Here is a 57,671-nt window from a genome sequence, read left to right as displayed (position 1 = left end):
CGTCGACCGTGCAAAGATCAACGATGACGTGACCGCGCTGCGGGATCAGATCGCATCGGTGGTCGGGGCCGCGCAATTCAACGGTCTCAACCTGGTCGATGGTTCTGCGGGTACCGCCTCGGTTCTGGCGTCGCTTGACCGGGACAATGCCGGTAACGTGACGGCCTCGTCGATTTCCGTTGCCAGTCAGAACCTGTCCACTGGCGGTTATGCCAGCAAGGGCGTTCTTGCCGGGTCTGACAACGCGACCACGGACAATGACGCTGCTGGATTCACCATGGACAAGACCGGTGGTTCGGGTGACATCGTGATCGACAGCTCGACCGACAACTTCGCGGCGGGTGACACTGTGTCGATCACCATCGGTGACAAGGTTGCGTCCTACACGGTGCAGGCCGGGGATTTGGATCCGTCGGGCACCTATGATGCAAACTATACCGATGCCATCGTTGCCGTCGGGTTGAAGAACCAGATCGATGCACTTGGGATTACCGGCGTGGAGATCGACTATGACTCCAGTTCGGCTCCGGGCACGTTGTCCTTTGTGACTGGTGCGGGTGGTGTCGATGCTGATCGTGACGTGACGGTGTCGGCCCAGTTCACCAACGCGGGTTCCGGTGGCCTTGCTGCGCTGAGCTCAATCGATGTGTCGACCGACGCTGGTGCTGCAGCGGCACTGGGCACTATCGAGACGCTGATTGACACGTCGATCGACGCCTCGGCGGCCTTCGGTTCTGCCCAGGGGCGGATCGAGACTCAGAAAGAGTTCATCTCGAACCTGTCTGACTCGTTCAAATCGGGGATCGGCGCGCTGGTCGACGCAGATATGGAAGAAACTTCGGCCCGTCTGCAGGCCCTGCAGGTGCAGCAGCAACTGGCCACGCAGTCGCTGTCGATCGCCAACCAGGCGCCGCAGTCGATCCTGTCGCTGTTCCGCTAACCGATCTGACCAGGGCGTTCGCGCCCTGGTCCCTTCTCTTTCGTGAATTCTTCAATTGTAAGGACATGACGTGAACGCGCTGACACAGGCACGGCGGGCTTATTCCGCGACATCCACTCCGATCCGAACCCCCAGAAACATGGAATATGAGGCGATCTCACGGATCACGCACCGGATACATTCGGCGGCGAAAAAGGGGAATTCGGCCTTTGGGGAACTGGTCGAAGCCCTGTATGACAACAATCGGATGTGGACCGTGTTTGCAACCGAAGTTGCTAACGCGGATAACGGCCTAACCTCGCAGTTGCGGGCGCAATTGTTCTACCTCGCAGAATTCACGCATGACCACACCAGCAAGGTGCTGCGGCGCGAGGCCAATGTGATCCCCTTGCTCGAAATCAATGCGGCCATCATGCGTGGCCTGCGCGGTGGAGGTGCCTGACATGAGCGGATTGGTACTGAAACTGGCGCCGAAGGAACGTGTTCTGATCAATGGCGCGGTCATCGAAAACGGTGATCGCCGCGGGCGTTTGTCCATCGTGACACAGGATGCCAATATCTTGCGGCTGCGCGATGCGATCCATCCGGAAGAGGCGACAACTCCTGTGCGCCGGGTCTGCTACGCGGCGCAGTTGGTGCTATCAGGCGACAGCGATGCGGAAACCACGCGACTGTCGCAGTTGCGGCGGATTGAAGAACTGAGCCAGATTTTTACCGACCGCGACAGTCGTCGTGCGCTGGCCGAGGCAACGGATGCGCTGATTGCGAACCATCACTACAAATGTCTAAAAGCCCTACGCACCCTGCTTCCGCGTGAGGAGCGCCTGATGGCCTTTCGCCCACAATGACCTATCAGCCGGTTTTGATCTCGACCGGAATCGCTGGATGGCGGTTTATGCAGCGCACCTATCAGGCGCAGCTGGACGCCTTTTCGGGATCGAATGTCCGGCAGCGGGAGAACGCATACTTTTTGGATAAGATCAAAGAAGTGAACACCGCCGAAGACCTTGTTTCCGACCGGCGCCTGCTGTCGGTGGCTTTGGGGGCGTTTGGGTTGGAGGGTGATCTCAATAACACCTATTTCATTCGCAAGATCCTCGAAGATGGTACGGGGTCGCAGGACGCGCTGGCAAATCGTCTGGCGGACAAACGGTATCGCGAGTTCTCGTCCGCTTTCGGCCTTGGGCCGGGGGAGTTTTCCAAGACCGGCTTGCTGACCGACATGGAAGAGATTGTTCGCAAGAACCAGGTGGCGCAGTTCGAAATCTCGGTCGGTGAGCAGGATGATACGATGCGCACCGCGCTTTATGCTGAGCATGAGCTGGCGGATCTGGCCCAGCGAGACATCAGCGACGATGCAAAGTGGTTTAACTTGATGGGCTTGTCGCCACTGCGTGGCATGATGGAGACCGCTTTGGGGCTACCAGCGAGTTTTGCTCAGCTCGACATCGACCGGCAGCTCGACGTGTTCAAGGACAAGTTGCGGGGGCTGACGGGTTCCGAAACGATTGACCAATTCACCGACCCCGACGTACGGGACCAGTTGACCACCGCCTATCTGGCGCGATCGCAGATTGCCGCGTTGGGCGGTGGGTTTTCATCGGCGCAGACCGCGTTAACACTTCTTCAGAATATCCGCTAACGCGTTGCGGAAACGCCTAACATCATTGGTCGCCAATCTTGCGAGAGCGCGAAGCGCGGCAATGTGTTGGCGGTTCAAGTTTTTCCAGAAACATTATCAGGTGCCGTCCCGTCATTCGCCCGGCGATTGGGCCGCGGCGTCGGTATCAGTCTCCGATTGATATGTGACGGGGTGGGTTCTGGCCCGGAAGACCTCGCCATCCACACGGGTGCGAACCGCATAAGAACTTACCGGTTGCGACACGTTGTGCAGCCGGATCTCACCTAACGGAATCGCGTCGGTGCAGACCGGCTCGATGTCCTTTGAGACAACGATACGGTGACCTGCCACCTTGCCGAAATCGCCAAGCCGGGCCGCGATATTGGCGGCTTGGCCGATCACGGTGAAATCCAGCCGCTCTTGCGAGCCGACATTGCCATAGGTCACGCGGCCATAGGCAAGTCCGATGGCGCAGTCACATTGCACGTCAGTTTCGGACTTGCGCATCTCGGCCAGCCGCTCGACGATTTCCACCGCCGAACGCAGGGCGTGACACTGTGCCAGCGCCGCGTCGTCTCCGGCGGGGAACACGGCGAGAACCGCGTCTCCGATGAATTTCAGCACCTCGCCGCCATGCTCATGGACGATGCCGGATACGGTCTCGAAGAACTCGTTGAGCAGTTTAATATACGCGCCGCGATCCAAACGCTCTTCGAGCATGGTCGAGCCGCGCAGGTCGCAGAACATGATGGCGGCATCAATCTCATCCCCGTCGCCGCGGCGGATCTCTCCACCCAGCACCCGGGCGCCGCTGCGTTTGCCCACATAGGTTTCCAGAAGCGTCTGCGCGTTTTCGCGCTGCATGAAGACCTCGTAAAACCGTCCGATCACGGCAGAGCATTCGAAGATCAGGCCCAAATTTTCGGTGGTGAAGCCATCCGGATGGTCGCAAGTCAGCGTCAGCACGTTGGTGCGTCCGTCCGAGAATGGCATGGGCATGGCAACATAATCGGTCGCCCCCTTGGCGCGCAGATCCTCCATGATCGGAAAGCTGTTCTCCGGCTGGTCGTCGTTCAGCCGCTGGCGCACGCCGCCCAACCCGTTGGACACGTGGCGTAGCGGACTGTTGGTGTAGGCCGGATGGCTGTGAATCTCATAGGTCGGCGCGAAGGTCGAAATTTCCTCTTCGCCCTTCTCCCAGATATAGTGTTTGCCCGCGATCAGCGGGTGCAATGACCAGACAAGGATGCTCAACCGCTGAATGGCGATGCCGTGTTCAAGCATCTTCTCCGCCAAGGCCCGCGTGAAATCCTCGGGGCTTTCAAGGCCCGATGCGCCGCGCAGCAGCCAGTCGATCAACGGGCCGCTGATATTGCCGTCATCCGTTTCACGCAGTGTATTCTCACCCAGATCTATGCGGGAATAGGCGTCGGGCATGAAGCCGATATGGCCTTGAATCCCAGCGCTTTCGGGCAGTGCGTCGTCGTAAGCCCAAACCGAATTGGCCAGACGCTCCTCTCCCAGCACGATGTCGCGATAGGTCGCCGTGCCCTTGAACGGGCAGAACGTCTGCAACTCGGTCGGGTCGCTGAGGTCGGTCGCCACATCCTCACGCGGGAAATAGACGGTGGGCGGCAGCCGGGTTTCGTACATCACTTTGGCATGGGTGCTGGCTGCCAACAGGGTATTGCCGCGATAAATTGCAACACGGCCCTGAAGCGGCTCAATGTCGATGCCATAGCCTTTGACCTGAGGGGTGGCGTGGACGTTCATCTGTAACCTCCCTTTCGCCTGCGCTGTTTAAGGATGGGCGCGAACACGGTCATTTCCAAGGTCTGCGCAGGGTTTTTATCGAATGAGAGTGGATGGAAGGGTCAAATGGCAACACCAACGCAGGTTGCCGGCGGGCACTGCCAACGGTACAACCCTCAGATCATCTGGATGACATCCTTTTCGATGGCCAGCATGTACCCGCGGCGGGCGATGTTCTTGACGAGCAACTCACTGACCATCTGGTTGCCCAGCGTATCGCGCAGGCGCTTGATACGGGTGGCGCCTGCCGCCTCTTCGCAGTCCGAGGCGTCCTTGCCGGATATTGTCGCCTCGATCTCGGCACCCGACAGAACCTCGTCGTCAAGGCGTGCTTCGGCAAGAACCGAGAGCGTTTCAATCGCCGCCGCGGTCAGCTTGAAATCCATATTGTTGAGGTAAACGGTGTTCTCCTCTCGGCTGATCAGCAGCGAGGTTACCTGAATCCCGGTCCGCTCGATTTGCGCCATGCGCCGGTTCAGGGTGACGAGCATTACCAGAAACACCAGCGCGGCGACCATCATCGCGGTGGCAAAAACCAGCAAAACAAAAATCACCATCCGGTAGCTCGACAGCGTGTCGGCGAAGGCGGTGCCGGACTGCGCGAGGATTTCGAGCAGCTTGATCTCGGCCTGCGAGGTCAGGTCGTTTTCGATGAACACCCGCTCGACCCGCGCGTTAAATGCGTTGGCATCGGGGAGGGTCAGCAGCAGAAAGACCGCAGAGATTGCCAGGATCAAGACGATGACGGTGATCCCGGCACCGACCAGCCGTACTCCCGAACGCCGCGCCTCAGAAACGGAGATAGAATTTTCCGGCATTGGCCTTCCTCTTTTGCAGACCTTCAGGCCCAAAGACCGAAATCACGTTCAGCAGCGTCCAGCCGGCCGACCGCAAGCGCGCCGAAACCTCGGCCTTTGCGCCGCTGCGTGAACAATTCGACACCTGCATAACGCCATAGTGCAAACGCAGGGGCGAGTCCCGCTTTGCCTTGTAGTCGGCGTAGCATTCCGCCGACGCGGCTGCGGGCGAGAGCGATATCAGGGCCGCAAGGGCCAAAAAAGAGAGAAACTGTTTCATACGCTGCATCCTGCGCAGGGATGGTGGGATATTCAATAACCACAGGGCGTTGATCGTGATGATATCCGATAACACGGGGCCGATATTGCCTGTCTGACGGGGTCAGGACCAGGGTTGAGGCATATCCGGCGCGGTTCGAATGCGGATCGTACCACCCAAGTGAAAGGACATACCCCATGCACCGCAAATTTATTGCCCTTATTGTTTCGACCGCGATTGCGATTACCGGCCTCTCTGCGTCCCAGGCCCGCGCGGCCGATCCACACGACATTCTCGGCGGTCTGGCTGCCATCGCCATCCTTGGGGCGGCTATTCATCACTATGACAAGAAGCGTGATCGCGAGCGCGCAAGGCACGACTATCGTATTCGGGACTATCCTGATCCCGGCCCGGTTACCCGCCGCCCACTGCCGCCGCGCGTCGCACGGTACGACCTGCCGCAGCGTTGCCTGCGTACATTCAAGCGGTATTCACGTCATCATCCGCTGCTCGGGCAGAAATGCCTGAAACGGCACTACAGGCACACCAACAGCCTGCCGAAGTCCTGCAAGGTCGGGTTCTGGAATGGCGAACGCGTTCGCAAAGCCTATGAACCTCGCTGCCTTCGTCAGCACGGTTACCGAGTGGTCGGCGGTTACTGAGTTTCCGAGCAGGAGCGGCGCCACAGAAGCGCCGTGGGAGAGGGCGGTCAGACCGCCCTCTCTTTTTTCTTGATTTGGCGTGGGATTCGCGATTTGCCACTGGCATGACGACACCGAATTACGATCTGGAGCAGGCGTTGCGGGCGCGGGGATATGTTCGCATTGCGGGCGTGGACGAGGTGGGCCGGGGGCCGTTGGCCGGACCGGTCGCGGCGGCGGCGGTCATCCTTGATCCTGATCGCATTCCCGAGGGCCTGAACGATTCCAAGAAACTGACCGCCAAACGCCGCGAAGCATTGGATTTGGCTCTGCGGCAACAGGCTGAGGTTTCGGTGGGGCAGGCCAGCGTCGAAGAGATCGACGAGCTTAACATCCTGCGGGCTGCGCATCTGGCGATGGAGCGGGCCGTGGCCGCGTTGGACCCCGCGCCTGATTTCCTGCTGATCGACGGCAACATGATTCCCCGTGGTCTTGGTGTGCCCAGCCAGGCAGTGGTCAAGGGCGACACCCGGTCGGTTTCCATTGCGGCGGCCTCAATTGTGGCGAAAATATGGCGTGATCAAGTGATGGTGGATTTGGCGCAACAGCACCCCGGCTATGGCTGGGAGACGAATGCCGGTTATCCGTCCAAACACCACCGCGAAGCGCTCCGAAATCTTGGGGTGACCCCACATCATAGACGTTCGTTCAAACCGGTCCACAATATCTTGTATCAAGAGTAAATCGTAAGTAACTGATTCAAAAAAGAATTTGACCGCGAATCCGGTTTGACTCATCCTTGTCTCAACCAAATGAGCGCAAAAAGCGCCGTGGAACCTGAGGCAGTGAAATGACAACGACCAAGACCAAGGGCGCAGCAGCTGCGCTCCCTTTGAACACGATTCTTTCCGGTGACTGCATCGAAGTGATGAACAGTCTGCCTGCGGCGTCGGTCGATCTGATCTTTGCGGACCCGCCCTATAATCTGCAGCTCAAGGGCCAGTTGCACCGCCCGGATAATTCTCAGGTGGATGCGGTTGACGATCACTGGGATCAGTTTTCCAGCTTTGCGGTCTACGACAAGTTCACCCGCGACTGGTTGAAAGCGGCGCACCGGCTGCTGAAACCCAACGGCGCGATCTGGGTGATCGGGTCGTATCACAACATCTTCCGCGTGGGCTCGGCCCTGCAGGATGCGGGTTACTGGATTCTGAACGACGTGGTCTGGCGCAAGTCGAATCCGATGCCAAATTTCCGCGGCAAGCGGTTCACCAATGCTCATGAGACGATGATCTGGGCCAGCAAACAGGAAGGCGCGAAATACACGTTCAACTATGAGGCGCTGAAGGCCTTGAACGAGGGCGTGCAGATGCGGTCCGACTGGGTGCTGCCAATCTGTACAGGGCATGAGCGGCTCAAGGACGAAAATGGCGACAAGGCGCATCCGACGCAAAAGCCGGAATCGCTGTTGCACAGGGTGCTGATCGGCTCGACCAATCCGGGTGACGTAGTGCTGGACCCGTTCTTTGGCACCGGCACTACCGGAGCGGTTGCCAAGATGCTGGGCCGAGAATTCATCGGCATCGAGCGCGAGGAAAGCTACCGCAAGGTGGCCGAGAAGCGCATCGCCAAGATCCGCAAATTCGACCGCGAAGCGTTGGAGGTCAGTGCCTCGAAACGCGCCGAACCGCGTGTACCCTTCGGCCAGCTTGTCGAGCGCGGGATGCTGCGCCCGGGTGAAGAGCTTTATTCGATGAACCAGCGTCACAAGGCGAAGGTGCGCGCTGACGGCACCCTGGTTGGCGACAACGTTAAAGGCTCGATCCATCAGGTGGGCGCGCATCTGGAAAACGCCCCCTCTTGCAACGGCTGGACTTACTGGTGCTTCAAGCGCGACGGCAAGACGGTACCGATTGACGTGTTGCGCCAGCAGATCCGGTCCGAGATGCACAATTGACTAGCAGAACACCGCCGGTGCCTGTGGCCTGACACAAGGCACTAAACCTTGCCCCGCCGATCTCGGCGGGGCCTTTTTTTGTGAACAGCCTTCGAGTGCGACGGAGAAAGTCGTGAGGGTTCGATCTGTCATCGCGCTGACACGCGCTGGGGTATGAGGCGCGTGAGAAGTGTTCCTCCGTTGCACTTATTCTTGCCACGGGTCTGGACGTTGCCGAGTCCTTCTTAGTCGGCATTGGGTTGAGGATAAGTTTGAATTTTCCAAATGATGCGGCGTCGCTCGCCTAGTTGGAAAGCAGTGAGCCGTAGCCTTTAACAGCGTCGCTGATGCCGACTTTTCGCAATGTTTGCCAGTAAACCGCAGCGTTGCAGGCAACGATGGGTTTGCCGAGATCCGCCTCAAGTTCTTCTATCATCGACACAACCGGCAAAGCGGTCCCGACCTGAAGGATGGCGTCGCAATTCGAAGCGGCGACCTTGTGGAAAACGGCACGAATGTCATCGAGCGGTGTTTGGCAGATTTCCGGCAAGGACGGAGCGCAGGTTCCCGCGATGGCGACGACCTCAAAGCCGGCCGCCTCGGTATTGGCTTTCACGTTCTGGTCGATTTCCGGATTGAACGGCGTCACCACGGCCACTTTTTGGGCGCCTAACGCGCGAAGCGCCGCATAGTCGGCGGTCGAGGCGTTCAATACCGGTATACCGACCAGATCTTCCAGTTCAGCACAGCGGCGCGATAACCGTTCAACGCCGCCGGGGCCAGCGTCGGTGGTCAATCCGATGCACAGCGCTGCCGGATTGCAATCCATCAGCTTTTGCGCCTCGTCGGGCAGATCGTCCGAGACTTTGTCGCCACCCAACCGGAAGCGCTGCATCTGGTTAGTCACGCCGGGCGGGCGCAATAACTCGAGCTCGGGCTGAACGACGGTGTTCATTGCGGGCGTCATGACGCCGATAACGGCGCGGGGCGCGAGCGTGTCACTCATGTCTCTGTCCTTTCAGAAAGTCGTTCAACCCGGTCATGCCGCCGACATAGATCTGATCGCCGACAACCGCGGCCAATTCGGTTTCCTGACCCGCCTCGCAGTCAAACCGGCTCTCCCAGATGCCAAGCGTCTGGTTCGTGTGCGTGATCGGCACAAAGCGATGCGTGGAGACATAGTTGCGGACGGGCAGGGGGCTGTCGATGATGTCGTAGGTGTAGAACCGATCCAGATCCGAAAGCTCCAGAAGTGTTTCGCGAAACACCGTTCCATCCGAAATATCAAGATGGCGAATACTGCCCGGCGCGGTGGCTGAACCCGTCTCCATCGTGGCCTTTACAACCGCCGGGTTCCAGCTGGCGACGCCGTCAAAGGCCCGAACCGCGGACCAGACCGCGGCGACCGGGGCCTCAATGATCATGCTTCTGAAGACGTGCATGGTTGGCGGTTCTCCTTTGGTTTTAGCCAAGTAAAATCTACCAGAACCCTCACAGGCCAATGAAAAACGACCTCGCGGTGTCGTTTTTTCTACAGCAACCGACCCGCGCACCGCTTTCCCTGAACGGACGACACAAGATCGGAGCGGGTATTGGCCAGGCGGGCACGGATTATCCAGGAGTCACCCGGCATTCGGGTAACGCCGCCGCCTCAGGGGGGGCGCTTTCAGCAGCTTGGTCCGCAGCGGGTCACTCAGATCACCGAGGCGGCGTTTGCGATTCTCGAAACCGTCGGCATGGCCGATTGCCCTGCGGATATCGCTGATCTGGCCGTCGCGGCGGGTGCAAGGATGCGGGACGACGGTCGCTTGTGCTTTCCCCGAGCCATGGTGGAACACGCCATTGCGACGGCGATGCAGCGCGTGAACATTCCGGGATTTGAGGAAGATTTCGGCCTAACCATCGGTGGCGGACAGGTTCACATCGGCACGGGCGGTGCCGCCGTAGAAGTGCCGAACGGTGCGGGCGGGTTTCGGCAGGCGCATCTGGCGGATCTCTACCAGCTTATGCAGATCGTCGGGCGCGCGGAAAACGTCCACTATGGGGTTCGGCCCATTGTGGCTCGGGATATGGAGACGCCTTGGGACCTCGATGCAAATACAGCCTTTGCCTGTCTAAAGGCGTGTCCCAAGCCAATCGGCGTGAGTTTCGACAACGCGCATCATGTCGACCGCGTTGCGGCGATGTTCGATATTGCACTGGGGCAGGAGGGCGCGTTCCGGCGTCAGCCGTTTTGCATGGGGATCATCGTGCATGCGGTTTCGCCCCTGAGGTTTGCGCCCGAGGGCATCGAGATCATGAAAGCCGCCATCGGCGCCGGGATGCCGTTGCAAATCTGCACAGCGGCGCAGGCAGGTGCGACCAGCCCAGTGACGCTGGCCGGGGCGTTAGCGCAGGGGCTTGCCGAGGCCCTGGCGGGATTGATCGTCGCCAATCTGTTGCATCCCGGATTCCCCACAATCCTCGCCTTCATGCCTTTCATCAGTGATCTGCGCACGGGGGCGATGACCGGCGGCAGCGGCGAGGCGGCGGTTGCCAACGCGGCCGCTGCGCAGTTGCTGCTGAACCTTGGGCTTCCCTCGACCGTGTCCGCTGGGATGACGGATTCAAAGGTGCCAGATGCGCAGGCCGGGTATGAAAAGGGCTACACCGTTGCCCTGGCTGCACAAGCCGGAGCCGACATGATCAACCTTAGCGTTGGGATGCTCGGGTCGCTGATGGTTGCCTCGCCCGAGGCGCTGGTGATTGACGATGACATGTGCGGCGCGATCTTGCGCTCCGTTCGCGGGGTGGAACTGGCAGACGATGCGCTTGATCTCGAGATGATTGAGACCGTCGCCTGCGGGCCGGGTCACTATCTGGGTGAGGCGCAGACGCTGGCACGGATGAAAAGCGAATACGTCTACCCGTCGCTGGCCAACAGGCAAAGTGTTCAGGACTGGCAGGATGCGGGCAGCCCGGCGCTGATGGATCGGGCGCGGGCCAGGGTGGCCGAGATGACGGCCGAGCCCCCAACTCACCTGTCTAAGGACCGCGAGAGGGCCATTCGCGCAGCGTTCGACATCAAGCTTCCAAAGGACCCGGAATGAATACCCATAAGCGTGTCGTTGTGATTGGCGGTGGTGCCGTGGGATGCTCGATCCTGTATCATCTCGCCTTGGCAGGTGTGACGGACACCGTTCTGCTGGAAAGGGACGAGCTGACAAGCGGATCGACCTGGCACGCGGCGGGCAACATCCCGATCTATGCGACCTCGTGGCTGGGGATGAGGGCCGGAAATTACGGCTGGCGGCTTTACAAGGATCTCGCCGACAAGGTGGACAGTCCCATCACCTATCGTCACACCGGCGCCTTCTGGCCCGCGCATACGCCGGAGCGAATGGACCTGTTTGGCCATATCGAAGGCGTGGCCCAGAGCGCCGGGTTCGACTTGCACAGGCTGAGCCCCGGTGAGATGGATGCCATGCACCCGTTCTGGTCGCCCGACGATACCGTTCTGGGCGGAATCATGGACCCTTATGAGGGCGATATCGACCCCAGCCAGTTGACACAGGCGCTTGCCAAGGGCGCGCGCGATCTGGGCGCCCAGATCCGGCGATTTACTCCGGTGACCGGCATAACGCGAAAGCCCGGCGGCGAGTGGGAGGTTTCAACCACTGACGGATGCATCACGGCGGAAATCGTGATCAATGCAGCCGGGTTCTATGGTGCGAAAGTCGCAGAGATGGCCGGGCTGCAAACACCCGTGGTGACGCTGGAACATCAATATCTGGTAACGGAACCTCTGGTGGCGCTCGAAGAACACCCCGACCTGTTCCCTCTGGTGCGCGACCCGGATATCCGTTTTTACTTGCGGCGTGAGCGCAACGCCTTTTTGCTGGGCTCCTACGCCCATGCCGGACGGCCCGCTTGGTCAGAAAGCGGCCCGCCCGACGATTTCGCGCATCAGCTTTTCTCGGACAGTGTCGAGGATATTCTCGAAGTCCTTGAGGATACGATCATGCATGTTCCACTGTTGGCGCAGGCGGGCGCGCAGCGGTTCGTCAACGGCCCGATTGCCTATGCGCCCGATGCCTTACCGCTTGTCGGCCCGGCGGCAGGGGCGCCCAATTTCTACCACGCCACAGGTGTCCAGATCGGCATCACCCATTCCGCTGCCATCGGCAAGGCGATGGCCGAATGGATCACCGAAGGTGAGACCGAATGGGACCTTGCGGCCTGGGACCCGCGCCGCTTTGGAAATTGGGCGACACCCGACTATGCCCATGCCCGTGCGTCCGAGCACTACGATCTGCAATATGCCATTCCCTATCCGCACCGGAACATGGCGTCCGGACGACCGCTGCAACGCACTCCCCTGTATGCCCAACTCAAACAAACTGGTGCGGTCATGGGCCAAATCGGCGGATGGGAGCGGGCCTTCTGGTTCGAAACCGATGAAACGCCCGACACCGGAGAATTGAGCTTTCACGAAGAGCCCTGGCACGCCGCTGTGCGCAACGAATGCCTGACGGTCGCTCAATCCGTCGGCGTGATGGATCACGGGGGGTTCACCAAATTCACCGTCGAAGGGCACGGGGCCGAGGCCTATCTGGATCACCTGTTTTGCGGGGCGATGCCACACCCCGACCGCATCAAGCTAGGCTACATGCTGACCCCCAAGGGCCGCATCTGGTCCGAGGCGACAATTGCCCGGCTTTCGCATGACCGGTTCCTGCTCTGCGGGCCAACGCTGGCGAACTTGCGGGATTTCGACTGGCTGAACGCCGCGTTGCCCGGCGAGGGTGTCACCCTTTCCGTGGGCCACCCCAAAGACGGATGCCTGATGGTGATGGGTCCAAGATCGCGCGACGTACTGGCCCCGCTGTCCGAGGCTGATCTGTCGGCCGCCGCGGCCCCTTGGATGTCCGTCGTCGAAATCAGGGTCGCCGGCATCGATGTGATCGCGATGCGGGTTTCCTATGTGGGAGAGCTGGGATGGGAATTGCACGCATCCAGCGCCGACCTGCCTGAGCTCTATCGGGCGATCATGGATCAGGGGGCGAAATTCGGGATCGGGCAATTCGGCTCTTACGCATTGAACGCGATGCGTATCGAAAAGGGGTACCACGGTTGGGGATCGGACATCGGAACCGAATACACGCTTTTCGACGCTGGGCTGCAATCCTTCGCCAGGCCGCAAAAAGGCGCATTTCTGGGCCGTGAAGCCCTGCTTGAACAGACCGCAGAAGCATCCGAATGGGAATGGGTCGGTCTGGAAATCACGGACCCCTCTCCCTTGCCGCTGGCGTCCGAGCCGATACTGAAAAACCGGGCGGTCATAGGCTATGTCACGTCCGGAACTTACGGCGCCCGGACAGGTAAAACGCTTGCATTGGGCTTTGTGAAACGCGGGGTCCTTGCAATGGGTGAAGACTGCGATGTCAGTATTCTGGGCGAGCCTTTTGGAGCCAAAAGGCACCCGACCGTCCAATACGACCCGGAAAACGCTCGTCTGTTGGGTTAGCAATCACCTGAAATGCCGTTTGTCGACTTTTGAACGCTCAAAGATGATGCTTTGAACAATGGGTGTGGTTCACACACCATCCCCAAGGCACCTCGCAAGCAAGGAGAGACTTGCGGTCGCGAGGGTGATGCTTACACTCTTCAATAGCCAAGCGGTGGGATTGAGCCGGAACCGTCGTCTCGATGGTTAGCCTTACCTCGCGAAACTGGTCCGATCCCTTCAAGGTAGGCATCCACCATCGGCAGTGATGAGGACAAAAAGCGCTTCTGACGTGCCTTTGCGCCTGGCTCATCCATGCGAGTGATGATCCAGCCCAGATACGACAACGCACGCACGAGCATGAATTGCGGCAACAAGGTCGTGTCGAGCGGTCGCACGTCGCGGTAGCCATTCAGAAACGCTGTTTGCAAGTCACCGAAATCCGGTTCTGTGCGGTTTTTGAACAAAGCCGTTGCAACATCGAACAGCCTGAACCCAAAACCGCTATCGTCAAAGTCAATCAGACCCAAGTTATCCCCGTCGATCATAATGTTTTCGCGCAACATATCCGCGTGGATGAGGCCCAAATCCAAACCGTCATCTGAGAGTTCGGCCCGCAGACCGTCCCGCGCCGCCATGACACGGGCGCGCTCTGTGTCACTCAAGCCGGGGTTGTCCCAGAAGCGGTCCCAGAGTGGAGCGTCGCCCAAGAGACCGTCGATGTCCCAAGACTTCCGCTCAAAACCCTCGGGCAGGTCCCAATCGTCTGAAACCTGGTGAACCCGGGCCATCAGGCGGCCTACCCGCCGGAAGGTCCCAATCCGGTCAGGAAGATCCAGCGGCTTGCCCGTTTCTCCCATTGGGGTTCCGCTGAGCCAAGTCAGAAGGTCCGCCTGATATCCGCCGACCGCTCTCAGCAATGCTCCGTTGTCTGAGGGCAGTGGAGCGGGAACGTTCAAACCCTCCGCCCCCAGATGCTGCATCCAACCCAACTCAGATTTCATCATCTGAACCGATTGATATCCCGGGCGATGCAGGCGCAGCGCATATTGCGCCCCGGCGTGTTTCACTCGAAAGACAATATTCTCCCGTTGCGCAACAAGTGAGAGATGCGCGCCGTCGAGACCCCAGGATGAAAGGGCATTTTGTGCCGTCGCTTCGATCACGGGTGTAACTCCACCCGGCTCAAAACTCGATCAAGCGTGTGGATCAGAAGATTGGCATTCTCGCGCGTAAACTGCATGCTTGGGCGGATTTTGAGAACGTTGTAGTTGATGCCAAGGAAGTTGATCAAAACGCCTTCTTGGCGCATCTCGTTGACCAGCCGTTTGGTAAAGGCGGTGGCTGGCTCTTTTGTCTCGCGGTCCAGAACCATCTCGGCCCCAAAAAACAGGCCGGATCCGCGCACGTCGCCGATGCAGATATGACGTTCGGCCAGTTTGTGCAGCCGCTTGCAGGCATAAGCCCCCACATCATGTGCCTGTGCGACCAATCCTTCTTCTTCGAGCACATCCAATACCGCTTCGGCTGCAGCGCAGGAGACCGGGTTGCCGCCAAACGTGTTGAAGTACCGGAAGGAGTTGCGAAACTTCGCCATCACGTCCATCGAGGTAACCACACCCGCAACGGGGTGCCCATTGCCCATGGGCTTGCCCAAGGTGACCACATCCGGCGTCATACCGATGCGTTGATGGCCCCACATATGGCTGCCGATCCGGCCAAAGCCCGGCTGCACTTCGTCCGCGATGATGATCCCGCCTGCCCGGCGCACAACCTCGATGGCTGGATCAAGAAAGCCGCGTGCGAGATCAGGGAAACCTTCGTTGGCGAAGTAGGGGCAAATGATCAGTGCCGAAAAGCCATGGCCGCTGGTCTCAAGATCGTCGATTTGCGCCTGAATCGCCTGTGCGAAAGCGCGGGCATGCGCGTCGCCTGCCTCTCCTCCCAAGGGACGGTAGCTGTCCGGCGCGGGCACATGGCGTACATGGCTGCCATCCCCGGTGCCTGGGCGATTGGTCATCGAGAGCTGCGCCACGACGGTGGTATTGCCATGGTACGTGTGGTCAGTCGCGATCACACCCCGTTTGCCGGTCATCGCTTCAGCCATTCTGAGTGCGATGTCGTTGGCCTCTGACCCAGTGCAGGTCATGATCGCTGTCTTCAGAGGTTCATCGAAAGTCGCAGTCAGTTTTTCGACATATCGAATAATGCCTTCGTGAAGGTATCGTGTGTGTGTGTTCAGTTTCGCCGCCTGTCGGCAAATGGCCTCAACCACTTTGGGGTGGCAATGACCCACATGCGGCACGTTGTTGTAACAATCGAGATATTTGCGGCCCTGCGCATCCCAGACCCAAACTCCGTCACCCTTCACCAAATGCACGGGTTCTTCATAAAACGTGCTCATCTTTGGGCCGAGGAGGCGTTCCCTGGCCGAGATCAACTCTGCGTCTGAGCGTGTTGCGTGAAACTGGGTCATGTATTTTATTGCGTCCTGTTCGTGACTGCGTCCGCTGAAAACTGACTCTTGATGCATTGAGACGGGCGCACCCCATATTGCCGAGTGAAGGATTTGGAGAAATTCGCGACCGATCCAAACCCTGTTGCAATCGCGACATCCATCACGGACATGTTTGTTTGGTTCAGAAGATCGCGTGCCTTCTCGAGCCGCTTGCGCTTGATGAATTGCGTTGGTGGCATCCCCGTGATGCTGTTGAACGTCCGTTCGATCTGGCGGCGCGATATCCCAAATCGTTCGACAAGTTCGTCCACGGTCAGCCCTTCGATCCGGTTCTCATCAATGGCCTGAACCACCGACAGGAACATTGGGTTGCGTGTGTTGTACCGAACCGATGCGCTGAGCCTTTGTGGCGTGTCAGGAGGGCGAGGAGCCTGCCCGAGCAGGAAATCTGCGACCTTCAAGGACACACGGTCATGCGTATCCCGAGCGACCAAGGACATCATCATATCAGATGTGGATTGGCCGCCCGCACAAGTCACAAGCCCTGAGACTTCTGTGAAAATCGACGAAGCCCGAACCAAGTCCGGGTACCGTTCCTCGAAAGCTGCCTGAATGCTCCAATGCACCGTAAAAGGGCGCCGCCGCAGGACTCCCGCTTCGATAACAGCAACCGCTGAGGTCCCGATGCAGCCCAACAGCGCGTTTTCATGGCGTTCCCGGTGGCGCAGCCAATTCGAAAGTGCCGTGTCGATGTGAGCCCATGGGTCGTCGAATGAGAGAATGAAACACCGCGCGTCGCTGCGAATGTCCGCCAACGCACCATCCACCGAACTCAGGCTGCCATTGGCGCTTTCCACCGGTCCTCCGTGAACGGAGTACACGTTGTAGTCATAGACCGTCCGTCCGCATATCCGATTGGTCGCGGCAAGCGGTGCAACTGCAGCGGCAAGGTCTAAGAAACTGAAGCCCGGGACGAGGATGAACGCGCACGATATTGGGCGTGTTGCCTTGCCAACAGGGAAATCCGGTGCGATGGAACTGTTGATCTTATTCAAAGACCCCTCCTGAACGTCAGAGTTTGAACCACGCCGTCTTGAGGTCGAAGTACTTTTCGAATGCGTGCAGGGACTTGTCGTGCCCGTTGCCTGACTGCTTAACGCCACCCATGGGAACGGTGACATCGGGACCACCATAGGTGTTCACATGTACCACGCCCGTGCGCATTTCGCGCACCATGCGATGAGCGCGAGAGAGGTCTGACGTCCAGACACCGCCTGCAAGCCCATAGTCGGTGCTGTTGGCGAGCCGTATGGCGTCGCCTTCATCTTCAAATGGCGTGACTGCCAGCACCGGGCCGAACACTTCTTTCTGCGCAACGGTATGGTCCTCTGCCACATCGGTGATGATCGTGGGCTCCATGAAGTACCCGCCGGTGTCTTGGAGGATCTGATTGCCGCCATGATAGAGCGTGCCGCCCTCGGCCTGTGCCGTTTCAACGAAAGCAAGATTTTGCGCCAGTTGAGTGGGGTTGTTCACTGCGCCAGCCTGTGTCGTTAGATCAAGCGGATCGCCTACTCGTATGGCCGCCGCGGCCTTTGCCAACTCCGCGACGAAGTCATCATGGATGGAGCGTTCGACCAGCAAGCGCGACCCAGCCACACAGACCTGCCCCGAGTTGCGGAAGATACCTGCGGCGCTGACGGCTGCGGCCTCAGACAGGTTCTTTGTGTCTGCAAAGACGACATTCGCCGACTTGCCACCCAGTTCGAGATAGCAGCGCTTCATGTTCGACGCGGCTGAGGCCTGCAAAAGCCTACGACCGGTTGCGCCGGAACCAGTGAACACGATCACGTCGACATCCATGGAATGCGACAGCGTCTCGCCGACGATTTTCCCTTCGCCCGTCACGACGTTGAGCACACCGGGGGGCAGACCGGCCTCAAGCGCCAGTTCCGCCATACGGATCAGAGAAAGCGACGCTGTTTCCGACGGTTTCAAGACAACGGAGTTGCCTGCGGCGAGGGCAGGGCCCAGTTTCCAGGCACCGATCATCAACGGGAAGTTCCAGGGGATGATTGCGGCCACCACGCCAACAGCTTCCTTGTGGATCAGCCCCATAACGTCATCGGCTGTTGGGGCAATCTCGCCATAAACTTTGTCGATGGCCTCTGCATAAAAGCGGATCGTAGCAATGGCTGAGCCAGGTTCGGCTTTCAGGGCCATACCAATCTCGGTGCCGTTGTTGCGAACACCCAGGACGGCCAAGTCCAGCATATTTTCTTCCAGCAAGTCCGCCCATCTGAGCATGATCTTTTTCCGGGCCGCAGGCGGCATCCCGCGCCAGCGCTTATCATCAAACGCCCGGCGCGCCGCTTGTATCGCCCGTTCGGTATCTTCCCTGGTGCCTGCCGGGGTCGTGGTCAGCAACGCTCCGTTCAGCGGCGATATGACGTCATCTGTCGCCCCAGAGGCGCTTTGGCACAATTCCCCGTCGATCAGAAGGTTCTGCGGCGGGATTGGCTTGTCGCGTAGCGCATCAATTTGAGACTGGTCCGTCACGGCGAATTACCTTTGCTGCGTGTCGTGCATTTCGTGATCGATCTCGGATTCTGCCAACCGCGCATTATGCTCTTTGCGCAACGTGCGGATATGCAGGACGGTTACCAGAACGATCGTTGCTGCGAGCATGGCGGCGATCGGGCGGTCGACGAAATCAAGCGGATCTTTCACTCGGATCATGGCCGAGCGTAGTTTGACCTCCATGATGCCGCCCAGCACCATGCCGAGGACGATCGGCACGATGGGCAAGTTCAACCGTTTCAGGACCAGCCCCAAAATGCCGAAGCCAGCCGCGATGGCGCAATCGACAACGGAGTTTCGCAGACTGTAGACCCCGACAAAGCTCAGCGTCAGGATGATCATGCCAAGGAAACGCGTGGGCACCTGGATGATCTTCGTCAGCAGGTTGGTCGAGAAGATCAGGAAGATGATCACGATGACGTTGAGCAGGATCATCGCCACGTAGAGCGCGTAGACGAAATCGAGCTGACTCTGGAAGAGCTGCGGTCCGGGGATCACGTTATGCACATAAAAGACCGACAGCATCATGGCAGTGAGCGCTTCGCCGGGGATGCCAAGGGCCAGAAGCGGGATCATGGCTGCCGCTGGCACCGCGTTGTTGGCGGCCTCCGACGCGATCAGGCCCTCCGGAGCGCCGTCACCGAAATCATCGGGCGTTTTGGAAGTCTTCCGGGCATAGGTATAGGACATGAACTGCGCGGTGAATTCGCCGACCCCTGGGATCATACCCATCAGAACACCAAACCCACCAGCGACAGTCGCGACGCGCTTGTAGAGCCAGGTTTCCTTCATGGCATTGGCAAGAGAGCCCTCGACGGGCTGAGGGTGGGGTGCGCTGTCCTTGTCGGTCAAAAGCAGGAACGCCTGTGACAGTGCGAATAGCCCAAGCACGACGACGATCAGATCGAATCCGCCGGTGAGCCAGGTTTGCTCGAACGTCATGCGTTGATTGTATTTGACGTCCAGTCCAACGGTATGGAGCAAGATCCCGAAGCCAGCCAGACCACCGGCTGCGAAAACCTGACCACGGTGGGCTAGCACGACAAGAATGATGCCGAGAAGAGCGGCGAGGAATATCTCCCGGCTGCCGAAATGCGGGGCAACAAGAGCGAGAACTGGCGAAAGGAAGATCAGACAGAGGATGCCGAACATCCCGCCCCAGAATGACGCAGAGTAGGCCAGCGCAAGCGCACGACGGGCCTGACCGCGTTTGGTCATGGGATAGCCGTCATAGGTGGTCAGCGCATTGACCGCTGTGCCAGGCGTGTTGATCAGGATCGCGGGCAAGGCGCCGCCATACATCGACGATCCATAAATTCCGAGCAGCATTGTGAGGCCGACAATCGGGTCGAGTGAGAACGTCGCCGGAAGCAGGATCGCAATAGCCACCGCTGCCCCAACACCTGGAATTGCGCCGATGATCACGCCGCCGATAGAGCCAACAAAAAGCGCAAGAACGACGTCCCAACGCATGAGAAGCTCGACACCTGAGAAGAAGGTTTCCATGCTTGCGCTCCTAGAGATACGTCAGGAAGAATGAGCGAAGCCCGTTCGGGAGATATTCGTAGACAGCGCCCCCCGGCACCTTCACTTGCAGGAATGACTTGAAAACGATGACAACAACCGCGCCGAAAAGTGCGGCGGAGCCCAGGAACTTAGTGCTGCGATAGCCGAGGCGATACGACAATGCGACCGAGAAGATGATCGTGGTTGGAAAGTACCCAAGCTGCGGGACGATGATCACATAGATCATGAACCACCCGGCAAATTCGACCGATTTGAACCAGAACCCGATCTCTTGCCAGCGTCCATCGAGCTTTGGTGACACGAAACTGGAAATCAGGTGCAAGGTGGAACAGCCCACCATCGTGATCACTGCCGCATAGGGCCAGAATGCCGGTTGTGCCAGAAGCTTGGTACCCGAGGCCCAGGTTGTCTGGGACGACAGGTTGACGGCCAGAAACAGGCTGAAGGCGAGGCAAACGCAGCTGTAAAACAAATCGCCGGGCCGGCGATAGCGTTTGAACAGGTCCTGTAGTGTTTGTGCTTTGATCATCTGCCCCTCCCTAGGCCCTGGCCGACATCGTGATGCGGCGGGCCGGTCAGCCCGCCGTAGTGCCTGAGGATGTCCAGATCACTCCAGCATCGCGTTGATATTGGCCAGTGCCTCGGCATCCGCTTCAATCTGTGCGGCCGTATCCTCGGCATTTTGCCAGTACACAAGTGCACCCGTCTTCGCCATGAAGTCCTGCGCCCGTTCGGACGCCATAGTCTCCTGAGCAACCGCGATGATTTTCTCGCGCACATCGGCTGGCGTGTCCTTGTGCACGAAGAGGCCGTTCCACAAAGACAGGGTCAGGCTCGGATCCAGCTCGCCGACGGTCGGCGTCTCCGGTGTCAGACCGATGCGTTCACCCCCGATGGACGCCAGAACGTTGATGTCATCGAGACAGGGCAAAACCAACTGCAGTGTGGTGTTCATGACATCTACATCGCCAGAAGCCAGGGAGTTGCAGTCAAGAATGTCAAACGCAGCGTCCGCAGCGAAGGAAAAGCCTTTTTGCTGTGCCAGCGCAAAGGTCACCTTTGTCGGGATCAGCGGCGCCCCAAAATGGCCGAGCACAACGTCATTGTCCTGCGCATGGGCGGCAAGCTCGTCGATGCTGGAGTAGGGAGAATTCTTGCTCGACACGATCACAAACGGATAGGTCAGAAACGCACCCAGTGGCTCAAACGGGTTCGGGTTCAATTCTGGAATTCCGATATTGGGGCCGATGACCGGCACGGCGAGAATGAACGACCCGACGGTGTACCCGTCAGCCGGTGCCTTTGCGACTTCGACAGCGCCCGGGAAAGGGCCACCGCCGCCACCTGGCTTGTTCACCACAGCTGCCGGCACGCCGTATTTGGTTTGGAAGTCTTCCGCGATCATCCGCGTCAGTACGTCCTCTGCGTCACCCGGAGGCCACGGCACCACAAACTCAACCGGCTTCTCAGGATACTCAGCCACGGCAAGTCCCGGCGTCAGCGCCGCGAGCGCTGCGGCAACAGCGATCAGTGTCTTTTTCATTCTAGTCTCCCTGTCAGAGGTACACTATTTGCACCATCGGTGTAAAATAGATTGATCTAGAAATGAACTTCTGTCAACGATGGAGAAAGGTCATCGACGCGCAAATCGTCGGTCACACGCAGCTCAAATGCAGTGAGAGGAGCCGGCAGACACATGGAACTCGTTGCAAAACCTAGTTTTTTGTTCTCCGGGGGATTTTTGGGTTTGCGCCAAATCTCAGGGAGAAAGGCCTGCAGGGCCCCACATCATGATCGCGCAAGATATTCAAATTCGCGAATCGCCGTTGGCTTTCTGAGCAATACTGAGCGGTCTCGAAGCGGTTTCGAGGGCCGCAGATGAGTTCCGATCGCGCAAAATCCCTGGTTCTGGATATTGGTGGTGTCATCTCGAAAACGCACTCCGCGACGCATGATCACACTGAGACGCTGAAACCCGCCGCCTATGAAAGCCTTGTCGGCAGGCTTGGTTTGCCGGCAGAGGGCTGCGTCTTTGAGGACGATCAGCGCCGCGGCATTGATGGCGCGCGGGCCGTCGGCATGACCACCGTGCATTTTGATGTGATGAACCCGGGGCAGAGCTTTGCTGAGGCCGAACGCCCGCTTGGGCTGGAAGAGAGGATAGCAGGATGAAGGACGACAATTTTCTGAAAGAAAACAACGCCCGTTACATGTGGCACCCGATGGCACATCCTGCCGACAGTCTGGCCAATCCTCCCAAGATCATCACCGGCGGCAAGGGCGTGCGCATCGTCGATGTAGACGGCAACGAGACCATCGACGCGGTGGGCGGGCTCTGGAACGTGAACCTTGGGTACTCCTGCGACCCGGTGAAGAAGGCGATTGCCGCGCAGCTTGAGCAACTGCCCTATTACTCGACCTTTCGAGGGACCTCCAACGATGCGGTGATCGAACTCAGCTACATGTTGCAGGAGTTTTTCGAACCCGATGGGTTGAGCCGTGCGTTCTTTACCTCAGGCGGCTCGGACGGCATCGAGATCGCTCTGCGCCTTGCGCGGCAGTATCACAAAGTCCGCGGCGAGGCGGGCCGGACCAAGTATTTGAGCCTCAAAAAGGGCTACCACGGCACCCACACCGGCGGTGCCTCCGTCAATGGCAACTCGAATTTCCGCAAGCAGTACGAACCGTTGCTGCCTGGCTGCTTTCACATTCCGGCCCCCTACACCTATCGCAACCCGTTCAACGAGACTGACCCAGAGCGGCTCGCTCAACTTTGCCTTTCGGCCCTGGAAGATGAGATCGCATTTCAGGGGGCCGAGACCATTGCCGCTTTCATCATGGAGCCGGTTCTTGGGGCGGGGGGCGTGATCCCCCCTCATGAAAGTTTCATGCCCGGCGTGCGGGATATCTGCGACCGCAACGGTATCCTTTTGATCGCGGATGAGGTGATCACCGCCTATGGGCGGACCGGGTCTTGGTCCGGTTCTCGCCATTGGGGGGTAAAGCCGGATTTCGCAGTGACCGCCAAGGCGATTACTAACGGTTATTTCCCATTCGGCGCGGTCATGATCGCCGACCACCTGACCGAAGCCTTTGAAAAGGATGACACCGGCAAAGCCAATATCGCCAGCGGCTACACCTATTCCGGACATCCGGTCGGGGCCGCGGCAGCCATCGCCTGCCTGAAGGAAATCCAGCGCCTGAATGTCAAGGACAACGCCGCTGCGCGGGGGAAAGAAATGATGGCGGGTCTCGAGGCCCTGAAAGCCAAGCATGAGATAGTCGGCGACGTGCGCGGTGGTGAAGGCCTGATGAATGCACTTGAGCTGGTGTCTGACCGCGAAAAGAAAAAACCTTTGGACGCGGCGCGGATCAAGCAGGTCTTCGACACAACCCACGCCAATGGCGTGATGGTCCGCGTATCGGGTCCCAATCTCATTTTGTCCCCACCATTGGTATTGACCGCAGATGACGTGAGGCAAGTCCTCTTCGCGCTCGATATCGGCTTGGCGGCAGCCTGACGGAGAAATCACTATGAGCAAACCCCTTCCGCAATCGGCTCCGGTCGTGATCATCGGCGGCGGCATCATCGGCATGTCGACGCTTTACCACCTTGCCCATCGCGGTGTGCCTGCTGTGTTGATCGAGCGGCGCAAGATCGCAAGTGGTACGACTTGGCACGCGGCGGGTATCGTGGGCCAATTGCGCGACAGCAATTCGCAGACGGAGCTGGGCAAATACACTGCGCGCCTGTTTCGTGATCTCGAAGAGGAAACTGGGCAAGGCACGGGTTACAAGCAGAACGGCACGATCAACATTTCGCTCAGCGATGTTCGGCACGAGCAACTTTTACGTCAGCATGACCATGCGGCACGGATGGGCATCCCAAGCCAAGTGCTCTCGCCTCAGGAGGTGAAAGAGTACTGGCCCGCCCTCGTCATCGACGATGTGAAATCGGGCTTGTTTGTGCCGTCCAACGGCCAGGTAAATCCACTGGATGTGACCGTTGCTCTGTCCAAGGGCGCCCGTCAAAAGGGCGCTCAGGTTTTTGAGGAAACCAAAGTCGAGAACCTCGAAATTCGTAACGGCAAGGTCGCGGGTGTTGCGACCGACAGGGGCACCATCGCGACGAAACAGGTGTTGCTGGCCGGGGGGATGTGGTCTCACCTCTTCGGTAAGGCACATGGCATCACGGTTCCCCTCCATGCGGCCGAGCATTTCTACATCGTGACGGAACCAGTCGACGGCCTGACATCTGACCAGCCGATCCTAAACATCATTGAAGAGCGGAACTATTGGAAAGAGGACGCGGGCAAAATCCTGATTGGTGGGTTCGAAGCGCAGGGCAAGGCTTGGGCACAGGATGGTATCCCGGAAGACTTCGAGTTCGACGAGCTTCCTTTCGACATGGAGCATGTCGAGGAGGACCTGATGCGCATGTTCGCGCGGATGCCGTCGCTGGAGAATATGGGGATCCAGACCTTTTTTTGCGGTCCGGAGAGTTTCACACCGGATGGCCGTCCCTATATGGGGCCGGCGCCGGAGTTGCAGGGCGTGTTCCTTGCAACAGGCATGAATTCAAACGGCATCCTGAACTCGGGCGGTGCTGGCCTTACAATGGCCGAATGGATGATCGAGGGCATGCCGTCGCGGTCCATGGGGCCTCTCTTGGCCGCCCGGGCGCATCCCTTCCAAGCCAACACCCGCTACAATCAGGAACGTGCGGCCGAAAGTGTCGGCTTCCACTACGGCATTGCCTGGGCGGGTCGACAAGTCAATTCAGCCCGTGGCGTGCGCAGGGTTCCGCTGCATCGCGAGTTTAAGGAAGCTGGCGCAGTCATGGCCGAACGTATCGGTTGGGAAGTTCCGATGTATTATGATGCCGGGAACCCGACTTGGCCGGATAGCCCATCGCTCGGTTGGAAGCCCTGGTCAGAGCAGGTCAAGCAAGAATGCCTCGCGGCGCGCGATGCGGCTGTGATCCTGGACCAGTCGATGTATGCGAAGATTCTGGTGCAAGGGCCGGATGCGGCGCGCGCGTTAAATCATGTGTGCGGAGCGCAGATGGATGTCGATGTCGGCAACTCTGTCTACACGCAGTTCCTCAACAGCAATGGCGGGATCGAGGCGGATGTGACCGTCACACGTATCGCACCGCAAAGCTTCATGGTGGTGACCGGTCATCCAAGCCAGATACGGGACCAATACTGGATCAAGGCCCATGCCGATCCATCATGGAATTTCGAAGTCTTCGATGCGACCTCGGCCTATTGCCTGCTGACGTTGCATGGACCCAAATCGCGGGAGATCCTGCAATCGCTGAGTACTGATGATGTGTCGAACGAGGCCTTCCCGTTCGGCGCGGCGCGCGCGATGGACGTCGCATATGCGCGAGGTTGGGTGATCCGCCGGTCGTTCTTGGGCGAGCTTGGTTTCGAGATGATGTTCCCGACCGAGTTCACGGTTGGCGTCTATGAGGCCTTGCTTGTGGCTGGCGCGCCTCACGGGCTGCGCCATATGGGCATGTTTGCAATGAACTCCTGCCGTCTTGAAAAGGGTTTCCGCCATTTCGGCCATGATATTGCCGAAGAGGATACGCCCTATGAGACAGGTCTCGGCTTTGCTGTGAAGCTCGACAAGGAAGACAATTTCCTGGGCAAGGCTCGCCTTGCACAACAGAAGGAAGAAGAAGGCCCGGCTTACAAACACCGCATGGTTTCGGTCAAAGTGCCGGGGCTGACCGCGGAAGATGGACCCTACCTGATCCACAACGAGCCGATCTGGAAGGGGGGCGAGATTGTGGGCCATGTCACCTCGGGCGACTGGGGTTTCCGGCTGGGGGCCATGGTCGGATTGGCCACCCTCGAAAAGGAAGGCGGCGCGCCCAAAGCCTGGATCGACGAAGGCGGTTTCGAGGTTCAGATCGCCGGGCAGATGTACCCGATCGAAGCGCGGCTTGGGCCATTCTACGATCCAAAGGGCGAGATCATGCGCAGCTGAGCCAAAAGCACAACAGGGAGGATAACAAATGTCCGAAAAGACGATTCTGGTCGTGGGCACCTACGACACCAAAAACGACGAACTCGACTATATGGTCGAACGGATCCGAGCGATAGGTGGTAGCGCGCTCAGCATGGACATTTCGGTTCTGGGCGATCCGGAAAGGCCAACCGATTATTCCAAACACGATGTGGCTGAGGCTGGCGGTAGTTCGATTCAGGCCGCCATTGACAGTGGCGATGAGAACACCGCGATGCAAATCATGGCCAAGGGGGGCAGTACCTTGGCTCGCAAGCTCTTCGATGACGGCCTGTTCGACGGCGTGGTCATCCTTGGCGGAACCATGGGAACCGATGCGGCCCTGGATATCTGTCAGGCACTACCGCTCGGGGTTCCGAAATATGTCGTGTCGACCGTGTCCTTTTCTCCCCTGATCGAGCCGCAACGACTGTCGGCGGATATCCAGATGATCCTTTGGGCGGGCGGGCTATATGGCCTGAATTCCGTCTGCAAGTCATCCTTGAGCCAGGCCGCTGGCGCCGTTCTGGGAGCCGCCCGCGCGGTTGAACCGCCCAGCAATGAACGACCGACGGTCGGGATGACTTCGCTCGGGTCTTCCTGTCTGAAATACATGAAGGCCCTGAAGCCCGAACTGGAGAGCAGAGGTTTTGAAGTTGCGATTTTCCACGCCACGGGCATGGGTGGGATGGCCTACGAAAGCATTGCGCGCGACGGGGGCTTTGGGTGTGTGATGGATTTTGCGCTGCCGGAGCTTGGCAACCTCCTGGCCGGATCTGTCATCAACGGAGGTGACGATCGGATGCTCAATGCGGGTCGCGCTGGCATTCCGCAAATCATCGCACCCGGTTGCCTCGATTTGATCGACTTCGCTGGCTGGCAGGAAATCCCGGCCCAGTATAGGGATCGCCCGTTCCATGCTCATAATCGGTTGATAAAATCGTCCGGGCTGAACGCTGAAGAGCGCCGCGAAACCGCGCGCGAGATGGCGAAACGCATCAAGTCGTCCGACACCCCGGCCCATGTGATCCTGACCAATCAGGGGATCGAGGAGTGGGATCGCGAGGGGCAGGAAGCCCACGATCCCGACGCCTTTGCCGAATTCTGCGATGAGATGCGTGTGCAGATGACGGACCCAATCCTGTTTACCGAACTCGACTGCCATATCAATGATCGCCCGTTTGTCGACAAGGCGCTGGAAATCTTCGACGGCTGGGTTGCTGACGGTACGATCAAGTCAGGAGGAACGTAGGATGGACGGCGGTGCCCACAAGCGTGACCCGCGCTATGACATCCTTTTTGAACCGGTTCAGATCGGACCGGTAACGGCGCCGAACCGTTTTTACTCTGTCCCGCACGCCACGGGGCACAGTCCTTTGATGCCAAACGGCTCTATTGGGATGCGGGAAATGAAGGCCGAAGGCGGGTGGGGTGTGATCTCAATGCAGGTGGCAGAGATCGACCCGACCTCGGATATCTCCAACCTGCCGATGGAACGGTTCTGGGATGACACCGATATCAAATCCCACGCGCTGATGGTCGAGCGGGTGAAGAAACACGGTGCGATAACTGCGGTCGAACTGGCCCACACGGGAATCCGGGCGCGCAATATGGACACCGGGACCCCTGTTCTCGGGCCATCATCCATGCGGATCTTGAAACCGCAAAACCCGATTCAGTCCAAGGCGATGGACAAAGAGGACATCAAGGCGTTCCGCGACAGTCATAGGCGCGCGGTGTATCGGTCCAAGGAGGCGGGCTATGACATAGTTTATGTCTATGCGGCCCATGATGCGGCACTGGTCTGGCACTTCCTGAACCCGATGTACAACCAACGGGCGGATGAATATGGTGGCTCGTTTGAGAACCGTTTGCGCCTGTTGCACGAGGTCTTGGAAGACACAATGGAAGCGGTCGCGGGTGACGCCGCCGTCGCGGTGCGGATACCGGCGCACGATTTCAAGTCTGGCAGCCCACTCACTTACGACAACGAAGCTCGGGCGGTGATCGAGAGCCTCGCCGAGATACCCGATCTTTGGGACGTAAACGTCGCCAGTTGGCCGCGAGACAGCGGCACCTCGAGGTTTGACGATGAGGGCCATCAGGAAAAATACACCTCTTACGTCAAGCAGGTGACTACAAAACCCGTCGTTGGGGTTGGGCGCTACACATCAGCAGATGCCATGGTCAGCCTTGTCAAAAAGGGTGTTTTCGACTTGATCGGCGCGTCGCGCCCGTCCATCGCCGACCCATTCCTGCCCAACAAGATCAAGGAAGGTCGGATTGACGACATCCGCGAATGCATAGGCTGCAACGTATGCGTCTCTTCCGATGCCTATTCTGTGCCGCTGATGTGTACACAGAACCCGACAATCAGTCAGGAATGGCGACGCGGATGGCACCCCGAAATCATTCCGCAGGCACCCCAAAAGGAGAAAACGCTGATCATCGGCTCCGGCCCCGCGGGGCTTGAGTGCGCGCTGACGCTTGCAAGGGCCGGTCATGAGGTCACTGTGGCCGAGCGCGCCTCGGAGTTCGGGGGGCGTGTTTCAAAGGAATCCGGCCTCAAGGGGTTGTCGGCTTGGGGCAGGGTCAAGGACTATCGGCTGTATCAGTTGCAGCAGATGGGCAATGTCTCGCTCTACGCAGAAAGTGAGATCGACGCGAATGATGTCGCCGACTTTGAAGCGGACAATATCGTCGTGGCGACAGGCGCCAAGTGGCGCAACGACGGAGTTGGCGCGACAAGATTCAGCCCGATCGAAGGTTTTGTGGAAAACGCGGTAACCCCCGATGACGTAATGGCAGGGGCGGAGTTCGACGGCCCAATCGTCATTTATGACGATGACCATTATTACATGGGCAATGTGCTTGCCGGGCACCTGGCGGCCAGAGGACATGAGATCCATCTGGTATGCCCGCTTCCGTCGATTGCGGAATGGATGGGGTACACATTGGAAAGTCCGCGTGTGCTTGATGAAATGGTCGAACTTGGTGTTCAAATGTACCCCAACACAACGGTTGGCCGGTGGACTGGGACGGCACTTGAGGTCGCCAGATCTGATACCGGGCAAATAATGCCCGCGATTTCGGGTAAGCACCTGATCACCGTAGGTGCAAGGCGCCCGCAAGATTCATTGCTTGCCGAACTGACGCGACTCCCGGGCCTGGGTGATCATGTCACCGGAATTGGCGACTGTCTCGCGCCTGGCATTATTCAAGCCGCTGTCTTTTCCGGTCACGCCCAGGCGCGCCGCCTGATCGGACACGAGCCTGAAAACGGTATCTACAAGCGCGAAACACCGGTCCTGTTTGATCGTTGACGCGCGCTTCTGGCGGCGAGGCTTTCTCCCTTCCTCGCCGCCAGCCCAATTGATTACGAGGTTGCTATGCCTGCGATGAAACGATCGGTAACGCCTCACAAGGCAGTCGAACTCATTCCAGATGGGGCGACCATCATGGTCGGTGGTTTTATGGGCGTTGGTTCCCCGAACCGATTGATCGATGCCTTGGTGGCAAGCGAAAAAAGGAACCTGACTCTTGTGGCCAACGACACCGCGATGCCGGGCAGGGGGATCGGTAAACTGGTGTCGGCGGGGTGTCTCGCGCATGTGATTGCGTCTCATATTGGTCTGAACCCAGAAACCCAGGCGAAGATGAACGCAGGTGACTTGAAGGTTGATCTTGTGCCCCAGGGCACATTGGTCGAGTGTATTCGTGCGGCCGGCGTCGGCCTGGGCGCGGTGATCACGCCAACCGGTATCGGGACGCCGGTGGCCGAAGGCAAAGACACCTTGGAAATCGACGGTGTGACGTATCTTGTCGAAAAACCGATCAAGGCGGATTTTGCCCTGATCGCCGCCCGGCAGTCTGACTATGCGGGTAATCTGGAATATGCACTGACAGCCCAGAATTTTAATCCGACCATGGCGATGGCAGGAGATACCGTGATTGCGGAGCCGGAGCATATTGTTCCTGTTGGAATGATCCCGCCGGATTCCGTTCGCACACCGGCGGCGTTGGTGGATCATCTGATCGAAAGGGCGCTGTGATGGACGCAAAAGAGAGCATAGCCCGTCGCGTGGCGCAGGAAATCGAACCGGCGACCCTGGTCAATCTCGGGATCGGCCTTCCGAGCCTCGTGGCAAACTATGTCTCACCGGATCTTGGTGTGTTCTTTCAGTCTGAGAACGGAGTCATTGGTTTGGGCGCCCGACCTCCGGAAGGCATGGAAGACCCCGATCTGACCGACGCAGGAGGAGGATTTGTCACCGCAGTGCCCGGCGCTGCGGCAATAGACAGCGCGATGAGTTTCGGTCTTATCAGAGGGGGTCACATAGACATGACAGTTCTGGGGGGATTGGAGGTCGATGCGAAAGGGCATCTTGCAAATTGGGTGATCCCGGGAAAACTGACGCCCGGGATGGGCGGCGCAATGGACCTTGCGACAGGCGCGAAGAAAGTCGTGGTCGCAATGCAGCACGCCAATCGTGGTCACTCGAAAGTCGTACAAAACTGCTCACTTCCGCTAACGTCGACACGTCCCGTCGATCTGGTCGTTACCGAGTTGGCTGTGTTCAGGCCGACGCCAGCAGGGCTGGTGCTGCTTGAGCATGCGCCGGGAACTGACTTGGAGACCATCCGCGCCACAACGTTGGCCGACTTTGAAGTATCGCCCGACCTGTCTGTCATGTCGCTGCGACCAGACTGAACCATCAATGGCTGACGCTGAGGCTCAACAGAACCGATGCCTTGGCGGATGCTTCCTAAGTGAATTTGGCGATGCTGAAGGGCGGTGAAAAAAGTGCTGCAACATGCAGGCTGGTTGAAATCTATCGGCCACCAAAGGAGGCGGAAGGCTCTGGTGGTACGTTATAGACAACACAGGTGTTTATGTTACACTACTTATAATGCTCAAATTACTGGCACAGTGAATGAAGACCGTCGATAAAGCCTTATCTGTCCTGGACCAGTTCTCACTGGAGAACACCGAAATAGGCCTGAGTGAGTTGTCCAGGATGGCAGGGTTGGACAAGGCCGCGACGCGCCGTTTGCTTGTCGCCTTGGCAAAACACGGCTTCATTGAACAGGCAGCCGATACGCGCAAATACCGGCTTGGCCACGGGTTTCTGCGTCTCGCCAAGATACGCGAAGCAACGGTTCCCATCGTGCGGGCGGCACAGGAGGTTTCCAATTGGTTGGTTGAGCAGGCAAACGAAACTGCGCATGTAAGCATCCCAGGCGCGCAGGGCATGACGACGATCGCTCATCGGCTTCCAAAGCGCGGTAATGTCATTAACATTATCCCGTCACAAATACTGTACTATCATGCGACGGCATCCGGCTTGGCGTTTCTTGCATTTGCCAGTTCTGAAACTGCCAACAAGCTTCTGAAGCTAAAGCGCGAAAAGATCACAGATGCAACAGTGACGTCTAAACCCGAACTCCAGAGGCTTATGGTCGCGTTCAAGAGACAGGGCTATTCCCAAACTCGCAACTCCTTCGAAACAGACGTCGCTAGTGTCGCCATGCCGTTTTTTCAGGATGCGACGGATCCCGCAGGCTGTATTGCTTTGGCCCTTCCGAGAAACGATCTGACGGATGAGCGACGTGACGAGTTGTTGCCAATGTTGAAAGACGCAATCTCAAGAATGGAAACTGCATTGACAGGGCTATAGCGCCGCGTTTCAGGACTTCTTCCTTGCAGATACCTTACCGCAGTATCTCACCGTTAAGGCGGAGGGGCGCCAGTGTCCTTATAAAGGCTCACAACAACGCCGGTCTGGCCGCCATCCTTGCGTTTTCTTGCGGTCTCTAAGTCCGAAATGGTCACTCGCTTTGACATCCTTAGCGCCTAGTCATGCTGCAATGCATACCTATCAGCCCTGACATCAGAATGTTCCGGACTTATGCCAAGACCAACCAACTCATTAGGATCATTCTTTAGGTCAAAGTGCATCGGGGGCAATCCACCTTCACAGTGAACGAGTTTCCCGTCACGGGTGGCTACCATGAACATCCAGGCGTCCTAGGGGCAACCTTCAGCCCTGCCCTGGCCGGATGGTTGGAACAGTCGTACTCACTGATAGCGTGGCTCTGCGGTTCGGGATGCTCCCGGTTTTCTAAGTACGGCATTAAAGAGCGACCTTCCACGATATGTGAGGGCAACTCGCACCCCGCAGCGTCGGTGATTGTTGTGGTAACGTCGATAGCTTCCACCAGATCCCGGCACACCACCCCACGGGTTCCGCCTGCTGACTCTCGCGGGTCATAGATGATCAACGGAACCTTGACGGCAGGGGTATGAAACAGGTCCTTCTCTCCCAGCCAGTGATCACCAAGATAGTCTCCATGATCGGATGTGAAGATGATCATCGCGTCTTTGTCTTGCCCCGCGTCTTCAAGATATCGGAAAAGGCGCTCCATCTGATCATCGCATTGTTTAATCAATCCTATGTAGACCGGGATCACTTTTCCACGCACATGATCTGTGGAAAAGCTCTTGGCGATGCGGTTTGAAGCGAAAGGGTTGTAGACCGGATGCGGGTTGTTGATCTCTGTTCGATCTCGCACCACGGGCACAATGTCGTTCGCAGTATACATGTCATGGCGGGGAGCTGAGGCGATGCAGGGCCAACGCGGCTTGATGCAGCTAACATGAGCGCACCAGGGCCCTTGTGCGGCGTCCATGATCCAGATGGCCTTGGTGGCAAGCCAGGGAGTTTCGCTGTCGGGTTCATCAGTATTTGCGGGTCTGTTGGCGTTTTTCATGAACCACCCGCTGGCCACATCGTCACTCGTACGGCCTGCATTTGCAAAATCCGCCGCCGGGTTTTCTCCTCGATACCCTTTCGACGGGAGATATTCGTTGTGGGGGCTTCGCTTGGATTCATAAGGGCCTTGGGACCGCCGCTCCAAAGCCCGTCATCGCGGCATCACACGTCAAAACCGCACTCTGACTGGCGCGCGCCAATAACGCTATCTGCGGACGGGCCTAGCTGGGCCATGCCCGCCGCATCCGCCGTCATGTGCGTTTTACCTATAAGCCAGCATCCGACGCCACAAGATAGGAGATGATCGCCCAGCGTAAGCTCGCCAAGATCTGGGCGAAGATGCTCCGTCACTCCATCGCGTCCAGCGATTGTGGAGTGTCTTGTGCGGGCCATATTCCTTTGGCGTATCCCGACAGCGTAACCCATTGCGATTTAATAAGATAATGTCACTTAAGATGCGCCGATCATCAGCGCGTGGCTTGCCGTGGGACTTGGCAAAGTAAGGTTTCCAGACGTGCCATCTGCGCATCGGTCAGCCAGAAAAGGTCAGACGTAACACCGCTCTTTTTGACTGATGAATTATGCTACAAAGCTGAAATCAAGGTGGGCCTGATTCAAGTCTCAGAACGTCACAAAAAAACGCGGGTCGCTGCAGAACCGCATGACCGCAATGAGCCTGAAATGCACATTGGTCGCGAAGCGGCGAACGTCTGGTTGCTTGCCCGACCCCCACAGTTTCATTCGCTTGTGTTACCCGGATTCGCCTTCGATAGACACGACAAACGACGTGCTATGCCCGATAAGCTGGCAAGGGCGCACGGTCTTGTAGATCAATCATTCGCCGTAGCATGGTCTCGGTGACCGAGTGCCGAGCAAGCGCGAAAGAAGGATCTCCATACAGGTTTTCTGTCTCATCCGGGTCGTTCTCCAGATCATACAGCTCATTCCAATCTTCCCCCTCCCGTAGCGACATCCGATATCGTTCGGTTACGACCGTCCGCACTCTTTGAGGGCGGTCGAAACCGATCATTTTGCGCTGGCTATCTTCTTCCACGATGATGGCTTCTGGTGGTTCGGATGAGAGTAAATCGCGGCCCTGAATGCCGTTAAAGGACTGAATTCCGGCCCGGGCGAGGATGGTGGCAGAGATGTCGATGGAGGAGCCCAAGCCCCGATCCACTTTGCCATGGGTCGGCGCCGCAGGATCGTTCCAGATAAACGGCACCCGGATGATCCCCTGGTAGTGCAGCAACAGCTTCAGCATCAGGCCATGATCGCCCATGTAATCACCGTGATCCGTGGTGAAAATGACCACGGTGTTGTCCGCAAGGCCCAGCGTTTCCAGACGTTTCAAAACGCGGCCGATGGCGTCGTCGATCATGCTGATCATGCCGTAGGTCAAGGCGATGATGGCCCGGGCCTCGTCTTCGGTTACGGCAAATGGGTTCTGATTATCCCGTGGATCTGATCCCTTCTCCAACGCCTCCCTCATCGCCTTGATGGGCGGCAGATCGCTTTGGCCGAACGATGCGGGCAACGTTATGTCAGCGGGATCATACATGTCCCAGTAGCGCCCGGGGGGCGTGAATGGGTGATGCGGGTCCGGGAACGACATTTGCAGGAAGAACGGAGTGTCTTGTTCGACCTGATTGGTGAGCCAAGCTTCCGATCTTTCGGCGATCCAGGAGGTTGAATAAAGCTCTTCGGGGACGGCCGTTCTCCACGCCTGGGGGGCGTCGATCCAATTGTTGGGCAAAGCGTTCTCGGGGCCGGTCAGGGTATCAAAGCCGGGGTGTTGGTTGCCGGCCCACAAAAGGTAGTCGCCCGATGCCTGATCTCCATGGTCGGCGGCCACTTCGACATGATCGAACCCATAGAAATCTCCATCCAGGCGTTCGGCCAGAGGTGTGACCCAATTGGGGGCAACCTCCAGGTCATACTCCGATGAGTGCCGATTGTTCTTATACGCATCCCGAAGGTGAGCGGACGGCGAGGACAAGCCTTCCCTGGCCTCAAACCGATTTGTTGCAGGTAAACCGGTAAAGCTCTGCAGGTGGGATTTGCCGATCAATCCGGTGTTGTAACCAGCGTCCCGCAGCAAGTCGACGAAGGTGGTGTGATCCTTGGACAACGGGATACCGTTGTGACGGGCCCCGTGGACCGAGCTCATTCGCCCGGTCATGATCGAGGCCCGGTTGGGCATGCAGATCGGGTTGGCGACGTAGAAGCGGTCCCACCGCGTACCGCCTGCTGCGATCCGGTCTATGTTCGGCGTCCGCACCACCGGGTTGCCGTAGCAGCCCAGATGATCGGCCCGGTGTTGATCGGTGATGATGAACAGGAAGTTGGGTCTTTTGGTCATTGGGATGCCTCAGAAGTCGCGGCTTTCGGCCGACCCGCACGGACATCGAACGCGATCAGCGCAAGTCCGATGGCGATGGCGGGCAGGTGGATCATTGGATCGGTGGCCAGGCAGGTGAACGCGGTTGCAAAGCGGATCACGATCTCAGGGACGGTCAGCTTGCGGCGGTCAAATCCGGACAATGCCGACGAGAACAGCCAGATACAGAAACACGTGCGGGCCACGATCCAGAGGAACGGCAACAGGCTGAATTCCTCGATGATCAGTATCGTCGGGTAGAAGGCGAAGATGAAGGGAATGATGAATTTGGCCATCCCCAATCGGAACGACATGAACGCGGTCATCAAGGGGTTGGCTCGGGCGATTGGCGCCGCAGCATAGGCCGCAATGGCGACGGGTGGGGTCAGCGATGAGGCCACACCATAGTAGAAGACGAACATATGGGCGGTCAGCATCGAGACGCCCAATTCCTGAATCGCCGGACCCATCACCAGGATGATGATGAGATAGGCCGGCAGCGTCGGCATCCCCATGCCAAGGATCAATGCACCGGCCATGGCGACAAGAAGGGCCGAGAACAGGCTCTCACCTCGGATCGACGCGATGACATTGGCCAGTTTCAGGCCCAACCCGGTGGAGTCCAGTGATCCGACAAGGATGCCGATGGCGGCAATGGCGATCAGCAATGTGGCTCCGGATTCGGCGCCCTTCAGGAAGGAATGCCAGATGCGAGCCGGATCGCCCCGCACTTCGGGGTTGATGACCGAAAGTACCAGAAGAACCACGACGGCATAGAACCCGGCAGCGGATGTGGAAAGCCCGGCCAGAAGAGACCCGATGACCACGAGGATCGGTCCGATGAAGAGCACCGAGTTGATCAGGTCGGTCCGGGTGATCTGATCATCGACGGTCATCTCCTGCACGTCGATGCCTTGGCGGCGGGCTTCGACAGTCACAGCCGAGAACAGGCTGAAATAGTAGAACAAGGCCGGGAACAGGGCGGCAACTATGATGTTGAGATAGCCAACGCCGGTCAGGTCGGCCATCACCAGCGCCGCAGCCCCCATGATGGGCGGCATGATCTGACCACCGGACGAGGCTGTTGCTTCGATCCCAGCAGCGAAGGTGGGTGAGAACCCGCGTTTCTTGATCATCGGGATAGTGAAGGTGCCGGTGCCGACGATATTGGCCACGGTAGACCCCGACATTGTGCCGAACATCGACGAGGCCAGAATGGCGGCGTGGGCCGGACCGCCCCGGGTGCGGCGGGTGGCCAGGAAAGCGAATTTCAGCAGGGTGTCGCCCGCCCCGGTGCCTTCAAGCAGCACACCGAAGATGATGAAGATGAAGACCGTGCTGAGCACGATATTGGTGATCGAGCCGAACACACCCTTGTTGGTATTGTACCAAAGCGCCTCGGCCACTTCCTTCAGCGAGAAACCGGAGTGAGCCATGATGCCGGGAAGGTCTTGCCCGAAGAGAAGGTAGACGACCCCAAAGGTGCCGACGCCAAAAAGGCCCCATCCCCAAAGGCGGCGGCAAAGCTCCAGAAAAACGACCAGGCCGGCCAAGGCGGGCCAGGCATCGCGGGTGGTCACATCATAGAGCGCCGTTTCCATCTCGGTCTGAACGAAGTGAAACGACCAGATCGACCAGAGCCCGGCCAAGATCAAGGCGACATCAAGGAAGAGATGCAGAGGTGTCGTTGCCCGTCGGCGCTTTTGTGAGACCGCCACGGCGACGATCACGGCCAATGCAAAGCCAACGGCCCGGTGCAGCTTGGGGTTGATCAGGCCGACGCCTGAACTGTAGAGCGTGATCAGACCCAGAGCGAGGCAGGCAAGAGCTGCGGCAAAGCCGAACAGGCGGGTCGTGACGCTGGCAGGGGAAGCCGCATCGGTCATGGCGTGTCACTTTCTGAAATGGTCAGAGCGATGGCCGGGCGGCAGAGAAAGCCGCCTGGCAGACATGAGGGATCAGGGGCGCAGGGCGTCCGGTATCGTGATGCCTGCTTCGTCATAGTAACGCACGGCACCCGGATGCAGCGGTACGTTGACCGAGGTGAAGGCGGTGTCCCTGGTCACATCCTTGAGGAAGAATGCGGTAGCGTGAACCTCATCAAGGTTTTCCCAAAACGCTTTGGTGGCGTTGTAGACCACATCATCTGACACGTCGGCATGGGTGCCAACAAACTGGGTGAAGCCCAAGGCTGTGATCTGACCTCCGGTCAGTTGACCTTTGTAAAGACCGCCGTCGAACTGGAGCATGCCGCGCCCAGGCCGACCAAACAGGGCCTTCATTTCGTCACTCGCAATCATGTCGTCAGGAATCGACAGAACCCGGAACTCACCCGACAGGCCAAACCGTTCGATATTGGCCGAGCCAATTTCTGCAGGGCGAACCATCATGTCGATCTTGCCATCGGCCAGGGCGGCATAGCCTTCCCCCCAGCTGAGGCGCACGGCAGTATAGTCTTCGCCCGCCACATAACCAGTGATGATCTTGATTAAGGCTTCTGAGGTGGCCGAGGCCGAACCGGCGGGCGGGCCGGTGAACACGGTTTTGCCTTTGATGTCTTCCCATGCTTCGATGCCTGACCCGGCCAGCGTCACCGGGTGGTAGGCTCCGGCCTTGAAGCCTAGGATGGCCCGGAGGTTCTTGGCCAGTTCCGGGGCACCTTCAACCTTCTCGTACATTCGCTTCTGACCGGCCATCAGATTCACCAGCGAGGGCACCGTCGAGAAGAAGTCGATTTCGCCCTTGGCGCCTTTTAGCATCGATTTGGTCAGTGTTTGTCCAGCGTTGACCTGAATTTCGACATCGCTTTTGCCTGCCTGGTTGGCGAATGCCACGAACATGGTGTGAACCGGATCACCGACCCCGGCGGTCTCGCCCTTGAAGATTTCAGCAGACCCGGTACCGGGCATAGCCAAGGCAAGCGTTGCAGCCAGAACCTTATGGCTCAGAGATCTGAAATGAAACATGTTGTCCTCCCACTGTCGTTGCCGCGAAACTACCAGTTTTAATTGATATGGAATAATCAAAGTTTCGGGTCTATACATAACAATTGGATATGAAACTTGATCCCAAGCACCTGGCTCAATTGTCCGTCATCGTCGAGGCGGGCTCGTTCCAATCCGCCGCCAATCGGTTGGGCACGACACAACCAGCGCTCAGCCGGAACATGAAGGCACTGGAAACCCGGCTGGGTACACCCCTGTTTCAAAGGGAAGGGCGCCGCTCCATTCCAAACGCTCTGGGCCTGAGATTGGCCCGCAATGGTCTGGCCATCCGACTAGCAGAAGAACAGGCCGGCATCGTCGCCGCACAAACCGCAAAAGGGTCAGTGGGAGAACTGCGTATTGGCGCCCCGCCCATCGTGTCCGGCAGATTCCTCAGTGATGCCCTGACGGAATTCATCAAGGCCAATCCAAATTGCAGCGTCGAGATACGCACGGGGCTAGTGCATGAGCTTCGGGCCTTGCTGAAACGGGGTCAGGTCGATCTGGTCTTCGGACCGAAAAGCCTGGCCGAGCCCGTAGACGGGTTGGAGTTCGAAGAACTGATCGATGATGGTGTTGGGGTTATGTGCCGCACCGGCCATTCTCTGGCATCTCGCCAGCGGATCATGGCTTCCGATCTAGAGTCGCAGGTCTGGCTTGCACACTCTCGGGGTAGCCTGCTCCGACAGCAAACCGAGGCAGCAATGATAGCATCCGGCGTCCGTTCGATGCAGATAGGTTGTGAAACAGATTCGATTCGTTCCGTGCTTGAGATTGTTGCCGAGACCGACTTGATCACCACAATGCCGAAGGCAACGACGGCGCCCTACCTGGAGGACCGTCTTGTTTTCCTGCCTTTCGATCATCCTCAGTTTCACCGACCGTTGGGGGCCATACGCAGAAGTAGCACGTCGTCGAGCCGCATTGAGGATCGTTTCCTCCAATTATTGAAGCGGGGAGTTCATGCCAAAGGCATACCATGATGCTGCGTTCAACCTGAAGAATCTTGCTGGCATCCCATGACTGTGTCAGCCCGGTGATCAGACCCCGTTGATAGCTATGAACTAAAAGACCATTACGCTCCGGCTGTTGGTTTCTTGACAGTGCTGCCTGGAATGAGCCTAAAGCCCACATCTTTAGCGGATTTCACAGGTTCTCCATTTATCTGTGCCAAAACCATTTCAGCTGCGATTTGCCCGATTTTCAGATGAGGTACTGCGATTGAAGTCAAACGATAGGGCTGAATAGCTGCAATCGGCAAGTCACCCCAACCTGCAATACCGACATCGCCCGGCACATTGAGACCGATTTTTTGCGCGTATTGCAGACCGCCTACGGCCATGTTGTCGTTTTGATAGAAAATGACCTCGATATCGCGGTGGGCCGCCAAGAGCTGCTCGGTTCCATAGAAACCGGTATAGAAACCCGGGGTGTCCTTAAGCAGAAGCTGCTTTTCGAGCCTGCCATTTGCATCTTCGATTGCCTTGGAGAAGCCGTTCAGCCGCGCGGTCGCCGCGTTGGCAACATCATGCGAAGTGCCAACGTACCCAAATTTTCGATACTCCATACCAGCGAGATAGCGCCCCATGCTGTAACCACTGTCAAAGTGGTTCAAACCGACACACATATCCAGCGGGCTGGAGTTGAAGTCCCAGATCTCCACCAAAGGGATGCCTGCACCGCGTAGCATCTGAATGGCTTTGGGGCTGTGTGAGCGCCCGGTGACGATTAATCCGGCCGGCTGCCAGGACAGAACCGTTTCGATCCATTTTTCTTCGTGATCGATTTCGTGCTCGGTCAGGCCCAAAACGGTCTGGTGGCCGAACGCCCCTAACTTGCGGTCAATCCCCTCAAGAACCTGGGCAAAAATTTCGTTCCCCAATTCCGGAATGCTGACGCCGACAAACGTCGACTTTTTGTCGCCTGCAAACACGGTCGCCAGGCGATTCGGCAGGTACCCCAGGCGATCGACCTCGGCCATGACCTTGGCGCGTGTCTTTTCCGAAAATCCGCCTTCATCCCGCAAGACACGGCTGGCGGTCATCTTGGAGACACCCGCAGCCTTAGCTACCTCAGCCAAGCTTATCTTGCTGTTCTTGCTTGGTTTTTCAGAATCTCTGCTCATTTACGTTACGGGTAACTCTTTTTTGTTGACATCTGAGTGGCCTGCGAGAATGCTAACGTAACGTTACGGGTAACTCAATACGTTGTTGAGGAGCAGCAGAGTTGCCGCGATCTGGGAGGAGGCCGCAGTGCCCGGCATTGCACAAAACAATCTGTTCTTTGACGGGGTAAAGAAGCATTTCGGAGGCACCTATGCCCTGCGTGATGTATCTTTGAACATTGAACGCGGTGAAATCGTAGCTTTGCTGGGCGAAAACGGGGCGGGGAAATCCACTCTCATCAAGATACTTGGCGGTATCCACAAGGCGGACGAAGGCCGGGTTCTGATCGACGGTCACCCCTACGAGCATCGCCCGGGCGGTTTCGGTGAGCGTCAGTCCGTGGCGTTCATTCACCAGGATCTCGGGATGATCGAATGGATGACCGTGGCCGAGAACATTGCTTTGGCGCTGGGGTATTCGCGAAAGAACGGATTAATCAACTGGCAGACAGTGGATGAATTCGCGCAACGGGCGTTGGATAAAGTCGGCTGCGACTTCGATCCCACCACGCGTGTTCAAGATCTGTCGCGCACCGAAAAATCGCTTGTGGCTATTGCACGTGCTCTGGCGGTCGATTGTGACTATCTGGTTCTGGATGAACCCACGGCGTCGCTGCCGGCCGATGAGGTCGAGCGTTTGTTTGAAGCCTTGCGCCCACTGAAAGAGCAAGGCGTGGGCATGATCTACGTGTCGCACCGGTTGGACGAGATCTTTCAGATCGCGGACCGCGTCGCTGTTTTGCGCGATGGAGAACTTGTCGGGCTGCGCAGCATTGATCACACGACGCCCGAAGAGCTTGTGTACATGATCGTTGGGCGCAAAACCCGTCAGGTAATCAAACCAGATACCCCACCCGGGAAAACCATTCTTCAGGTATCGGATCTGACCATGGAGGCTGCGCAAAACGTGAGTTTCCAACTGAAGTCCAACGAGGTTGTCGGTCTGGTGGGCCTGCGCGGAGCGGGCCATGAACACGTTTCGCGTGCATTGTTCGGCGCAGAAGTGTTCGACGGTCAAATCGCCCTTCATGGTGAAACGCTGGATCTGACCTCATCACAAGCGGCTATGGCGTCTGGCATCGGATTGGTCGCGCGGGACAGAACCGAAGAGTCGGTGGCAATGTCGCTGACCATCAGGGAAAACACGTTTTTGAATCCGGCCGCCGTCGGACGGACGCTTTTGTCCTTCATGAGTCACCGCTCGGAGACAGAGAATGCGGCCCGCATAGGGGCGGATGTCGCGCTGTCGCCGAATGACCAAGGCATGGCCATTGAAAGCCTTTCCGGCGGCAATCAGCAGAAGGTCGTGATTGGGCGGTGGTTGGAAACCAAGCGCAAATTATTGATCTGCGAGGATCCCACCGCCGGCGTGGATGTCGGCGCCAAGGCCGAAATCTATGCGCTGCTGAACCGGGCAATGGAAGACGGCGTGGGCATCATCGTGGTCTCGACCGACTTTGAAGAAGTTGCTGCCATTTGCCATCGCGCCATCGTTTTCAGTCAGGGACAGATCGTTCAGGAGCTGATGGGCACCGAACTGACGACGGAAAACCTCATACAGGCAGCCTCGGCGTCGAACGCAGTTGCGAGTTAGGGAATACGAAAATGCAATCGCTTGAATCCAATGCACTGGAACCCACAAAGGCCGAGCTGAAAAATGCTCCGCTCAAAACACGGGTACTGCGCTTTCTTCCAGTGTACGGGTTGGTTCTGCTGACCGGATTTCTGATCATCCTGTTCTCGATCCTGTTGCCGAATACCTTTCCGACGCTTTTGAACCTGAGGGCGATCATCTCGGACAAGGCCATCATTGCGCTGTTGTCGCTGGGTGCGATGATCCCGATGGCAGCGGGCCGGATCGACCTGACAGTCGGCTACGGGATCGTCCTTTGGCATATTCTGGCAATCTCGTTGCAGACGACGTTCGGAATTCCCTGGCCGATCGCCGTTGCGATCGTTCTGTCATTGGGTCTTTTAACCGGGTTTCTGAACGGGCTGCTGGTCGAGGTTGCAAAGATCGACAGCTTTATCGCTACGCTGGGCACCGGGACTGTGTTGTACGCACTAGCATTGTGGCACACGGGCGGGCGTCAGATGGTTGGTGCATTGCCGGACAGTTTCTACGCGATTAACGGGACTTTTGTGTTCGGCCTGCCGATCACCGGGTTCTATGTGCTGGCGATCACTGTCGCGATGTGGCTGATCCTCGAGTACACGCCGATTGGCCGGTATCTGTATGCGATTGGCGCCAACCAGCGCGCCGCACAGCTTAACGGTATTCCGACGCGGAAATTCGTCGTCGGAGCCTTTATGTCATCGGGCCTGATCACCGCCTTTGCCGGGGTGCTTCTGGCATCGAAATTGCGGATCGGGCAAGCCTCGGTCGGTCTTGAATTCCTGTTACCTGCTTTGGTCGGGGCCTTTCTGGGGTCCACCACCATCAAGCCGGGACGCGTGAATGTTTGGGGAACAGTCGTGGGTGTCGCGATCCTGGCTGTTGGTATCTCGGGCATTCAGCAATTCGGTGGATCCTTCTGGGTCGAGCCGATGTTCAACGGTGTCACGCTGCTGATTGCGATCGGGATTGCCGGTTACGCTCAGCGCCGCAAAGGCGCCAACAAGTAAAAAGCATAAGGGAGGAGATTATGCTGAAACGGACTTTTATGGCGGTATCCGCCGCTGCTCTGCTGACCGGTCTGGGTGTGCCGGTCTTCGCCGAAACCGCCTTTGACGGACCAACCAGCGGGCCCAAAGCTGCCGAGGGTAAATCAATTGTCGTCGTGGCGGGCGACTTGAAGAACGGTGGCATTCTTGGGGTGACCAATGGCGTCGAAGAGGCGGTCGGTACCATTGGCTGGGACGTCCGCGTGCTGGATGGTGCGGGGTCGATTCAGGGCCGTACCGGTGCGATTGGCCAAGCGCTGGCTTTGCAACCTGACGGGATCATCATCAACGGCTTCGACGCTGTTGAACAACAAGCGGCGCTGGAAGGTGTGGTCAGCGCGGGGATTCCGATGGTCGCGTGGCACTCGGGGCCCAAGATTGGCTGCGACGCGCCCGGCGGTATCTTTGCCAATGTCTCGACCGACGCAATGACCGTGTCCGAAGTGGCTGCCGAATGGGCCATGGACGATGGTGGCGACGGGGTCGGTGCGATCATCTTTACTGACTCGACCTACCAGATTGCCATCGACAAGGCTGACCGTATCAAAGAAACGATCGAGGCGGCGGGTGGCACCGTGCTGGAATATGTAGACACGCCGATTGCCGATACGTCGGCTCGTATGGGCCCGCTGACCACCAGCCTGCTGCAAAAGTATGGCGACCAGTGGACGCACGCTTTGGCGATCAACGATCTGTACTTTGATTTCATGGGGCCAGCGCTGGCTGCGGCGGGGATTTCATCCGAGGATGGTCCGCAGGCCGGCTCAGCCGGCGACGGGTCCGAGGCCGCGTTCCAGCGTATCCGCAGTGGCAACTACCAGACTATCACCGTGGCTGAACCGCTGAACCTGCAAGGCTGGCAGCTTGTGGACGAGCTGAACCGCGCCATTCAGGGCGAGGCATGCTCGGGCTATATCACTTCGCCCGCATTGGTGACCGAGGAAGGTCTGACCAAGCTGGGTGACAGCAACCAGTTCGACCCTGACAGTCCCTATCGCGAAGCCTACGCACAGATCTGGGGCAAGTAAGCCCAGGGGCGGCCCCGGCTGTGGGGCCGCTTTCGGCAAAATGAAGCGGCGCAAACCAATTCGAGCGGTCAACTGACCGCCATGGCGGAGCTTTGCGCAGAGGAGGAAACCATGAGCGAACAGCCATTGGTTCAGATGCTAGGAATAACAAAGCGCTTTGGCGGCGTGACGGCGCTGCAGGATGTTGATCTTACAGCCTACGCGGGTGAGGTCCTTGCCATCGTCGGGGATAACGGGGCGGGTAAATCCACTTTGATCAAGATCCTGACTGGCGTATATCAACCCACCGAAGGCCACATCCAGATGGATGGAAAGCCCTTGGAGATGGCGAGCCATTCCGACGCAATCGCAAACGGGATTGATGCAGTCTATCAGACACTGGCATTGGCTGATCACCTGTCGCCCGCCGCCAATATGTTTCTGGGTAACGAGTTGAGCAGGAGTGTATTTGGCATTCCGTTTCTGGACAACAAGCGCATGAAAACCGAGGCTGCGCGGGTTCTGGAAGAACGCCTGGGCGTTCGTCTTCGCTCGATGGATGTGATGACAGAAAGCCTGTCGGGCGGGCAGAGGCAGGCCGTCGCAATTTCCCGCGCTGTTTATCATGAGGACTTGCGTCTTCTGGTGATGGATGAGCCCACTGCGGCGCTGGGTCCTCAGGAAACCGCGCGAACTTTGAAGCTGATCAAGACGCTGCGTGAGCAGGGGCTGGCCGTGATCCTGATTTCTCACTCACTGGATGATGTGTTCGAAGTGGCCGACCGGGTGCATGTGCAACGCCGGGGCCGTGCTGTTGGCGTTGTCAAAACTGCGGAAAGCTCCGTTCAAGACGTTCTGGGCCTGATTGTCGGCGCCCAGGATGCGGCTGCGTGAAGGAGAACGATATGTCCGCAGCAACCACAAATACCGAACAGAAAACAATCATGGACCGGCTCGAGCCCTATCTGGCGTTCATCGGCCCGATGGTCATGATCCTTGCAATCCTCATCTTTATGGGTATCGCCGAACCTGCGCGGTATTTCCGCCTCACCAACCTAAACCTGATCCTGTTGGATGCCGCGCTCTATATGCCGATGGCGATGGCCATGACCTTCGTCATTACGCAACGCGGGATCGACCTGTCCATCGGGTCAATTGCCGCCTTGTCGGCAATCCTGATGGCCTTTCTGATCAAACAGTATGGTTTCCCGGCATGGGTCGCCGTGCCATTGGCGGTTGTCATGGGCGCGCTCATGGGGCTGATCAACGGTCTCGTCATCACCCGGTTCAAAGTACCCGACCTGATCGGCACGCTTGCGATGGACTTGGTCTATCGCGGTCTGGCGCTGGTGATTGCCAAAGGTCTCGTGCTGGCCCGTTTCCCCGACCTGATTACCGAGATCGGACGGGGCCAGATTCCCGGTTTCATTCCTGTTCCGGTCGTGCTGGGCCTTATCACAATGGCCATCGGCTATGTCGTGCTGACCCGCACTTACTTCGGGCGTTATACCATTGCCATTGGCTCCAACCCCGAGGCCAGTGAGATGACCGGCGTGGCGGTCGACCGTCGCAAGATATATGCCTATGTGCTGATGGGCGCGGCTGCAGCGATGGCCGGTGTCATGCTGACGGGTAAGCTGAATGCCATTCAGGCAACGTCGGCTCCATATTTCAACCTGCATGTCATCGCGGCGGTTGTGGTTGGCGGCACATCTTTGTTCGGTGGGCGGGCCTCGATGCTGGGCTCGCTGGCGGGCGTGCTGTTGCTCTCGATGATGATCAATGCGCTCGTGACCCTGCGGATTGAGTTCTTCTGGCAATCCGTTGCTTCAGGTGTGGTGATTGTCAGCTCGGTCGCGCTCTACACCTGGATGCAAAAGAAAGACCGGGACGGCGCACGCAGCCTGCTGGATGGGTTGCGCACGAAGGAGGCGCAGAAGCTGCTGCGGTTCTCGGCCGCGCTGATTGGCGCACTAATCCTGTTGCTGGCTGTTGGGGCGGGACTGGCAACCGAGCCTACGCCGAGTGGCTAGGGCAGAAAAAACGGTACGCCGGGAGGTAGGAGTCCCGACGCACCTGCAAGACCCCACAATGTTCGCGAAAGGGAGGACTTACCGTGAAACAATTGAACAAAGCACTACTGACGACAAGCGCGTTTTGCCTGTGTGCCACCGCAGCTGTTGCCGACGGGCACGGGAAGCTACCGCTGAAAGAGCTGCCAGGTATCGAAAACCGGGACTATTGGGTGCCGGGCGAAGTGAATGCCGACGGCAAGCTGGAGGCCTTGCAAGCTACCACAGGGGCCGAGGCGGTCAAGTACTCGGGCACACAAGACGGCCCGTTGCAGATTGCCTTAATCTACCCTTCTGCGGATACGTCGGACTTTTGGGCGCGCAACTACCTTGCGATGACAAAACGTCTGGATGAGCTGGGCATCGAATATGAGACGACCGAGTTCGCCAGTCGGCAGATCGAACACAGCTTGCAGTCGACCTATGCCAATCAGGTTGTGCAGGATGCCGACCTCTATGATTTCGTGATCTTTGGTCCCTCGGAACTAGCCATTCAGGCGGACAATATTGACAAGATGGCAGGCAATGATGGTTTTGCGACCTTCGTATGGGCCTTCCACACGCCGCCCAAAGATCTGAAAAACCAACCGGATGCGTGGTTCGACTTTAGCTCGGCGGCGGGCGCGCTGACCATGTGCGACTACATGCTGGGGCGTCTGGGTAATGATGTGACCATGGCGATGAACCGCGGCATTCCGGGGATCACCGATGATCAGCGCTCGGGCGATTTCAAAGCCTGTGTCGAGGAAAAGGGCAACTGGACTACCGTCTATGAGCACTATGGCGAGTATCAGCGCGAAGGCGGTTTCGAAGGCACCAGCCTGATCTTGCAGGCATACCCAGAGGCCACGATCATCCACAACGCGAACACGGCGATGGCGATGGGTTCGGTCGAAGCGCAGGTTGCAGTCGGAAAAGAAAAGGATGTGTTCTCGACCGGATGGGGCGGCACAGGTCTTGAGCTGGACGCCATTCGTCGAGGCGAGTTGGACGCAACCCCAATGCGCATGGGCGATGATGTTGGTGCGGCCACGGCCGAAGCGATCAAGGCGCATATGGAAGGCCGACAGGACGAGCTGCCCTTTGTTTTCCTGGGTCGGATCACGGTCGCGCATGATCAGATGAGCGCAGAAGAGCTCGATGCGCTGGAACAGGAAGCCTTCCGCTTCTCAGGCGTTGGCGCGTTGGAGCGGTAAGAAACCCGTCTGAGGGCGGCCGTTTCGAGGTCGGCCTCAGACACGCGGAACAGACCATCACAGGAGGGAGTTCGAATGGCGCAATCCATGATGTTGATAGAGAAATGCAGCCATTGCGTGAGCTGGTATGACATTGACACGGGCGCCTTGCTCGGGCGTTTGGATTTGCCACATTTCCCTCATGAATTCGTTGTCGATAGCGATTTCCATTATGCTTATGTCGGCCACTACGGGGTGCAGAATTCCGGCATTGACGGCACCGATGGGCGCTCGGTCGTCGTGGTCGACATTCGCAAACAAGAAATCGCCCATACTTATGATCTTGGCGAGCATGCCCGCCCGCATGGAATCGGGCTGGATAGGCAGGGGCGGCTATATGTTCTGTCAGAATGGACAGGGCATTTACTGGTCAAGGAAAACCCGCGCGCTTTCGATCAGGGTTGGGATCACATCACGCCGACGGGGGGCAGCAAATGTCATCTGTTTGCGCTGACCAAGGATGGCCGCACGGCTTATTCGATGAACCTGACCTCTGGCGATGTAACGGTGTTCGACCCATATGACGCCTCGGTCGAGCCAATTTCGATCAAGACCGGACAAAAACCCGAAGGTCGGTGCCTGCGGGAAGAGGCTCATACGCTCTATACCTCGCAACGGATCTCCAACACGGTTGCGGTGATCAACACGCAAACGCTTGAGGTTGAGCGCGCCTTTCCGACACCGGATGATCCCTGCCGCATCTACTATGACGAAAAGCGCAACCGCCTGGTGACGATGAACCATTTCGGCGGGTCGTTCTCCGTTTTCGACGAGGCGACGGGCGAGATGCTGCATGAACAGAAAACGCCTGCCAATCCGCTGGCACTGTGCATCGATGACGAGGCAGCCTTTGCCTATATCGCAATCGATTGTGAGCAGGTGCAGCGCTTTAACCTCGATACGTTCGAAGTTGTTCAGACCTTTGATACGGGCAAGGAGCCGGACGTCATGGTCATCCTGCCCGACGGATTTTCAAAACATTGGGAGAATGCGGCATGACCAAACCGCGTATCGCGATTGTTTCGGGCGACCCATCGGGGATCGGGCCGGAACTGATCGCCAAACTGCTGCATCAGGATGGTGTTCAGGATGTCGCCGACATCGTGCTGGTTGGTGATGGCCATCTTTGGGCACGCGGCGCGGAACAGGCCGGTCTGGATGTGCCTCTGAACACAACCACCGAAGCCGACGTTGCCGATCAGCGGGGGTTGTCTCACCTTGAGCTCGATACCATCGCGCCCGAAGATGTGAAGATCGCCGAGGTTACGGTGGAAGGCGGCTCGACGTCCCTGCGCTGTCTGGACAAAGCGATGGATCTGGCGATGGCGGGGCAGGTCGACGGCATTCTGTTTGGCCCGTTCAACAAAGCTGCGATGACCGCTGCGGGGCTGAACGCAGAAGACGAACATCGCTATATGGCGCGGTATATGGGGCATGACGGCTATCACTCGGAACTCAACGTTCTGGATGAGTTGATGACGACGCGCGTGACCTCGCATATCGGGCTCAAGGACGTGGCCGCCAATATCACCGAAGAGGGGATATTGAATGCCGTCAATCTAGCCCACGACACGTTGCGCAAGGCCGGCAAGGCCAGACCGAATATCGCGGTGGCAGCGCTCAATCCGCACGCGGGCGACAATGGCAAGTTCGGCCGGGAAGAAATCGACATTCTGGACCCCGCCGTCCGCAAGGCGCAGCAGAAACAGATGAATGTGACGGGCCCCTGGCCGTCGGACACGGTCTTCCTCAAGGCGCAGCGGGGTGAGGTTGATGCGGTTGTGACCATGTATCACGACCAGGGCCAGATTGCGATCAAGCTGATGGGCTTTGAACGCGGTGTGACAGTTGCGGGCGGGCTGCCGATTCCGGTGGCGACCCCGGCGCATGGCACTGCCTTTGATATTGCCGGACAGAACAAGGCCAATCCGGGCGCAACGCGGCAGGCGTTCGACCTGCTGGTGCGCATGGCCAAAACCCATCGCGCCGACCGTGGTGCGGCCTGAGGAGACCAAGATGACCAAGATCAAGTCCGTGCGCACGCGTGTCTGGAACTGGACCGGCCCAACCGTGCCACCCACCGGCAATTTTTGTACCAACGCGTCAGACCTGTTGTATGAGAAGGGTGACGCAATGTCGTCATTCCGGTTTCATCAGTGGTTGACCTGCGAGATCGAAACCGAAGACGGTACCATTGGCATCGGCAACGCGGCGCTGGCTCCGTCGGTTGTAAAGGCCGCCATTGACGAGTGGTTCGCGCCGCTGGTGATTGGCGAAGACCCTTTCGATTATGCCTACCTTTGGGAAAAGATGTACCGCCGCAGCCATGCCTGGGGGCGCAAAGGGGTCGGGATGACAGCCATTTCCGCTGTTGATCTGGCGATCTGGGATCTGATGGGCAAACTGGCGGGCAAGCCGGTTTTCAAACTGCTGGGCGGGCGCACCAAGAGGAGAATCCCGGTCTATTATTCCAAGCTGTATTCCGGCCCCATTGACGTGATGCAAGCCGAGGCGGAAGAAGCAAAAAAGAACGGCTATAGCGCCTACAAAATGCGGTTCGGTTGGGGGCCGAAGGATGGCATGCCAGGTATGCGCGAGAACCTCAAACGGGTTGAGGCAGTGCGCGAGGTGATCGGTTATGACGCCGACCTTATGCTGGAATGTTATATGGGCTGGAACCTCGATTACGCCAAACGGATGCTGCCCAAACTGGTTCAGTATGAACCTCGCTGGCTGGAAGAGCCGGTGATCGCCGACGATGTCGAAGGTTATCGTGAACTCAATGCGATGAACATCGTTCCGATCTCAGGTGGCGAACACGAATTTTCGGTCATCGGCTGCAAGGACCTGATCGAGAAAAAGGCGGTTTCAGTCCTGCAATACGATACCAATCGCGTGGGCGGTATCACGGCGGCGCAAAAGATCAATGCCATTGCTGAGGCCTTTCAGGTGCCTGTCATCCCGCATGCCGGGCAGATGCACAATTACCACCTAACCATGGCCAATGCGAACTGCATGATCAGTGAGTACTTCCCCGTCTTCGATGTCGAGGTGGGCAATGAGCTGTTCTACTACATCTTCGAGGGTGATCCGGATGCGGTCGACGGTTTCATCGATCTGGACGACAACAAACCGGGTCTGGGGATCGCGATCACGGACAAGCACCTGAAACACTTCGAGATAACGGAGTAGATCATGACTTATTCAGGTATCTGGCCCGTTGCGCCCACGCCGTTCAACGATGATGGTGCTCTCGATCTGGACGGAATGGAACGTGTTCTGGATTGCCTCATTGACCAAGGGGCAGATGGCATTTGCATCTTGGCGAATTTTTCGGAGCAGTTTCTGATTTCAGACGAGGAACGCGCAATTCTGACCCGGTTGTGTCTGGAACATGTCGCCGGACGCGTGCCGATGATTGTGACGATCAGCCATTTTGCCACGCAGATCGCAGTCGAACGGGCAAAATACTCCAAAGAGCTTGGTGCTGACATCGTCATGATGATGCCGCCCTATCATGGGGCGCTTCTGAAAGGGAACGCGCAGCAAACCTATGAGCAGTTTGCAGCCGTGGGTGAGGTTGGCATCCCTATCATGGTACAGGACGCGCCGCTGTCAGGTGTTGATCTGCCAGTGCCGTTGCTGGTGAGGATGGCGCGAGAGATCGACATGGTGAAACTGTTCAAGATTGAATGCCCCCGTGCGGCCAACAAGCTCCGCGCACTGATCGCCGAGGGTGGCGATGCGATTGAGGCGCCGTTCGATGGCGAGGAAGGCATCACCCTGCTTGCCGATCTGGACGCCGGCGCGACTGGTTCCATGACCTCGGGCATGATTGTCGATCAGATCAAGCCTGTGATCACCCACCACCATGCTGGCCGTATCGAAGAGGCGACCGCCGCTTACGGGCGCGTGGCGATGGCGATCAACCATGAAAACCGTCAGTGCGGCTGGCAATCCTGCAAGGCCGCGATGGTCGAAGGCGGGGTTATCCAATCTGACTATTGCCGTCATCCGATCGATCCGCTGCAACCGGCCATTCGCGACCGTTTGATAAACCTTTTGAAACCACTGGACCCGCTTGTCCTGAAATGGGGAAAATAAGATGATCTTTGGGAAAAACCTGATCGACGGCAACTGGGTCGGGTCCGATAATTTGCATGCATCTGACGATCTGGGTGGGCAAAGCTTTGCGCAGGCCACTGCCGCACAGGTCGACGAAGCCTGCCGCGCGGCCCGGCGCGATTTCCGCGCCTATTCGGGAAAATCTCGTGCTGAACGCGCCACGTTCCTGCGCACGATTGCGGACCAGATGGATGCTCTGGGCGACGAAATAACGCAAACCGGCATGGCCGAAACGGGCCTGCCCGAAGCGCGATTGGTGGGTGAGCGCGGCCGAACGACCGGCCAACTGCGTATGTTTGCCGACCTGATTGAAGAGACAGGATACCTCGATATCCGAAAAGACGGCGCACTTCCTGATCGGACGCCACTCCCCCGTCCTGATCTGCGCCTGACGCACAAAGCCATCGGCCCCGTGGCCGTCTTTGGTGCGTCGAATTTCCCGCTCGCTTTCTCAACGGCGGGTGGTGACACCGCCTCTGCCTTGGCGGCTGGCTGTCCAGTTGTCGTAAAGGGCCACAGCGCCCACGCGGGCACAGCAGAACTGGTGGCACAGGCCATCGACAAGGCCATTGAGATCTGCGACGTGCCGTCTGGCACATTTCAGATTGTGCAGGGCTCGGGGCGCGAGGTCGGCTCGGCTCTCGTACAGCATCCAGAAATCCGTGCCGTCGGTTTCACTGGATCTCTGACGGGCGGCCGGGCGCTTTACGATTTGTGCCATGCACGCCCGCAACCGATCCCGTTTTTCGGCGAACTGGGCTCGGTCAACCCGATGTTTTGCCTGCCTCATGCCATGTCCGCACGTGCGGCCGAAATAGGGTCAGGCTGGGCTGCGTCCCTGACCATGGGTGCGGGGCAGTTCTGCACCAATCCCGGCGTTGCCGTCATGCTGAAAGGACCAGACGCAGGGGCACTTGAAGCCGCCTGTGCCAAAGCGCTCAACGAAACCGCCGAACAGAAGATGCTGACCGATGGCATCCACGATGCCTACGAACAAGGGGTCCGCGAGTTTCGTGATCTGATGGTCGAGGTGACGTCGTGCGGCGCGGCGTCCGGCAAACGCTGGGCATTGCCCGCGTTGTTCAAGGTCAACGCAGCCGACTGGATGGCAAACCCCAAACTTCAACACGAGGTGTTTGGCGCTGCGGGTATCATCGTTCTGTGTGAGGACGCAGATCAGATGCAGGCACTGGCCGAATGTCTGGAGGGGCAGTTGACCCTGACCCTGCATGCGGATGATGCCGATACAACCCAAGCACAGGCACTCATGCCGATCCTCGAAGAAAAAGCGGGCCGTTTGTTGGCAAACGGTTTTCCAACTGGTGTCGAGGTCTGTTCTGCCATGATGCATGGCGGACCGTACCCGGCCAGCACGGACGTGCGAGCTACATCGGTGGGTAATTTGGCCATCGTGCGCTGGCTGCGCCCTGTGAGTTACCAGAATATGCCCAAGGCGTTGTTGCCGGATGAAATACAAGGCTGAGATAAAATGCGGATGACGGAATGGCTGTTGTCATCCTGTGATTCGGGGCGAGGTCACGAGATTGGCCTCGCCCTGTCATGGCGCGGGCGGCTGATGGCACCAGCCTGGGCATTCATTTGTCCGGCGGCGATAATTGCGGCGCGGTACTTCAAGATCATGTCGTGCCAAAACTGGCCGCGCGTTTTGAGTAATCCAATCTGGTGGCAGTGCCTTCGGATTGGTCAGAGGACCGCTTGTTTCCTGACATTGCCTGCTGTGTTTCTGGTTTGGAGTATTCCGGGCGTCGTCGTGGAGTTTCACGCTGTGCATGGAATTCTTGTTCTGTCTCTTTGTTTTTTGCAGCTTTTGGGCGCGATGGCGTGCTGTTCAAAGGGAGGGCCATCAGATCCCGGTGGCATGTCCGGTGACCACTATGACATGACCCGCAGGCGTTTAAAATTCAAACGTTTTCACCGAAGCAATGGCCATGTTGTGCTGCCACTTATTGTCATCACCATACTCAGCGGTCTGTGGTTCGCTAATGCACTATGCTGGATGTGGTTTTCGGTCACTCTCTATTCGGGCGTTCTGTGCGGCATCACCCTCCTTTTGCAACGGGCAGGGTGTGCTTTTGCTACCTTTCAAACCGTTTGGGGGCCTGACCCTGCGTTCCCGAGGAGCCAAATGGCACAGACGTGGTGGGCCACGGCCAGGCCCGGTGATTTGATGAACAGAGGAGGAGATTGATGTTTGGTGTTCTGGACGGCACGGGTTTCGAAGTCATGGAAAAGGAGTTCGAGGCCTGCATCATCGGTCATGCCCGGGTCGAGCGGTTATGGACCGGCGCGCGCTGGTCTGAAGGCCCGGCATGGTTCGCCGCCGGGCGCTATCTGGTTTGGTCCGACATCCCCAACAATCGTCTGATGCGCTGGGATGATACGGATGGGTCGGTTTCGGTGTTTCGGCAGCCTTCCAACAATACCAATGGCAACACGGTAGATCGAAAAGGGCGGCTGGTCTCCTGTGAACACCTGACGCGCCGCGTCACTCGAACCGAGCATGATGGCTCGATCACGGTTTTGGCGGATGCCTGGGATGGCAAGCGTCTGAACTCACCGAATGATGTCGTGGTCAAGTCGGATGGCTCTGTGTGGTTCACCGATCCGTCTTACGGCATCATGATGGATTACGAAGGCGAACGGGCGGACAGCGAAATCGGAGCATGCCATGTCTATCGCATCGATCCCGACACGGCCGAGGTGGCGGCTGTCGCGACAGATTTTATGAAACCCAACGGGCTGGCGTTTTCTCCCGATGAAAGCACCCTTTTCATTTCAGACACGGGCGTTACGCATGATCCGGACGGCCCGGCCCATATCCGCAGATTTGCCGTTTCGTCCGATGGGAAAAGCCTGACAGGAGGTGAGGTCTTTGCGGAATGCACACAAGGAGTGTTCGATGGCTTCAGACCAGATCGACATGGCCGTATCTGGAGTTCGGCGGCAGACGGCATTCACTGCCTTAACTCGCAGGGAGACTTGATCGGAAAGGTCCAACTTCCAGAAATGGTCGGAAATGTGTGTTTCGGTGGAGCGAAATTGAATCGGCTTTTCGCAGCGGGAACCAGCTCGTTATATGCAGTCCATCTGAACGTAAATGGCCTATAGGTGGGAAGATTTGAGTAGTTCAGTGCGCAAAGTGATCGTTCAAAGTTCTTGGATGTTTTTTGGGGCAGGCTGTATGGTCGTGTCGGGCGGTGGCCAACGGAAGTAGTATATGCCGTGTCTTGACCGTGAGAGATACGCATGCGGCTTCATTTTGCGTCACGCTGCACTAATGCATACCATCATGTTGAACTTTTAGTGATGAACTCAGCAAAGTTCTTCCACTAGCTGTACAAAAAAGGGCTGAAAAAGCCCAGCACGAAAACTCGTGGCAGCTAAGCTGAGTGCAGAACGTCAGCGAGCTTTGTGAGGCTCTGGTTCTCGACAGTGCCGTGCTTTTTGTTTGTGTGGAGTGACAGATAGTTAGAGGTGGTCCTGCTTTTTCGACCAGTTTTCAGCCCGGTTTTAAGGTGGGTCTTGGTTTCGTTTCAGGCTGCTTTCTTCTCTTCAAGCCGTTGGGTCACATAGGCCTCGTTTGGCGTCAAGATGCCGTGGGTCGAGTGGGGACGTTCGGCGTTGTAATAGGCGAGCCATTTGCCGATTCCTGCCCTTGCCTCTGAGCCGGTTTCAAAGGCGTTGAGGTAAACACATTCGTATTTCAGGCTCCGCCATAGTCGCTCGATCATGCGGTTATCGATCCAGCGGCCTCGGCCATCCATGGATATTTTGACCGTCGCGTCCATCAGTGTGTTGGTCCACTCAAAGCCCGTGAACTGGCTGCCTTGGTCCGTGTTCATGATTTTAGGTGGACCGTAGCGATCGAACGCTTCTTTCAAAGCTTCAACGCAAAAGTCTGCTTCCATGCTGTTCGATAGACGCCAGCTCAAGGCCTTCCTGCTGTGCCAATCCATGATCGCGACCAGATACAAAAACCCGCGCCGTATGGGGATGTATGTGATGTCGGCGCACCAAAACTGGTTCGGGCGGTTGATGATCAGCCCCTTGAGCAGATAGGGCCAAACCTTGTGCCGGGGATGTTTCTTCGACGTATTGGGCGGCTGGTAGATCGGCACAAGGCACATCTTGCGCATCAGTCTGCGGACACGATGACGACCGTATTGATGACCATGCCGCTTCATGAAGCGTGCCATTTGGCGAGAGCCATACCACGGCGTTTCCAAGAACTGTTTATCGATAATTGCCATGTACTTGAGGTTCTCGGCACTTTCACCAACCGGCTGATAATACAGGTTTGAACGGCTCAGGCGCAGCAAAGAATATTGGCGGCGCTGGCTGAGCTTGTGGTCCGCGCTCACCATTTCTTGCCTCGCGTCCCGAGCAACTGATGCGAGGCGTTCGCCAAAAAATCCCGCTCCACGACCAACTGCCGATCTTGGAATGAAGCTTTTCGATCTCGGCCTCAGATGCGCGGGCGTCATCGGATTTGCCACGCTCGAAGACACTGGACATGTTCGCAATCGCTGCGCGTTTCCACGTGCTGATCATGTTCGGATGTACGCCGTATTTGCGCGACAGCTCAGCCAGCGTCATCTCTTCGCGGATCGCTTCCAACGCGACCTTGGCCTTAAACTCTGGCGAGTGGTTCTTTCTCTTGGACATTCTGGATCGTCTCTTTCGTCATGCGATCCACCTTAAACACCGGTCCGATTTTCCGCGACCACCTCTGTTTGACCCTTGGGCACCTGCTAACCCATTGATCCACTGTCGGCCAAGATCGGAATGAAGCACCGGATTGACCCTTATGGACAGATAGATTGACTCGGTGGCGCAGGTTTCTACGACAACTGCCGTTCGATCTGGCTACATCAGTGTTAATGAGGCGGGACAAAGTTTCCCTTGTCGATCTTTGAGCCATTGTCTGTTTTTGGTGGTCAGTTATCTCGCCCACACAGGTCATGGTCTGCAAGCGAAGCCAAAACGTAACAGTCCTCTGCCACGCCACGACCGTCGCATCCGTGAGCGATGCGGCTCAGTTCCGTCTCAAGGGCCTTTAGGCGTTTGATTTTTTCTCGCACCTCGAACAATTGACCTTCTGCGATTTCAGTGGCGGCCTCGCATGACCTGTCCGGATGGTTTTGTAACTCGATCAGGGAAGAGATCGCTTCGATCGAGAAGCCAAGATCACGCGCATGACGGATGAAGCTCAAGCGTTCCAACCCCTCATTCGTGTAGCGCCTCTGGTTGCCAGCCGTACGTTCCGGTGCTGCCAGAAGACCCATTTCTTCGTAATAGCGGATGGTGGGCACTTTGACCTTCGTCCGCTTCGAAAGCTCGCCAATTGAGAACATGCAGAAAGCCTCTTGAACCTCTAGTCACTAGAGACACTACATTAGAACCGAGGCGATTCTGAAGAGGTTTCAAGATGGCAGGATGCTGCGGCAACGACGTGAAATTCGACGGAATGTCGAACGAATACAAACGTCGGCTTTGGATCGTCATCGCGCTGAATGCGACGATGTTTGTGGTCGAGATGACCGCCGGACACTACGCGAAGTCTAAGGCACTTCAGGCCGACGCGCTCGACTTCCTTGGGGACGCACAGACCTATGGTATTTCCCTCGCTGTGATCGGTGCGTCGATCCGCGCTCGAACGAATGCGGCCTTGGCGAAGGGTATCAGCCTCTTCCTGATGGGCGCGTGGGTGTTTGGTTCTACCGTCTACCGTGTGTTCTACGTGGGTGTTCCAGAAGCCGAAATCATGGGGATCATCGGCGCATTGGCACTCGCGACAAACCTTGCGAGCGTGTTTCTGCTTGTCAGCTACAAGGATGGAGACGCAAACGTGCGGTCAGTCTGGCTTTGCTCGCGGAACGACGCCATCGGCAACGTGGCTGTCATGATTGCCGCGTTGGGGGTCTGGGGCACTGCAACAGGTTGGCCTGACCTCATTGTGGCAGCGATCATGGCGAGCCTGTTCTTGTCATCTGCGTTCCAGATCATTCGCCAAGCACTTGAGGAACGGCGGGAAGAAATTGCGCATGAGCACGAAACGGCGCAAACAAGCTGACATTCGTTGCGGTCCAATAAGTCTGTAGGTCTGGGCTCTTCTGGCACCTTCGCCGCGCGGTGCATGAGCGCCCGCTTTGCCCGATGGGTCAGCGACACT

The 57,671-nt window shown here is 57.9% G+C and carries 50 protein-coding genes and 2 pseudogenes (1 of these 52 running past the window's edge); 32 read left to right on the top strand and 20 right to left on the bottom strand.

The window, feature by feature from the left end; all coding sequences use genetic code 11:
* The 4 genes from GOX53_RS19140 to GOX53_RS19125 all read left to right on the top strand — a co-directional run.
* A protein-coding gene (locus tag GOX53_RS19140) for a flagellin (protein ID WP_171179172.1) crosses the window boundary here: on the top strand, positions 1 to 940 show its 3' portion. It extends 305 nt beyond the left edge of the window; the window shows 940 of its 1,245 coding nt (coding positions 306-1,245); its start codon lies off the left edge, out of view; it ends in the stop codon at positions 938 to 940.
* Between the two features lie 70 nt (positions 941 to 1,010).
* Positions 1,011 to 1,382, top strand: coding sequence for a flagellar biosynthesis regulator FlaF (gene flaF / locus GOX53_RS19135; protein WP_171179171.1), 372 nt, complete (start codon positions 1,011 to 1,013; stop codon positions 1,380 to 1,382).
* Position 1,383: 1 nt separating this feature from the next.
* Positions 1,384 to 1,788 carry a flagellar biosynthesis repressor FlbT gene (gene flbT / locus GOX53_RS19130; protein WP_171179170.1) on the top strand — a complete coding sequence of 135 codons (405 nt, stop codon included), beginning with the start codon at positions 1,384 to 1,386 and terminating at the stop codon, positions 1,786 to 1,788.
* A 47-nt stretch (positions 1,789 to 1,835) separates the two neighbouring features.
* On the top strand, positions 1,836 to 2,582 hold the full coding sequence (locus tag GOX53_RS19125) for a DUF1217 domain-containing protein (protein ID WP_254446632.1): 747 nt from the start codon (positions 1,836 to 1,838) through the stop codon (positions 2,580 to 2,582).
* Between the two features lie 111 nt (positions 2,583 to 2,693).
* On the opposite strand, the gene GOX53_RS19120 is transcribed toward GOX53_RS19125, so the two are convergent.
* The 3 genes from GOX53_RS19120 to GOX53_RS19110 form a co-directional block, all read right to left on the bottom strand.
* A complete protein-coding gene (locus GOX53_RS19120) occupies positions 2,694 to 4,334 on the bottom strand; it encodes a DUF427 domain-containing protein (RefSeq protein ID WP_171179168.1) in 1,641 nt (546 codons plus the stop codon).
* A 155-nt stretch (positions 4,335 to 4,489) separates the two neighbouring features.
* A complete protein-coding gene (locus tag GOX53_RS19115; RefSeq protein ID WP_171179166.1) occupies positions 4,490 to 5,191 on the bottom strand; it encodes a hypothetical protein in 702 nt (233 codons plus the stop codon).
* The gene (locus tag GOX53_RS19110; protein ID WP_171179164.1) at positions 5,163 to 5,450 is read right to left on the bottom strand and encodes a hypothetical protein; all 288 of its coding nucleotides are present in this window, start codon (positions 5,448 to 5,450) and stop codon (positions 5,163 to 5,165) included. The genes GOX53_RS19115 and GOX53_RS19110 overlap by 29 nt, the downstream gene beginning before the upstream one ends.
* 176 nt (positions 5,451 to 5,626) lie before the next feature.
* Here GOX53_RS19110 and GOX53_RS19105 point away from each other — a divergent pair, with 176 nt between their 5' ends.
* The 3 genes from GOX53_RS19105 to GOX53_RS19095 all read left to right on the top strand — a co-directional run bounded on the left by GOX53_RS19105 (position 5,627) and on the right by GOX53_RS19095 (position 8,027).
* Positions 5,627 to 6,091 (top strand): hypothetical protein, encoded by a 465-nt coding sequence (locus GOX53_RS19105; protein ID WP_171179163.1) that lies wholly within the window; start codon positions 5,627 to 5,629, stop codon positions 6,089 to 6,091.
* Positions 6,092 to 6,195: 104 nt separating this feature from the next.
* Positions 6,196 to 6,813: a ribonuclease HII gene (locus GOX53_RS19100; protein WP_171179161.1), complete on the top strand. Its 618-nt coding sequence runs from the start codon at positions 6,196 to 6,198 to the stop codon at positions 6,811 to 6,813.
* A gap of 107 nt (positions 6,814 to 6,920) precedes the next feature.
* Positions 6,921 to 8,027, top strand: a complete 1,107-nt coding sequence (locus GOX53_RS19095) for a site-specific DNA-methyltransferase (RefSeq protein WP_171179159.1) — start codon at positions 6,921 to 6,923, stop codon at positions 8,025 to 8,027.
* 283 nt (positions 8,028 to 8,310) lie between these two features.
* Here GOX53_RS19095 and GOX53_RS19090 read toward each other — a convergent pair whose 3' ends face one another.
* The gene (locus tag GOX53_RS19090; RefSeq protein ID WP_171179157.1) at positions 8,311 to 9,012 is read right to left on the bottom strand and encodes a hypothetical protein; all 702 of its coding nucleotides are present in this window, start codon (positions 9,010 to 9,012) and stop codon (positions 8,311 to 8,313) included.
* Complete coding sequence (locus tag GOX53_RS19085; RefSeq protein WP_171179155.1) at positions 9,005 to 9,448, bottom strand: SRPBCC family protein; 444 nt, start codon at positions 9,446 to 9,448, stop codon at positions 9,005 to 9,007. Before GOX53_RS19085 ends, GOX53_RS19090 begins: the two co-directional genes overlap by 8 nt.
* Positions 9,449 to 9,598: 150 nt before the next feature.
* On the opposite strand from GOX53_RS19085, the gene GOX53_RS19080 reads away from it, so the two are divergent.
* A complete protein-coding gene (locus GOX53_RS19080) occupies positions 9,599 to 11,095 on the top strand; it encodes a trimethylamine methyltransferase family protein (RefSeq protein WP_171179153.1) in 1,497 nt (498 codons plus the stop codon).
* A complete protein-coding gene (locus tag GOX53_RS19075; RefSeq protein WP_171179151.1) occupies positions 11,092 to 13,512 on the top strand; it encodes an FAD-dependent oxidoreductase in 2,421 nt (806 codons plus the stop codon). Before GOX53_RS19080 ends, GOX53_RS19075 begins: the two co-directional genes overlap by 4 nt.
* A gap of 140 nt (positions 13,513 to 13,652) precedes the next feature.
* Here the strand turns inward: GOX53_RS19075 and GOX53_RS19070 are convergent, their stop codons facing one another.
* From GOX53_RS19070 to GOX53_RS19040, 7 genes are all read right to left on the bottom strand, one after another.
* Positions 13,653 to 14,657 (bottom strand): phosphotransferase enzyme family protein, encoded by a 1,005-nt coding sequence (locus tag GOX53_RS19070; RefSeq protein WP_371810363.1) that lies wholly within the window; start codon positions 14,655 to 14,657, stop codon positions 13,653 to 13,655.
* Positions 14,654 to 15,967: an aspartate aminotransferase family protein gene (locus tag GOX53_RS19065; protein ID WP_171179149.1), complete on the bottom strand. Its 1,314-nt coding sequence runs from the start codon at positions 15,965 to 15,967 to the stop codon at positions 14,654 to 14,656. Before GOX53_RS19065 ends, GOX53_RS19070 begins: the two co-directional genes overlap by 4 nt.
* Positions 15,968 to 15,972: 5 nt before the next feature.
* Positions 15,973 to 17,004 carry a GlxA family transcriptional regulator gene (locus tag GOX53_RS19060; RefSeq protein ID WP_171179147.1) on the bottom strand — a complete coding sequence of 344 codons (1,032 nt, stop codon included), beginning with the start codon at positions 17,002 to 17,004 and terminating at the stop codon, positions 15,973 to 15,975.
* A 16-nt stretch (positions 17,005 to 17,020) separates the two neighbouring features.
* A complete protein-coding gene (locus tag GOX53_RS19055; protein WP_171179145.1) occupies positions 17,021 to 18,508 on the bottom strand; it encodes an aldehyde dehydrogenase family protein in 1,488 nt (495 codons plus the stop codon).
* Positions 18,509 to 18,514: 6 nt separating this feature from the next.
* Positions 18,515 to 20,035: a tripartite tricarboxylate transporter permease gene (locus GOX53_RS19050; RefSeq protein ID WP_171179143.1), complete on the bottom strand. Its 1,521-nt coding sequence runs from the start codon at positions 20,033 to 20,035 to the stop codon at positions 18,515 to 18,517.
* Positions 20,036 to 20,045: 10 nt separating this feature from the next.
* Complete coding sequence (locus GOX53_RS19045) at positions 20,046 to 20,585, bottom strand: tripartite tricarboxylate transporter TctB family protein (protein ID WP_171179141.1); 540 nt, start codon at positions 20,583 to 20,585, stop codon at positions 20,046 to 20,048.
* Between the two features lie 78 nt (positions 20,586 to 20,663).
* Positions 20,664 to 21,599, bottom strand: coding sequence for a tripartite tricarboxylate transporter substrate binding protein (locus tag GOX53_RS19040; RefSeq protein ID WP_171179139.1), 936 nt, complete (start codon positions 21,597 to 21,599; stop codon positions 20,664 to 20,666).
* A gap of 335 nt (positions 21,600 to 21,934) precedes the next feature.
* On the opposite strand from GOX53_RS19040, the gene GOX53_RS19035 reads away from it, so the two are divergent.
* The 8 genes from GOX53_RS19035 to GOX53_RS19000 all read left to right on the top strand — a co-directional run bounded on the left by GOX53_RS19035 (position 21,935) and on the right by GOX53_RS19000 (position 31,752).
* A complete protein-coding gene (locus GOX53_RS19035) occupies positions 21,935 to 22,228 on the top strand; it encodes a hypothetical protein (RefSeq protein WP_171179138.1) in 294 nt (97 codons plus the stop codon).
* Positions 22,225 to 23,577: an aminotransferase class III-fold pyridoxal phosphate-dependent enzyme gene (locus GOX53_RS19030; RefSeq protein WP_171179136.1), complete on the top strand. Its 1,353-nt coding sequence runs from the start codon at positions 22,225 to 22,227 to the stop codon at positions 23,575 to 23,577. Before GOX53_RS19035 ends, GOX53_RS19030 begins: the two co-directional genes overlap by 4 nt.
* 13 nt (positions 23,578 to 23,590) lie before the next feature.
* A complete protein-coding gene (locus tag GOX53_RS19025; protein ID WP_217351844.1) occupies positions 23,591 to 26,056 on the top strand; it encodes an FAD-dependent oxidoreductase in 2,466 nt (821 codons plus the stop codon).
* A gap of 28 nt (positions 26,057 to 26,084) precedes the next feature.
* Positions 26,085 to 27,326 (top strand): Tm-1-like ATP-binding domain-containing protein, encoded by a 1,242-nt coding sequence (locus GOX53_RS19020; RefSeq protein WP_171179134.1) that lies wholly within the window; start codon positions 26,085 to 26,087, stop codon positions 27,324 to 27,326.
* Between the two features lies 1 nt (position 27,327).
* A complete protein-coding gene (locus GOX53_RS19015; protein WP_171179132.1) occupies positions 27,328 to 29,397 on the top strand; it encodes an FAD-dependent oxidoreductase in 2,070 nt (689 codons plus the stop codon).
* Positions 29,398 to 29,472: 75 nt separating this feature from the next.
* Complete coding sequence (locus GOX53_RS19010; RefSeq protein WP_171179278.1) at positions 29,473 to 30,126, top strand: CoA transferase subunit A; 654 nt, start codon at positions 29,473 to 29,475, stop codon at positions 30,124 to 30,126.
* Positions 30,126 to 30,785, top strand: coding sequence for a 3-oxoacid CoA-transferase subunit B (locus tag GOX53_RS19005; protein WP_171179131.1), 660 nt, complete (start codon positions 30,126 to 30,128; stop codon positions 30,783 to 30,785). The genes GOX53_RS19010 and GOX53_RS19005 overlap by 1 nt, the downstream gene beginning before the upstream one ends.
* A 223-nt stretch (positions 30,786 to 31,008) precedes the next feature.
* Positions 31,009 to 31,752, top strand: a complete 744-nt coding sequence (locus GOX53_RS19000; RefSeq protein ID WP_171179129.1) for an IclR family transcriptional regulator — start codon at positions 31,009 to 31,011, stop codon at positions 31,750 to 31,752.
* Between the two features lie 328 nt (positions 31,753 to 32,080).
* On the opposite strand, the gene GOX53_RS29830 is transcribed toward GOX53_RS19000, so the two are convergent.
* From GOX53_RS29830 to GOX53_RS18975, 5 genes and pseudogenes are all read right to left on the bottom strand, one after another.
* Complete coding sequence (locus GOX53_RS29830) at positions 32,081 to 32,845, bottom strand: sulfatase-like hydrolase/transferase (protein WP_254446631.1); 765 nt, start codon at positions 32,843 to 32,845, stop codon at positions 32,081 to 32,083.
* A gap of 348 nt (positions 32,846 to 33,193) precedes the next feature.
* Positions 33,194 to 33,368, bottom strand: a pseudogene (locus GOX53_RS18990) (transposase); the annotation flags it as partial.
* Positions 33,369 to 33,637: 269 nt separating this feature from the next.
* A complete protein-coding gene (locus GOX53_RS18985; RefSeq protein WP_171179127.1) occupies positions 33,638 to 35,209 on the bottom strand; it encodes a sulfatase in 1,572 nt (523 codons plus the stop codon).
* Complete coding sequence (locus GOX53_RS18980) at positions 35,206 to 37,113, bottom strand: TRAP transporter fused permease subunit (protein ID WP_171179125.1); 1,908 nt, start codon at positions 37,111 to 37,113, stop codon at positions 35,206 to 35,208. The genes GOX53_RS18985 and GOX53_RS18980 overlap by 4 nt, the downstream gene beginning before the upstream one ends.
* 72 nt (positions 37,114 to 37,185) lie before the next feature.
* On the bottom strand, positions 37,186 to 38,193 hold the full coding sequence (locus GOX53_RS18975) for a TAXI family TRAP transporter solute-binding subunit (protein WP_171179123.1): 1,008 nt from the start codon (positions 38,191 to 38,193) through the stop codon (positions 37,186 to 37,188).
* Positions 38,194 to 38,282: 89 nt separating this feature from the next.
* On the opposite strand from GOX53_RS18975, the gene GOX53_RS18970 reads away from it, so the two are divergent.
* Positions 38,283 to 39,194, top strand: a complete 912-nt coding sequence (locus GOX53_RS18970; RefSeq protein WP_171179121.1) for a LysR family transcriptional regulator — start codon at positions 38,283 to 38,285, stop codon at positions 39,192 to 39,194.
* A gap of 92 nt (positions 39,195 to 39,286) precedes the next feature.
* Here GOX53_RS18970 and GOX53_RS18965 read toward each other — a convergent pair whose 3' ends face one another.
* A complete protein-coding gene (locus GOX53_RS18965) occupies positions 39,287 to 40,336 on the bottom strand; it encodes a LacI family DNA-binding transcriptional regulator (RefSeq protein ID WP_171179120.1) in 1,050 nt (349 codons plus the stop codon).
* Positions 40,337 to 40,463: 127 nt separating this feature from the next.
* Between GOX53_RS18965 and GOX53_RS18960 the strand changes: the two genes are divergently transcribed.
* The 13 genes from GOX53_RS18960 to GOX53_RS18900 all read left to right on the top strand — a co-directional run bounded on the left by GOX53_RS18960 (position 40,464) and on the right by GOX53_RS18900 (position 54,607).
* The gene (locus tag GOX53_RS18960) at positions 40,464 to 41,969 is read left to right on the top strand and encodes a sugar ABC transporter ATP-binding protein (protein ID WP_171179118.1); all 1,506 of its coding nucleotides are present in this window, start codon (positions 40,464 to 40,466) and stop codon (positions 41,967 to 41,969) included.
* Between the two features lie 11 nt (positions 41,970 to 41,980).
* Complete coding sequence (locus GOX53_RS18955; RefSeq protein ID WP_171179116.1) at positions 41,981 to 43,000, top strand: ABC transporter permease; 1,020 nt, start codon at positions 41,981 to 41,983, stop codon at positions 42,998 to 43,000.
* Positions 43,001 to 43,020: 20 nt separating this feature from the next.
* Positions 43,021 to 44,067 (top strand): substrate-binding domain-containing protein, encoded by a 1,047-nt coding sequence (locus GOX53_RS18950; protein ID WP_171179114.1) that lies wholly within the window; start codon positions 43,021 to 43,023, stop codon positions 44,065 to 44,067.
* 111 nt (positions 44,068 to 44,178) lie between these two features.
* Complete coding sequence (locus GOX53_RS18945; RefSeq protein ID WP_254446629.1) at positions 44,179 to 44,940, top strand: ATP-binding cassette domain-containing protein; 762 nt, start codon at positions 44,179 to 44,181, stop codon at positions 44,938 to 44,940.
* An 11-nt stretch (positions 44,941 to 44,951) separates the two neighbouring features.
* A complete protein-coding gene (locus GOX53_RS18940; RefSeq protein ID WP_171179111.1) occupies positions 44,952 to 46,079 on the top strand; it encodes an ABC transporter permease in 1,128 nt (375 codons plus the stop codon).
* Between the two features lie 83 nt (positions 46,080 to 46,162).
* Complete coding sequence (locus GOX53_RS18935; protein WP_171179109.1) at positions 46,163 to 47,314, top strand: substrate-binding domain-containing protein; 1,152 nt, start codon at positions 46,163 to 46,165, stop codon at positions 47,312 to 47,314.
* A 75-nt stretch (positions 47,315 to 47,389) separates the two neighbouring features.
* Positions 47,390 to 48,352: a YncE family protein gene (locus GOX53_RS18930; protein ID WP_171179107.1), complete on the top strand. Its 963-nt coding sequence runs from the start codon at positions 47,390 to 47,392 to the stop codon at positions 48,350 to 48,352.
* Positions 48,349 to 49,359: a 4-hydroxythreonine-4-phosphate dehydrogenase PdxA gene (locus GOX53_RS18925; RefSeq protein ID WP_171179105.1), complete on the top strand. Its 1,011-nt coding sequence runs from the start codon at positions 48,349 to 48,351 to the stop codon at positions 49,357 to 49,359. The genes GOX53_RS18930 and GOX53_RS18925 overlap by 4 nt, the downstream gene beginning before the upstream one ends.
* A gap of 10 nt (positions 49,360 to 49,369) precedes the next feature.
* Positions 49,370 to 50,545, top strand: coding sequence for an L-rhamnonate dehydratase (locus GOX53_RS18920; protein ID WP_171179103.1), 1,176 nt, complete (start codon positions 49,370 to 49,372; stop codon positions 50,543 to 50,545).
* A complete protein-coding gene (locus GOX53_RS18915) occupies positions 50,546 to 51,457 on the top strand; it encodes a dihydrodipicolinate synthase family protein (protein ID WP_171179276.1) in 912 nt (303 codons plus the stop codon). It begins immediately after the preceding gene.
* Between the two features lies 1 nt (position 51,458).
* On the top strand, positions 51,459 to 52,961 hold the full coding sequence (locus GOX53_RS18910) for an aldehyde dehydrogenase (NADP(+)) (RefSeq protein WP_171179101.1): 1,503 nt from the start codon (positions 51,459 to 51,461) through the stop codon (positions 52,959 to 52,961).
* 12 nt (positions 52,962 to 52,973) lie between these two features.
* Positions 52,974 to 53,687 (top strand): cytochrome B, encoded by a 714-nt coding sequence (locus GOX53_RS18905; protein WP_171179098.1) that lies wholly within the window; start codon positions 52,974 to 52,976, stop codon positions 53,685 to 53,687.
* Positions 53,687 to 54,607, top strand: a complete 921-nt coding sequence (locus GOX53_RS18900) for an SMP-30/gluconolactonase/LRE family protein (RefSeq protein WP_171179096.1) — start codon at positions 53,687 to 53,689, stop codon at positions 54,605 to 54,607. Before GOX53_RS18905 ends, GOX53_RS18900 begins: the two co-directional genes overlap by 1 nt.
* Before the next feature lie 425 nt (positions 54,608 to 55,032).
* Here the strand turns inward: GOX53_RS18900 and GOX53_RS18895 are convergent.
* Positions 55,033 to 56,164 (bottom strand): annotated as a pseudogene (locus GOX53_RS18895) (IS3 family transposase).
* A gap of 272 nt (positions 56,165 to 56,436) precedes the next feature.
* Positions 56,437 to 56,853, bottom strand: a complete 417-nt coding sequence (locus tag GOX53_RS18890) for a helix-turn-helix domain-containing protein (protein WP_171179094.1) — start codon at positions 56,851 to 56,853, stop codon at positions 56,437 to 56,439.
* 74 nt (positions 56,854 to 56,927) lie between these two features.
* Between GOX53_RS18890 and GOX53_RS18885 the strand changes: the two genes are divergently transcribed.
* The gene (locus GOX53_RS18885) at positions 56,928 to 57,572 is read left to right on the top strand and encodes a cation transporter (RefSeq protein WP_171179091.1); all 645 of its coding nucleotides are present in this window, start codon (positions 56,928 to 56,930) and stop codon (positions 57,570 to 57,572) included.
* Positions 57,573 to 57,671 lie beyond the last annotated feature (99 nt).

This window comes from Ruegeria sp. HKCCD8929, from assembly GCF_013031405.1.
GTDB lineage: Bacteria > Pseudomonadota > Alphaproteobacteria > Rhodobacterales > Rhodobacteraceae > Ruegeria.
The sequence above is the reverse complement of the archived record's forward strand: the minus strand, read 5'-3'. Positions and strand labels throughout refer to the sequence as shown.

Coding starts and splice junctions, on each gene's coding strand:
- flbT (WP_171179170.1), top strand. CDS start 1,384: ATGAGCGGATTGGTACTGAAACTGGCGCCGAAGGAACGTGTTCTGATC.
- GOX53_RS19125 (WP_254446632.1), top strand. CDS start 1,836: ATGCAGCGCACCTATCAGGCGCAGCTGGACGCCTTTTCGGGATCGAAT.
- GOX53_RS19120 (WP_171179168.1), bottom strand. CDS start 4,334: ATGAACGTCCACGCCACCCCTCAGGTCAAAGGCTATGGCATCGACATT.
- GOX53_RS19115 (WP_171179166.1), bottom strand. CDS start 5,191: ATGCCGGAAAATTCTATCTCCGTTTCTGAGGCGCGGCGTTCGGGAGTA.
- GOX53_RS19110 (WP_171179164.1), bottom strand. CDS start 5,450: ATGAAACAGTTTCTCTCTTTTTTGGCCCTTGCGGCCCTGATATCGCTC.
- GOX53_RS19105 (WP_171179163.1), top strand. CDS start 5,627: ATGCACCGCAAATTTATTGCCCTTATTGTTTCGACCGCGATTGCGATT.
- GOX53_RS19100 (WP_171179161.1), top strand. CDS start 6,196: ATGACGACACCGAATTACGATCTGGAGCAGGCGTTGCGGGCGCGGGGA.
- GOX53_RS19095 (WP_171179159.1), top strand. CDS start 6,921: ATGACAACGACCAAGACCAAGGGCGCAGCAGCTGCGCTCCCTTTGAAC.
- GOX53_RS19090 (WP_171179157.1), bottom strand. CDS start 9,012: ATGAGTGACACGCTCGCGCCCCGCGCCGTTATCGGCGTCATGACGCCC.
- GOX53_RS19085 (WP_171179155.1), bottom strand. CDS start 9,448: ATGCACGTCTTCAGAAGCATGATCATTGAGGCCCCGGTCGCCGCGGTC.
- GOX53_RS19075 (WP_171179151.1), top strand. CDS start 11,092: ATGAATACCCATAAGCGTGTCGTTGTGATTGGCGGTGGTGCCGTGGGA.
- GOX53_RS19065 (WP_171179149.1), bottom strand. CDS start 15,967: ATGACCCAGTTTCACGCAACACGCTCAGACGCAGAGTTGATCTCGGCC.
- GOX53_RS19050 (WP_171179143.1), bottom strand. CDS start 20,035: ATGGAAACCTTCTTCTCAGGTGTCGAGCTTCTCATGCGTTGGGACGTC.
- GOX53_RS19045 (WP_171179141.1), bottom strand. CDS start 20,585: ATGATCAAAGCACAAACACTACAGGACCTGTTCAAACGCTATCGCCGG.
- GOX53_RS19040 (WP_171179139.1), bottom strand. CDS start 21,599: ATGAAAAAGACACTGATCGCTGTTGCCGCAGCGCTCGCGGCGCTGACG.
- GOX53_RS19035 (WP_171179138.1), top strand. CDS start 21,935: ATGAGTTCCGATCGCGCAAAATCCCTGGTTCTGGATATTGGTGGTGTC.
- GOX53_RS19030 (WP_171179136.1), top strand. CDS start 22,225: ATGAAGGACGACAATTTTCTGAAAGAAAACAACGCCCGTTACATGTGG.
- GOX53_RS19025 (WP_217351844.1), top strand. CDS start 23,591: ATGAGCAAACCCCTTCCGCAATCGGCTCCGGTCGTGATCATCGGCGGC.
- GOX53_RS19020 (WP_171179134.1), top strand. CDS start 26,085: ATGTCCGAAAAGACGATTCTGGTCGTGGGCACCTACGACACCAAAAAC.
- GOX53_RS19015 (WP_171179132.1), top strand. CDS start 27,328: ATGGACGGCGGTGCCCACAAGCGTGACCCGCGCTATGACATCCTTTTT.
- GOX53_RS19010 (WP_171179278.1), top strand. CDS start 29,473: ATGAAACGATCGGTAACGCCTCACAAGGCAGTCGAACTCATTCCAGAT.
- GOX53_RS19005 (WP_171179131.1), top strand. CDS start 30,126: ATGGACGCAAAAGAGAGCATAGCCCGTCGCGTGGCGCAGGAAATCGAA.
- GOX53_RS19000 (WP_171179129.1), top strand. CDS start 31,009: ATGAAGACCGTCGATAAAGCCTTATCTGTCCTGGACCAGTTCTCACTG.
- GOX53_RS29830 (WP_254446631.1), bottom strand. CDS start 32,845: ATGAAAAACGCCAACAGACCCGCAAATACTGATGAACCCGACAGCGAA.
- GOX53_RS18985 (WP_171179127.1), bottom strand. CDS start 35,209: ATGACCAAAAGACCCAACTTCCTGTTCATCATCACCGATCAACACCGG.
- GOX53_RS18980 (WP_171179125.1), bottom strand. CDS start 37,113: ATGACCGATGCGGCTTCCCCTGCCAGCGTCACGACCCGCCTGTTCGGC.
- GOX53_RS18975 (WP_171179123.1), bottom strand. CDS start 38,193: ATGTTTCATTTCAGATCTCTGAGCCATAAGGTTCTGGCTGCAACGCTT.
- GOX53_RS18970 (WP_171179121.1), top strand. CDS start 38,283: ATGAAACTTGATCCCAAGCACCTGGCTCAATTGTCCGTCATCGTCGAG.
- GOX53_RS18965 (WP_171179120.1), bottom strand. CDS start 40,336: ATGAGCAGAGATTCTGAAAAACCAAGCAAGAACAGCAAGATAAGCTTG.
- GOX53_RS18955 (WP_171179116.1), top strand. CDS start 41,981: ATGCAATCGCTTGAATCCAATGCACTGGAACCCACAAAGGCCGAGCTG.
- GOX53_RS18950 (WP_171179114.1), top strand. CDS start 43,021: ATGCTGAAACGGACTTTTATGGCGGTATCCGCCGCTGCTCTGCTGACC.
- GOX53_RS18945 (WP_254446629.1), top strand. CDS start 44,179: ATGAGCGAACAGCCATTGGTTCAGATGCTAGGAATAACAAAGCGCTTT.
- GOX53_RS18940 (WP_171179111.1), top strand. CDS start 44,952: ATGTCCGCAGCAACCACAAATACCGAACAGAAAACAATCATGGACCGG.
- GOX53_RS18930 (WP_171179107.1), top strand. CDS start 47,390: ATGGCGCAATCCATGATGTTGATAGAGAAATGCAGCCATTGCGTGAGC.
- GOX53_RS18925 (WP_171179105.1), top strand. CDS start 48,349: ATGACCAAACCGCGTATCGCGATTGTTTCGGGCGACCCATCGGGGATC.
- GOX53_RS18920 (WP_171179103.1), top strand. CDS start 49,370: ATGACCAAGATCAAGTCCGTGCGCACGCGTGTCTGGAACTGGACCGGC.
- GOX53_RS18910 (WP_171179101.1), top strand. CDS start 51,459: ATGATCTTTGGGAAAAACCTGATCGACGGCAACTGGGTCGGGTCCGAT.
- GOX53_RS18905 (WP_171179098.1), top strand. CDS start 52,974: ATGACGGAATGGCTGTTGTCATCCTGTGATTCGGGGCGAGGTCACGAG.
- GOX53_RS18900 (WP_171179096.1), top strand. CDS start 53,687: ATGTTTGGTGTTCTGGACGGCACGGGTTTCGAAGTCATGGAAAAGGAG.
- GOX53_RS18890 (WP_171179094.1), bottom strand. CDS start 56,853: ATGTTCTCAATTGGCGAGCTTTCGAAGCGGACGAAGGTCAAAGTGCCC.
- GOX53_RS18885 (WP_171179091.1), top strand. CDS start 56,928: ATGGCAGGATGCTGCGGCAACGACGTGAAATTCGACGGAATGTCGAAC.